We start from the raw sequence: 57671 nt of genomic DNA on the forward strand, positions 1-57671 counted from the left end.
GTTACATTACCGGTTATTTCAATCGGTACAGGCCTCACCAGTTTAACAAGGGGTTATCGCCACAAAAGGCTGAAGCAGAATACTTCAAAACTTATAACGAGGTGGCCAGTTTTAGTTGACCACTACAGAGTGCAATTCGATTAATTATAGGATTGGTACAAAACAAGGACATTATTCCTTTGATTCGGAGTCGTCGACTGCACTGAAATTGAAGGAATTTATTCAAAAAATAATGGGGACGCCCAGTGGGCCGAGCTAAGTCGGTAGAAGATTGGAGGTAGCAGTATCGAGATAACCATCAAAATTTGAGGCTTGTCATATCTTGTTCCGCGGTTAACTGATCCCTGCCGCTACTTCTGAACAGGCCTGCTTATTTTGAAGCAAAAGCGTATTTGACGACTCGCCAAACACGCTTGTAAAGAGGCAAACTGGATTGTGTTGCCTAGATAGTAGGCACTTGAGAAAAATGCTTTATCGCAAACTCAACTCGCTGCTCTGGCGTCATTTTCTTATCACCTAGGCTTTCGACTAACTGCAAGCGTGGCAGTAAACCTGCGCCATTGGCGACTTGGATTGCTAAACCGGGGCGGGCATTGAGCTCTAGCAACATCGGCCCTTTATCACGATCTAACACCATGTCGGTGCCAAGATAACCCAATCCCGACATTTCATAACAACTGGCCGCCAAACGGATCAAGGTATCCCATTGCGGTACCTCTAACTCATTAAGGGCGCGATTAGTATCGGGGTGATGGGTAACGGGTAAACCAAATTGCACCGCATGCAGCGCTTTGCCACTGCCTATGTCAATACCCACACCTACTGCACCTTGGTGCAAGTTAGCTTTGCCATCTGAGTCGGTGGTTGATAGACGCATCATCGCCATTACCGGGAAGCCTTTGAAAACAATTACCCGTACATCGGGCACGCCTTCGTAACTAAAGCCGTCAAAGGCAGTATCAAACTCGATTAACGCTTCGATTACTGCCACGTCTTGCGCGCCGCCTAAACTGAATAGACCGGCCAAAATGTTAGACACATGACGCTCAAAATCGTCATGGGTCTCTTCTGCGCCATTGGGCTTGTAGTAGCGATCGTGTTCAACCTTAGTGATCACTAATATACCTTTACCACCGCTGCCTTTGGCTGGCTTGATGACAAAGCCGCTACGGCCTTTAATCAGCTCTGCTACTTTGCCTACTTCGGCTTGTGAGCTGATCACGCCAATTAACGCAGGCACGGTTACTTGCGCATCTTCGGCGATGATTTTGGTTTTTAATTTATTATCCACCAAGGGGTATAAAGAGCGTTTGTTATAGCGGCCAATATAATGACCGTTACGTTTATTCATTCCCATGATGCCTTTCGCTTTAAGCTTGAAAGGGTTCGCTAATAGGCCAAACATGATTATTTTCCTACCATGGATTTAAAGCGGTGTAATTCGAGTAAGCGGTAACCTGTGTAGCTACCCAATAATAAAACCAGTGACATGATAATTAGTTGCACGCCTAAGAAATTGAAGGTGATATGGCGAACGTAGTCATTATTCATGGCTAAATAAGCGAGCACTGCAACAAACAGGCTGCCGCCGCCTTGGCGAATGACTTCTTTGGCACCTTCTTCTTCCCATAACACCGACATCCGCTCGATAGTCCATGACAAAATAATCATCGGGAAGAAGGTGATTTTAAGGCCTTCACTTAAGCCGACTTTGTAAGAAACCACCGAGAACAGGCCGATCATTAAAATAACCATGATGATCACCGCGGATATTCGCGAGACCAAGAGGAGGTTTAACCGAGACAGGTAGGAGCGAATAATAAGGCCAGTGCCCACCACAATAATAAAGCCGACTAAACCGGTGATTAAGCTGGTTTGGATAAAGGCCATGGCGATTAATACTGGCATAAAAGTGCCTGAGGTTTTTAGGCCGACTAACACCCGCACTAACACCACTACTAATACACCAAAGGGAATTAATAAAATGCCTTTAAACAGAGCTTGCTCTTCAATTGGCAAGCTTTGAATTGAAAAGTTAAGTAGGTCTTGGCTATTTAGTTTTTCTTTTACCGCCATTAATGCCGGTTGATCTTGTTTGATCATTGAGAAGGTGACCAGTGAATCAGAGCCGCCGACCAAATCGAGTAAAGAAGAATCAGACTGCTCCCATAGTAACAGGTTTTCACGGTTAGCTTCTTTACCGCTTTTTACATCAAACAGTAACCATTTATCGCCCTCATACACTTGTACAAATGCATTTAACGGCTGACGTCGACGGCCATCTTCAAGGCGTAGGCCACCAACAACACGGGCAGCAATATCTGCTGAGTTAAGCAGTTTAACCATTAACTGCGAGGGATCTGATTCACTGTTAATCAGCAGCTCAGCATTTTGGCTTAACTGTTTTTTATTGAACTCTTTTAGTAGCTCTCTAGTATAGCTAAAGGCATCAGCACTGCGTTTCGTGACATCAATGGTTAGCTGCTGGGCTGCAGTGCCATAAGGCTCAACCCATTCCGGCATTTCAATTTTAGGTATGCTCGCTAAGCCTGATAAGTCAGCATTGTCATCTTCGAGTAGCTGCACTTTATAAAATAATTCTTGATTACCACTGGCTTCACGAATTGACCATTCGGCGCGCGGCGTATTGTTGTGCTGAATAAAATTCAAACCATAGCCAGGAGAAGCGGCATTTTGGTGCAACACGGTAAAACCCGGCTGACTCATTGGCGTGGCAAGGGAGGCTTTCACTTTATCGCCATTGGCAAAAAATTCTACCTTAGCATCAACTGACCACACGGTGCGTTTAACACCTGGGGTCAGTGGAACCTCGTGAGAGATGTGACGTTGGATAGTAAGGGCTAGGCCGGTAATAAACAATAAACTGACCAGTATGTAAAAAGGCGCTCTGGAGGTCATGGGATTAAATGATCCTACTGCTAATAAAGGTTAAAATTAAGGCGAGCATTACAATGCTCGCCTATCAATTATTTTGGCTTAAATTCTGGATGAATCTGCTGTTTACCGGGGTCGACTAAGGTAATGTCTTTGAGAAATTCCCGTCCCAGTAATACCGGATAGTTCATCTGGCCGCGATCGGCTAACGTGAACTCCGCTGAATCTTTAATGGTACCTAAACGGATATTAAGTTTAACCACTGGACGCTTCACCGTTTCGTCACTGGTTGACTGGCGAATGTTGGAATAACGTTCCACTTTTCGCTCTACCGTCATATCGGGCTGGCCTGGCTCATGGGCGATATCAAACTTGACCCATTTTTCGCCATCACGTTCAAATTCAACCACATTGGTAGCATGAATAGAAGAAACGGTGGCACCAGTATCAACACGGGCTAACAAGTTGGCCTTCGGTGGCGATATATGTACCCACTCTTCTTCACCAACAATGATTTTGCCTGCTTTAGTGCCATCCACCACTGCCGTTTTAGAAGGGATGATCACTTCTTGGCATTTAGGCTCTGGCATCGGGGCTGGCGCAACAACGATGGTTTTTTCTTTACTGGTGGTTATAAAGGTTTGCTTAAGATCTTGTAATTGAATTTCTTGCTGTTCACGTAAGAGGGCAAGCTCAGCAGTGAGAGAGCTGTTTATTTGTGTACATTGCGCAACCATAATTTGCTGTGTTTTAGCCAGCTCGCTGGATAATAAATCGGGAGAAACAGTAGGCGCTGGTTTTTCATTGGAAGCACATGCGGATAGCAGCAAAACAGAAGCGGCTAACACGGTTTTTTGAAACATATATTTTTATCCTAGCTATGACACAAATTGTTGAGTACGCAATAACAATGGCAAACTAAGTGATTTATTAACAGACTACAAGAGGCTGCAAAAGATTTAGTTTTAGCTTAATCGTTTTTCCGGATTTCGCGCGATAATTACGGCTCTTTTTGGCGCTGGATATCCCTCAATGGTTAAGCTGGGATCCTTGGGATCTAAAAAGTCGGTTAACGAGTCATTTTTCATCCACTGCGTGCTGCGCTGCTCGGCCACCGTGGTTTCGCTGATGTCGACAATGCGTACATCTTCAAAGTCACATTTCTCAACCCATACCTTTAACGCGGCTGCGCTCGGGATGAACCAAATATTGCGCATTTGTGCATAACGATCACGTGGCACCAATACATCATTTTCACCGCCATCAATCACTATGGTTTCAAGCACTAATTCACCGCCCGGCACTAATTGCGATTTTAACTGCATAATATGGTCGATGGGGGATTTTCGATGATAAAGCACGCCCATGGAAAACACCGTATCAAAGGCTTTTAACTCGGGCAGTTCTTGAATGCCCAGCGGCAGTAAATGCACGTTTTGATTGTTATTGGCAAAATGGCGGATGGTTTCAAATTGGCATAAAAATAGCTGCGATGGGTCAACGCCCACTACAAACTCAGCCCCTTCACCCAGCATGCGCCACATGTGATAGCCATTGCCACAGCCAACATCTAACACATAACGGTATTTTAACGGGCTAATGTGCGGCAATAAGCGATCCCATTTAAAGTCAGAGCGCCATTCGGTATCAATGTGAATGCCGTGCACTTTGTAAGGGCCTTTACGCCAAGGGTGAAATTTCTCTAACAGGTTGCCAAGCTTAGCTTGCTCGCCTTTGGGCAGTTCACCTTCTTGTCCCACCGATACTTGGCTTTCAATATCTATATGTTCAGTTTCAATCTCAGGGAATTTTTTCAGTACTTTTTGCCAGCTCGGAAACTCACCGCGCAAATTGTCTTGTTGCCACAGGGCTAATTGCGCCGGTAAGGTGGTTAGCCAATGACTAAGGCGGTTTTTCGCAATTTGCTGATAAAAGTTATTAAAATCGATGATCACTTAGAAGTACCTTGGTAATGAATTCTGTTTGCTTTATTTAATGGCAACCATGGAGCCAAAATTGAAACACTGAAACCACATATCAATATTGGTAAAGCCCGCTTGGTATAAGCGCTGCTTATTTTGCTCGATGGTGTCTGGCACCATCACATCTTCCAGTGCATTGCGTTTTTGGCTTATTTCTAATTCGCTATAGCCGTTGGCGCGTTTAAAGTCGTGATGCAGCTCGAACAAAAAATCGTGGGTGGTGTCATTGTCAAAGTGGAATTTTTCCGACAGCACTAAAACGCCGCCCGGCACCAGACCTTGATAGATTTTTTCGATTAGGGCATGCCGTTTATCTTTGTCAATAAACTGCAAGGTGAAGTTCAGTACCACGATGCTGGCATTACTTATCTCAATATCGCAAATATCTTGGCAGTGAATGGTCACGGGGACGTCACCACGAAAGGCATCCACATGTAATTGGCAACGCTCTACCATCGCAGGCGAGTTATCCACCCCAATAATGGCGCAGTCGCTGTGTTTTAAATTGCGGCGCATTTCTAGGGTGGCCGCGCCAAGTGAACAGCCTAAATCATAAAGCTGGGTATTGGGCTGGGCAAAGCGTGCGGTGATCATGCCTATGGCCGAAATAATATTGGAATAGCCCGGCACTGAGCGCTTGATCATGTCAGGAAAAACTTCGGCCACTTTTTCATCAAAAGTGAAGTTGCCCATTTGTTCGACAGGGGCTGCAAAAATGGTATCTTTGTGTTTCATTGGGCTCTTCCTTTTGATAGGAGGCGTATTTTAATCAAACACTGCACTATTGTGAAATATCTTCAGCATTTATTTCAGTTGTGAAGCAATGACTGGCTTTTTGTTGATAAATTCGCCATATTTTTAGCGTTTTATACCAATTGGCTAAAATCAGTGTTCAATCTTTTATATGGGGAGCCGCAGGCAAAAAGAACGGGTTATTCCCTTTGAGCCCTATGGATGGGTATATCATCGCTAAGGGCTCATCTCATAAACTGGATTGGTACTATTTGCCATAGCAATTTAAATTAAGGATGACACATGAAATTGGAATCACTGGCTTTGCATCACGGCTACACCTCAGAAGCGACCACAAAAGCGGCGGCGGTGCCGATTTATCAAACCACTTCTTATACCTTTGATGACACCCAACACGGCGCAGATTTATTTGACCTTAAAGTGCCGGGCAATATTTATACCCGCATCATGAACCCCACCACAGACGTGTTAGAGCAGCGCATTGCGGCAATGGAGGGCGGTATTGCTGCATTAGCAGTGGCGTCCGGCATGTCGGCTATCACTTATGCTATTCAATGTATTTGTGAAGTGGGCACCAATATAGTGAGTACTAGTCAGCTTTATGGTGGCACTTATAATTTATTTGCTCATTCATTGCCAAAACAAGGCATTGAAACGCGAATGGTCAACTTCAATGATTATGAAGGTTTTGAAAACGCCATTGATGAAAACACCCGTGCGGTTTTTTGTGAGTCGATAGGCAACCCCGCCGGTAACGTGGTTGATTTAGCTAAGTTGGCCGAAATAGCCCATCGCCATGGCGTGCCTTTAATTGTGGATAATACCGTAGCGACACCTTTTTTATGTCGCCCATTTGAACATGGCGCTGACATTGTGGTGCATTCATTAACCAAATACATTGGCGGTCACGGCACTTCAATTGGCGGTGCGATTGTTGATTCGGGTAAATTTGATTGGGTGGCCAACAAAGAGCGCTTTGCCATTTTAAATGAGCCCGATCCTTCTTACCATGGCGTGGTTTATACCGAAGCCTTAGGCGCAGCCGCTTACATTGGTCGTTGTCGCGTGGTGCCACTGCGTAACACCGGTGCGGCGATTTCTCCAATGAACTCATTCCAAATTCTACAAGGTTTAGAAACCTTAGGTTTACGCATGGAGCGCCATTGTGAAAATGCGGAAAAATTAGCGGCTTATTTATCGGCGCACGACAAGGTTGAGTGGGTGAATTACGCCGCGCTGCCCGACAGTCAATACCGTGAGGTGTGTGAAAAAATCTGTGGTGGTAAAGCTTCAGGAATTTTAAGTTTTGGCATTAAAGGCGGCGCTGCGGCGGGCGGCAAGTTTATTGACGCGCTGCAAATGATTTTGCGCCTAGTGAACATTGGCGATGCAAAATCGTTAGCCTGCCATCCAGCCTCTACTACCCATCGACAGCTTAACCCAGAAGAATTAGCCAAAGCGGGCGTGAGTGAAGATTTGGTAAGGATCTCAGTTGGTATTGAAAACATCGACGACATTATTGCTGATGTAGAACAAGCCTTAGCGAAGGCTTAAATGTATACCCAATCAATCCGGAACGTTAAATCTCATCAAGCGTTTACACGTGTTTAGGTTAGGCCTTGATTGGGTATACTTTAACCATTTAGTAAGCAAGTAACTAGGGCGGCGCTTGCCGCTTTAGTTATGCCTTAGCACCGCAACGGCTTGGTTTTTATTCGAGCCTTGAAATAATGACCATTCGTTACAAGTAGTTACTCTACCCAAAAATGCAATACATGTTTACTGTTAACCAGATCGTGCTAGTTTGAGCTTGGCTTTTGGACATGTAAGTAAAGCTTAAGGAAATTCATGGCATTTGATATTGTCGGCAGTGATATTTACCTGCCAGAAACTAAGTGGTCAGATAAGGATTTTGACCTGTATTTAGGATTAAAAAAAGGCACCAGTAAACGCCAATTCGGTGTCGAAACACGCCACGTGGCCGCCAATCATGAAACGGCTATTTACATGGCCGCAAAAGCGGCGTTAGGTGCACTAAAAAATGCTTCATTAACCATTAATGACATAGATTTACTCGTTTATGCTAGCGCTTCTCATCACCAAGCATTGCCCTATGATGCCGCGGCTGTATTGGCCCGCTTAAATGCACCCGTTAACCTTGCTAGTTTAGACATAAATAGCTCGTGCTTATCATTTTTAACGGCTTTAGATTACGCCCAATGTATTTTTCTGGCTAAACGACACCAGCGTATTTTAATCGTGAGTAGTGAGCTTGTCACTGGGATAACGTTGAATAAAACCACGCCCGCGAAAACTGAGGTGGCAACCTTGTTTTCCGATGGCGCTGCAGCTTATGTGTTACAAGCCGCGTCAAATGCCTCAGGATTTACCGGTGCTCTGTTTGAAACTCATCACCAAGGCTACGATTTTTGCCAAGTTAAAGCTGGTGGTAGTCATGTTAACCCTCATCACACGGCGCCAGAGCAACTATTGGCCGCCAGTCAATTTGAAATGGATGGCAAAGCCTTGTTTCGTCACATGACAACAACGTTGCCGGCTTTTTTAGTGCGAGGTTTACAGCAAAGCAATATTCAACGCGACCAAATTGACTATTTACTGCCGCATCAAGCGAGCCACCTTGCATTGAAAAGATTGCCTAAAATGAGCGGGTTTTGTTCACAAAAAATAGTTAATAATGTGGCACAGTGTGGCAATCAAATCGCGGCATCACTACCCATTAACCTGCACCTACTCAGGCAACAACAAGCCAATAGCGGCAAAAAAGTATTACTGATTGGCTCGGCAGCGGGGTTATCACTGGGAATGGGATTTCTGACACTATGAAGATATTGGTTACCGGTGGTACTGGTATGCTCGGCAGTGCCATTATTCGCTTATATCATCAAGAACATGAACTGCATTTTATTGGCCGTAATGCCGCCATTGTGCAGCAGTTAAGTGCTAAATATCCAGTGACGGGCCATGTGGCGGATTTGTGCGATCTGGATGCCATTAGTAAAATTTTTGCAGACATTGAACAGGATAAAAGTAACGATGAACAAATCGATGCAATTATTCATTGTGCTGCGCTTTCTAGTCCTTGGGGAGCCTACCAAGCATTCGAGCAAGGGAATGTGCAAGCTACTCGTAATTTATTAGCCGTTGCTGAACAGTATAATATCCAGACGTTTGTGCATATATCCACTACCAGCGTTTATTTTGACTTTACTGACCGTTGGAACATAACCGAGCAAGACCCCGTAGCCAGTCCGTTTTGTAATGATTATGCTGAAACGAAATACCTAGCAGAACAGGCTGTGCTCGCCAGTTCAATCCATAGTGTTATTTTGCGTCCTCGCGGCATATTTGGGCCTAATGACCAAGCCATCGTACCGCGCTTGTTAGCTGCAATTAAAGGGCGTTATCTACTGCTCCCTTCGGCTAAAAACCCAGTGCTGGATTTGACCTATGTAGACAATGTGGCAACAGCGGCATTGCTTGCTTGCGCCAAAGGCCCCAGTTTACCAAAGGGCGAAATATTTAATATCACCAATGGTGAACCCATGCCTATTAACAGTGTGTTAGCCGCCTTGCTGACCGCTTTAGGTTATAAAGCGCGTTTAGTGACATTACCCTATGCCTTAATTGCCCCTATCATTGCCCTTAACGAATACATTCGACGTCGCTTAGCTCATTGTCCTGAGCCAAAAATAACGGTTTATGGCGCGGGTTTATTGCATTTTCATCAAACATTAAATATTGAAAAAGCCAATCAATTACTGGGTTATCAAGCAAGTGTTAGCATCACAGAAGGGATCAGGCGTTATGTCGACTGGACTAAAAATAAAACTGTTTGAAGGAGGGCACTGTGTGCATCCTGGGTTTGTTGTTAAACCGGGCAGTGGGCTAAAGCCGCGCGCGTTTCCTGCCGCCGTGGCTTTGATTGAGCATCCATCACAAGGTTATTTATTATTTGATACGGGTTATCACGAGAATTTTTTCACTGTTACTCGCACGTTTCCTGAGCGTTTCTATGCATGGACTACACCTTGTAAGTTAAAGCATGGTGATGGAATCATTGAGCAACTACAGCTTGCTGGAATAGCGCCATTGCAAATAAACCATTTAGTGCTGTCCCATTTTCATGCTGATCATATTGCCGCGGTGAGCGAGTTTAATAGCGCGCAAATTCACTGTACGCAGCAGGGGCTTAACTCAATACAGCAGTCAGGGCGAATTAATGGGGTGCGTAAAGGGTACCTAAAAAAATTATTGCCCGCTGAGATAACCAAGCAACTGTGTATTCACACGCAATTTCCTTTGGCCTTTGATCAGGTTATAAACGGGAGAGGTGCCTCTGAAGGCCCTGCTATTGAGTTAGCATGCGCCGATTTGTTTAATGACCAAAGCTTGTACTTGGTCGCACTGCCTGGACATGCGGCAGGTCAAATTGGCCTGTTATGTCAATTAACCAATCGATGGGTCTTTTTATTGGCTGACGCCTGTTGGCTGATTGATAGCTTGGCAGATGAGGTTGATCAACATTGGTTAGCTAACTTTTTATGTGACGATGTAGCGCAATATCGGGCTACCTTGGCGCAGTTAAGGCATTGCTATCGGCGGTATCAGCATCTAATAGATTTTGTGCCATCCCACTGTTCAGCAACTATTAATGCGCTAAAAGCCAAAGGCTGGATGCAGTGATTTTGTTATTAAATACTTTTATTAAAGCTCGCTATAAAAGGTTTCATCAGCGCCAACAACTGCAAGATTGGCAAGTGCAACAAGTAGACAAGCACCTTGCTTGGGTTTGCCGACACTCGCCTTATTATCGCGCGTTACAAGGGGCTAAGCTGGATCAATTCCCAATCATGAATAAACAGCAAATGATGGCAAATTTTGACCAGTTGAACACCTGTGGATTAGAGCAAGCACAATTGTTTGAATGCGCGATTAATGCGGAGAAAAAGCGCCATTTTAGTGACTCTACAATTGGTGACATTACTGTGGGGTTATCATCAGGCACATCTGGCCAGCGCGGTTTGTTTTTGGCCAGCCCACAAGAGCGACAGATTTGGGCCGGCAATATTCTCGGTAAATTATTACCCAGCCTGATAACTAAGCACCGTATTGCCTTAGTGTTAAGAGCAAATAGCCCACTTTATGGCACCGTTAACAAAGGGCCGATTCAGTTTTGCTATATAGATATCACGCTGCCGATTGAAGTGTGGATGAAGCAGTTAGATGCGTTTCAACCCAGCTTGTTGATTGGCAGTGCCCAAGCATTACAATTGTGCGCCTTGTATACGGGGAAATACAGCCAGAAAGCCATTCAACCTCAGCGCATCATTTCTGGGGCTGAAGTGCTAACACCAGCAGATAAACACTGGCTACAGCAAAAATTTAACTGCCCGATTCATGAAATTTATCAATGCACAGAAGGCTTTTTAGGATGCACGGATCAGCAAGGGCAAATGCGTTGGAACGAAGATATAGTGCTAATTGAAAAGCATTGGCTAAATGCAGAAAAAACTCATTATAGCCCAATAATTACCGACTTCCGCCGCCGTACACAACCAGTGATCCGTTATCAACTGGACGATATTATTGTGGCGAAACAAGACTCGGGTATATTCGAAGCGATTGGGGCGATAGCCGGTCGTTGTGGCGACTGTTTAAGTTTGCTTGGACAGGGACGACAAAAAGGCTGCAAAGTGCCTGTATTACCAGATCTTATCTATCGGGCCATCACTCTAAAAATTGATGAGCATTGTGATTATAAAATTTCACAGCTAGCGGATGATTGCATTGAAATAGCTGCAGAGCCAACCTATCACCAGAGAATACAACAAGCGTTAAGTGAGCTTTTTGCGCAGCAAAATGTACTACCTGTGACATTTATGTTTGCGCCTAAACCAGTATGGCAGGCCGCAAACAAGCAGCGTAGAGTGATCAACTTATGCGGATCTTAATTACAGGAGCCAGAGCGCCTGTTGCCCTTGAATGGGCGCGAATTTTATTGGCGCAAGGGCATCAGGTATTTCTAAGTGATTGCTGTCGTTTTCCTGTTGGCAAATTTGTGCCTGGGATCAGCGGTTACATACAAACGAGTTCGCCGCGATCAGAGCCTAAGCAATACCAGTGCCAAATAACCGCATTGGTTAAACAACATCAAATTACATTACTTATTCCCACCTGTGAGGAAGTTTTTTACTTAGCCCAGTTTAGCCACCGTCTAAACGGGGTTAATACTTTAATTTGTGATGCTCCGTTACTATTTGGCTTACATGATAAATTTCAATTGTTTACCTTGTTAGCAGGGCTGCCGGGAGTGCGCCTACCCAGGACTAAAAAAATCACCCGCGTACAGCAAATTGATCTTAAATGGGACAGCATATTAAAGCCCACTTTTTGCCGGTTTGGCGAGCAAGTGATCCGTAATATTAATCAGGCCAGCCTGCAAGAAATAACAGTAAGTCCGCAACAGTCTTGGGTGCAGCAACAGAAACTTACTGGACAAGCATTTTGTAATTACGCCTTATGTGATCGTGGCGTTATCATCGCTCACCAAGTTTATCTTCCTGAATATCGTGTTAATCAGTCTGCGGCGACCTATTTTAGGCCAACAGTTAATCGGGCTATCAATGAATTCATGTCTGCTTTTGTCAGTACTTATCACTTTCATGGACAAGTATCCTTTGATTTTATCGAGCACCTAGGCAGCATATACGTTATAGAGTGTAACCCAAGGACAACCAGTGGCTTGCACCTAATTGCGGATAACTTACATTGGCCCAGTATGAACACGCCAATGGAGAACTCACAGAATAAAGCCAAGTATGTTGGCCTTGCCATGTTGTTAGCTGGTGGGGGTAAGGCATTATTGAACGCTAAGATATGGCGTGATTTTCATCAAGGTGACAACGTTTTGGCTAGTAAACGCTACCCGCTGCGGCCGTGGGTACTGCTATTAAGCACGGGAGAATTATTATTGAAATCATTACGACAGCGAAAAAGCGTAACGGCAGCCAGCACTGACGACATTGAATGGAATGGGGAGTGAGCATGTTAAACGCGCAGCAGTGGCATCAAGGTTATTTCGAAATGATGTTAGAGGGCAGTAAAATTGCGCAACTGGATGCTGATTTTGTGTATTATCAGCAGCAAGGGTTAACAATTCCCGCTACGATCAGCCACACCAAGGTGAACAACAGTTATGTGGTTTCGCCGTTAACGCTAATCACCGGTTATGCACAAGATGAAATCCCCAAAGTACGTTTTGCTGCCTTACGTTGGTTTAGTTATCAGCTAGTTAAGATCGTTGAGAAGCCCTTGCAGTTAGCGGGGGTGGGCACTGTGCAAACCTTAAACAATCAATGTTTATCTACTAATATGTATTGCCAAGGGTGGCAGACCATTAATTTATCGAAACTGCGCACGCAAGCATTGCAAACCCGCAGTGGGCACGCTCTGTTGCTGCGCTCTTTAAATGCAGCCCAACATTCCCCTATTATTGAGCGTTGTGAGCAAGACGGTTGGTTAGCCATTGTTACTCGTCAAGTTTACCTGCATACAGACTGGTCGGCAGTGGTTGCAGGCAAAGATTTAAAAACAGATTTACGACTACTAAAACAACCACAATGGACTTTTAAAAAGTTAGTTACTGAGCAAGAAATAGAGCGGGCTAAAGTGCTTTATGACGCACTATATTTAGGTAAATACAGTGAGCATAACATTCAATTTACGTTGTCTTTCTTTAACCATGGGGTGCAATCGGGGCTGTTGTCGCTATATGGTTTGTTTTATCAAGAAGAGATGCTCGCCTGTGTTGGCATGGTGATTATTGACGGCGACATGACATGCCCAATACTGGGTTATGATCTTCAGCAACCGCAAAAACTAGGGCTTTATCGGCGCGCTTCTGCCTTTACTATCAATTATGCCCAGCAGCATAATTTACGATTTAACATGAGTTCAGGTGCGCCTTGGTTTAAACGCAATCGTAAAGCCAAAGCAGAAATTGAATATAGCTATGTTTACTGCCAGCATTTAAGCAAACCAAAGCAATGGGTATGGAAAACCTTTGCTTGGTTAACCAAACATTTTTATCGCCCAATTTTAGAAAAACAAGGCTTATAAAATAGAGTGGTTATCTCGTAAACCTCACTGAAGACACGTGGATAATTCTATCGGCATTGAAAATATCGACGAGATGATTGCTGGTATAAAACAGACGCTGCCTAAAGTTTAACATTGTAAGTTTCTCTGATTAGATAAGGTGGTATATGCCGCCTTTATTCAGCGGTTATATTTTCAAGTAATTGTTTTGCCGTTTCTTTGGCTGCTAAAACTGCTTCAGCTGGGTTATTGTGGTTTGCTATCCATAGTGCCAAATTTGTCAGTCCGCCATTTATAAAATGCGCCATGGCTTGATGTTTTACTGATGATTTTGTTGGGTGAATTTTAGCCAGTAATTCAGTAACCGATTTAATGCATTGAGCCGCTGCTAGGGTAAGCTGTTCCGGCTCAAGTATAGAGTATGCATCGCGTAACATAATGCGTTGGACTTCTTGCTCTGAAGCCATTTCTAAGTAGGTTTCGACACGCCTTATTAATGCTTCTTTTGGAGAATTGGCACGACTTTCAACAGCAATTAACTTCGCATCCATTTCATTATCAATCAATTGTACAACAGCATAGAAAAGCCCTTTCTTATTGCCAAAATGATGATATAAGGCGCCACGAGTGAGGCCTACGGCTGCTGTAAGTTCCTCTAAGGGGGTGCCTGAAAACCCTTTACTCGCAAATAGAGCCCGCGCTTGCATAATGAGCTCTGTGCGTGTTTTCTCTGTCATGTTTTTTCTTGATACAGCCATAAGAATATTTTTTTTGCGAACGGATAGGTTTTTATAATTGACATACATAGTGTATGTCAATTATTTTAACATACACAGTGTATGTTAATGGTGTTCCCAAGGAGAGCAAATGCATAACCCTTACTCGATGATTTTTAAAATGAAAGGCACAAAGGCTTTTAGTAGTGCGGGTTTTATTGCTCGCATGCCCTTGTCTATGATGGCGATAGGGTTGATTACAATGATGTCACAACTTTATGATTCTTATTGGGTTGCTGGCTCTATAGCGGCTGTTTTTACTTTTACAATGGCATTTTCGGCGCCTCAATTATCAAGGCTGATTGATAAATATGGACAAAGAGCGGTGGTGTTGCCTGCGACAATGCTAAGTGTCGTGGCAACCTTGATTTTACTGTGGTTAAGTTATGTTCAAGCACCGATTTGGAGTTTATATATAGCAGCCATTATTGCGGGAATAATGCCAAGCATTCCCGCCTTAGTGAGAGCGAGGTGGAGTTATGTGCAACAAGATCCCGATCTACTCAATAGCGCATATTCCTTCGAATCTGTATTGGATGAAATCGCCTTTGTTGTCGGCCCACCACTTTCTATCGCATTAAGTACTCTGGTTTTCCCTCAAGCGGGGCCACTATTGGCGATTGTTTTATTTTTGTTAGGCAGTCTTTGGCTGGTTTCACAATCGGCTACTGAGCCTAAAGTTGTTCCCAGTGAGAATACAGTAATGAGTTCTGCGTTAAGAAATCCGCTCGTACAACTATTAACAATATGCTTGCTCGCTTTGGGGGTCATTGTGGGAGCGGTTGATGTGCTAAGTGTTGCTTTTGCAAATCAGCACGGCTCACCTTTAGCGGCCAGTATTGTGCTATCAATGTATGCACTAGGCTCGTGTATTTCAGGGTTTGGTTTTGGTGCATTGAAATGGAAAGTGCCGATGGTTGACCTGTTGGTTCGTTTTGCATTTTTCACATTACTTACTAGTTTTGCGTTATTAGGTGCTAGCCAAGTATTTGGCTTAGCTTTGGTTATGTTTGTTGCTGGGCTTGCCTTTGCACCAACAATGATTATTGCAATGGGATTAGTGGAAAAAAATGTTGTTAAGCAGCAATTAACTGAAGGGTTGACTTGGCTGATCACAGGCTTAGGCATGGGAATTGCTATCGGCGCGGCCGTGACTGGTTGGGTGGTTGATAATTTCACTGTAAGTCATGGTTTTTGGATTGCAATCGCAGCGGCCGGATGTGTTGTTCTTATTTCAGTGGTTTTATACAAGCGATTTAAGAAAAATATAAAAAGTGAACGAACCTCTTTCGTCATGTAAACGATTATTTTGGCACGCTTGAGGAAGTGTGACGAGGCCCGTTTATTTAGGTCTATTCAAATAGAGATCAAGTATCTTAGAGTTTTTAAATTGTTGAAGGAATAAGCGAGCATAGCTCATAGATGGTCTCACTTTTGCCTAAGCTAGCTGAGGCTAGGCGGTAATCAGGCATTTTTTAAAATCAATAAAAAATCAAAAAAAAGACAGTTAGATGTTCATTTTTAGTCTGCTTGCTTTTATAATGGCGCTTTTAATCTTTTCCAATTATTAAGGTTCATTATAATGAAGTGTAAATTGTTAAAATTTGCTCCTGTGTTAGCCCTATCAACCATTCTTTTAGGATGTTCTGCAGCACAAACTGCGATGAAAAAAAGCGAGCTATCTATTGATTCTCAGACTTCCTTTTCAGTGGTTTTGGAGCCTGTTGCGCCTTCTAAGCGTATAGTTTACGCAAAAGTACGCGATTTAAGTGGGAATTCTATGCGTAAAGATATGCAGCGCCAATTAGAAAGCTTATTTATAAATGAAGGTTTTGTTGTTACGAACGATCCTGACAAAGCAAATATGATGATTACCGCTTCGATTATCGCGGCTGAAAAAGCGACAGCAGCTGACGCTAATCGTTATTTGCATTCAGGTTATAAGGGCGGAGCAGAAGGAGCTCTTGCTGCTGGTAGTGTATCAGCTATCGCTGGTGGTAGTGGTTCTGGCGTTGCAACTGCTGCAGTGGCTGGTGCTGCCATTGGGTTTCTTGCTGATACTTTAGTTGAAGATGTATATTATACTTTTGTTATGGATGTTCAGCTTCGCGAGCGGCCATTAGACGGAGACGTTATTTCAAATGCAACTAAAAACAATAGCTCAAAGCGAGTAACAAGTAAAAATACTTCTACGTCTTCTAATAGCAACAGTTCTGTGACTAGAGGTGACAATTTCAAGTGGATTGTATACGAAACTAGAATTGTAACCACAGCAAACAAGATGAACTTGGAAATAACAGAAGCTATACCTGCCGTACAAAGTCGTACAGCTGAAACGCTTACAGAAATGATGTTGTAATTATTGAGAAAGCAGAGGGGGGCGTCCCCTCTGGTTCCAACAAATAGCTCCTTAGCGCATGATAAGTTTCACTAAATTTAGCTAAATCTGATTTGTCGTTAAATCAATTCACCGATGAACTCTTTCCAAATTCTATAAGGCTTAGACACCTTAGGTTTATGTATGGAACGTCATTATGATAATACGGAAAAATTAGCAGCCTATTTATCGATTCACGATAAAGTAGAGTGGGTTAATAACGCCGCGATACCAGACAGTTAATATCGCGCGGTGGGCGAAAGAATCTGCTACGTCAAAGCCTCAGGGATTTTAAGTTTTGGTATTAAAGGCGGCGCAGCCACGGGTGGTAAGTTTATTGACGTTTTGCAGATGATTTTACGCCTAGTGAACATTAGCGATGCAAAATCGTTAGCGTGCCATCCTGCTTCAACTACCCATCGCCAGAATAGATAGAAATGTTAAGATATTCTCACTTAGTGCGAACCATCATTAGAGAATTTAGTTCGGCTATTTATGGTTAACTCAATGGGCCTCAACCGTTAGAGGGACTTAAGCCCATCAAGTTATGCCGTTTCGAAGTTTTAAATGACTTTTTTCTGCGGTTGCTCACTGTGCGTGTTTTGTTGAGTAATCAAGTCGGTTTCTTTGGGTTGCTCTTCAGCCATTGCCTGCTTAAAGCCTTTAATGGTTGCACCAAGATCGCCGCCAATACCGCGAAGGCGCTTGGTGCCAAACAGCAACACAACAATAGCGGCAATAATAACAAGCTGCCAGATACTAATTCCTGCCATGATGTTCCTTAAATATTTTAGTTGTTTAATGCTAGAAAAGCAGGCCGTCAGGCCTGCTGTTAGCCAAGGTTAATGAAGCTTAAACGCCAAGTGCTCCGCCATCCGCTTTACGGATCGCAACCAGTGATGCACGTGGACGCAAAGTCATACCATTTGGCGTTTCTTGTGCGGCATTGTCGCTATATGGCCAATTGCCTGGATGCTGAATAGATACGAACATGGTGGTGTAATCAGGTGTGATAGTAAAACCTGTTACTTCACAACCATTAGGTCCAACAAAGAAACGACGCAGCTCTCCTTGGTTTGCGTCATCGATGGTTTGTTGTTTACCATCAGTGTCGGTCAGCATGGAAGGTACTACGGCTAACATCTGGTCGTTAGTATAATTTTGTACTTCGTCGGCGCCGTTATCTGTTTGGATCCACATAATGCCGCGTTTATCAAAAGCGAGGCCATCTGGGCTGGCAAATTGGTTAAATTCATTTAAACCAGATAGGTTGGTGGCAGCATCACCGGCTGCATCTGAGCCAAACACGAAGATATCCCAGCTAAATGTGGTATGAGTTTCGCCTTCATCCCAGCGGATAATATGACCGAATTTGTTATTTAGTCGTGGATTAGCTGGGTTAGTGCCAGTTGCAGCATTACGTCGAGTATTGTTGGTCAATGTCAGGTAAACAGAGCCCGTGAATGGGTCAACAGCACACCATTCAGGACGATCCATTGGCGTTGCACCCACTAGGTCGGCGGCACCCGCTGTATTGAGTATGATCTCTGCTAGGCTGGTGAAATGATCGGCTAGTGTGCCACCATTTTTGGTTGAGCCTGTCATGGTGAGTGGTAGCCAAGTACCAACACCATCGGCATCGAATTTAGCCACATACAAGGTGCCCGCATCCATATATTTGTCACCCATCGCCATACGGTTTTTGGCGTCGGCATCCGCTGGATCCCAGAGTGCGTCAGAGACAAACTTGTACATGTACTCAAAGCGTGAATCGTGACCCGAATAGAATGTGATAGGTTTTCCTTCAGTCAACTTACCAAAAGTACAGCCCTCATGACGGAAGCGGCCAAGGGCTGTGCGCTTAACCGCGCGAGAGTTTGCTGTGTATGGGTCTACTTCAACAATATAACCATGACCATTAGCTTCGTTGCGGTAATCGTCCATGGCGCTGTTACCAGTTGGTGTTACGTCAAAACGCGCAAATTCGTCAACTCGTTCTTCTGGACTACCGGCAACGGTTTCCCAACCGTAACGTGTGGTGCTAGATGTTTCGATCCCAATGCGATCTTGCTCTGCGGTGGTCGTGCCTTTATTGATGAAATACCCCGGCCAGTTTTCTTCACAGGTAAGGTAAGTGCCCCATGGCGTATAGCCGTTACCACAGTTATTAAGAGTGCCGCGCGCTTGACTGCCGTCTGGTGAGAAAGGCGTTTTCAGCTTGTCTGAATTGGCGAGTGGGCCAGAAATATTCATTGTGGTTGCGCCAGTGTAGCGACGGTTTAATGGATCATTGTCCACTACCTTCCACTCGTTGGCGATCAGCTGAATGCGTACTACGGCAACGCCGTGAGCATTAATCTCTTTACGAACTTGATCGACACTGCTACGGATACCGTCAGCGTCTTTATCACTGCCGTTAGGGTGCAATGCATTTTGGTCGATATATTCATGGTTTACGCACAAAAGGCCGTCGCTGCCATCATCATTGAGCGGGAAAAAGTGCAAGCCATCGTGGTGCATGCCCATGGCATTCGCTTGATCTGTTGCATTGTTAGAGCCATCACGCTTCCATTCTGAGCCGCCTGACATGATTGGCTGTCCCCAAGGCGCGAGAACCTGTGCAGTGTAGCCTTCAGGCACACTTACTGCGTCAATTTTAGAACCTGGGATCGAGTTGAAACCCAATCTAGCGCTTGATGCAGTGGGAACGCTCGGCGTGGTTGGTGTGGGGGTTGGTGTACCAGAATCTACTATTGGTGTTGAGCTATTACTAGAATTACATCCAGCCAAGCCAAATGCGCCAAACATGGTCATAGCACCTAGGCCAAGGCCGCCTTTGATCATTTTTCGGCGTGATAGATGTGCTTCCAATACCTGATCAAAATCTGGGTTGTCGCTTTTGTTAAATCGCTTCGGGTTAAAAATTTCCTTGCTCATCATGTTCTCCAACTGCTTTGGTTACGCTGGTTAAAACCAGACTAGTGGCGAACAAACTAAATGGGTAAAGTGACAGATACGTTACAGAAATGTAACATTAAGGTTGCTCTGTGCGTTAGCCCTTCGTTAAGGGGAGGTTTCTATCCCGTATCCACTAACTTCTTAATATTGTGAAACATATAGGTTAAATAATATCCAATCTGAGTTACGCATGGGGATATTACTGGGTTATAAATCGGCGAAATCCCCCCAGCTTGCAGCCATCAAATAAACGCGAACGAGCTAATTCGATATTTCAAAAAATAAAATGATTAATAAGTAGCAGGTATTTTACATTTACTTGATATATGGTGTGTTCTTTTGTTGCGGAAAGGCATCGATGCGTCACTATCTCTTATTCTTGTGTTTTTTAACTTCACCAGCTTGGTCTGTTGATTCGATTTCCTTGCTCGATACTAAACAATATCAATCTCTTAACCGTTATCTTGAAGGTGTGTTTTTACAACATACAAATGGCGCGTTATCAGAACAAAAATTGGGGCAAGCGTTAGACCCATTTGCCACTAGCGCTCTTGAGCAGAATGCTATGTTGGAAGGTTGGCTGGCAGCAATGCCAAACACCTGGCAACCGCACCTCGCTGCGGGTATCTATTATCAGCATTTAGCATGGCTTAGTAGAGGTGCTAAATACGCTAGCAATACCAGCAAGCAACAAATGAAAGCAATGAAGTCATACCGCGCAAAAGCGATAGCCCACCTCACTCGCGTCACGGTGATTGAACCCAAGCTTGCGCACGCATGGGCTTACTTGATCAATTTAACTAAGTTAGTGAGAGGCGCTGAAGATATCGAACGTCTTTATCAACAAGCTAACTTGTATGTTCCCAGTTCATTCATATTACATTGGAATTATGCTAACGCCAGAACGCCAAAATGGGGCGGTAAGATGCAGGAAGTATTGCTATTTTCTCAACAAATGGAGCAGGCAAGTAAGCAATGGCCTCATTTGCGTGTGTTCACCGGTTATCCCGATTATGTATTGGCAGACATTGCTAGGCGTAAAAACAACGATGAAAAAAGAGCTCTTGACCATATAGAAAAGGCGCTTAGCTATGGAGAGACCATGGGCTATCTGAATTTAAAAGGGCGTATTTTAACGAGGTTAGAAGCTTATTCAGAAGCAGAAGTTGCATATCAACGCACCCTACAGCTAGATCCTCACTACTCGCCTGCTCTGGTCGGGTTGGCTTGGATGTATTTCAATACTGATCAATATGAACGAGGGCTAGAATACGCCAATCAAGCGCTAGCATTAGAGCCCTTATCACCTGATGCGTTAGAGATACGAGCACGAATTTTTTCTCGAATGAAAATGCCGGATAGGGCATTGGCCGATTTAACGCTTTTTACGCAATACGGCGTGATGTCGCACTCGTTATATTGCTTGCAAGGTTATCTGCTTTTTTATAACAAGAAAGACTACCAGAGTGCTGCAGTGGTGTATGACTATGCAGCTCAGTTAAAGCCCAAGGATGATCGTGCTTGGTATTACCTAATGGCATCGCGTTATATGCTAAAAGATTGCCGTTATGTGGATGCCGCAAAGCGGTTTCTAGCTTTGTGCCAGAAGGGCGCAGAGTGTAAGCCGCGTGACTTAAGTTGGAGCAAACAAAATCTAACATGTGCGTTTTAGGTTTGGGCTGAAAATAGCCTTGCTGAAATAGGGATTAACCAAATGCGCTTTCATCTTAATAATTGCTTGGTAATCATAGCTGGCACCTGTGCCATTTGATTTTATTATCGTTAATTAACACCACTGTTATGTTGTTAAGCTGTTGATCACAATATTTAAAATTGTTATTAACATATTTCTCGTTTAACCATTTAGTGTAGTGGCCATTACCCTAAATAGTGTTGGTTAACCCCAATGAAAACGGAGAAATAACATGTGCACGCGCATTTTAAATAACATTAACAAGAATCACGTGACGGTCGGTCGCAATATGGACTGGGAGTTTCCCCTACAAGCGACCCTATTTATGCATCCGGCCCACGGAAAGCGTGTCGGAATGAGTGCCGCAGAAGCAGAAAAAGAGGGGCTCGATTCCTCCCAAGTGCGTCGTTGGAAGGTCAAGCATGCGACGATTGCTACTATGGTCGGCGATGACATTAATGGCTATGGTTTTTGCGATGGTATGAACGATCAGGGGTTAGTGGCGAATGCACTTTACGATACTACCTGTACTTTCGGTGACGGTGCGTTGGCTGAAAACCAAAAAGGGCTAAGCGTTTTACGCTGGGGGCAATTTATTCTTGATCGCTTTGCCAGTGTTTCTGAAGCGGTGAATTTTTTGCAAAAGATAAAATACTATTATTCGGTGGCAAAGTGCCGGGTGACGACAATTCTGCTGCTGTTCTGCATATTTCGATTTCAGATAAAACGGGTAATTCTGCCATTTTAGAAATTGATCAGGGGTTGGTAAAAAGCTATCAGAGTGAAAATTATACTGTGATGACCAATCAGCCTGATTACGCGACTCAGCTTAAATTAATGGATTATTGGATGTACCAGTGGAATAAAACCGAGGTGCGTAACCTACATCCTGTTTTTACTGTTCCTGGCGGTTACACCCCTGTGCAACGATTTGAGCGTGGCTGTTTTTATCGCTACTTGTCTAATGAAAAGGCAAAAGGCACTAACCCTGTGGCTCAAGTACGCTCGATGGTGGCAACCTGTAATGTTCCCACCGCTTTTGAAGAGCTGCACCCGTTAAGTGTGTTTGAAAAAGTAGAAAAAGGGTTGGGTTATTCCGTGAACTCACAAACCCTATGGACCAATGTGAGTGATAGCAGAGATAGACGCTATTACTATATTAGTAATGGAAATATGCAAATGATTTGGCTGAATATGGAAAATGATCAGCAGCAAAGTAAAAAGCTGGTAATTAGTGATAGCTTTGTAAAAACAGAATTTATGGGGCAAGCGAACCACTTAATGGAACAGTGTGACTCTGCACCTTTTAGTTATTCCAGTTAACGGTGAGTTCGGTTTAACTAGTCATTCATTTTAAGTCGATAATAGCTGAGTCCGCCATGTTAGCGTGGTTAACTCAGCTTATTGTAAGGCTTCCATTCCTATTGCAGTCATATCAAGCTTATAGCAGTTTTTACCGGATGCTTTGGCGCGATAGAGCGCTTCATCTGCTCGACGGAAAGCGGTTCGATGCATATGGCTTTGATGAGGCGTTGCCCCGCAGCTGACAGTGACATTGCGTTCAAGGCCAAAATTTTTCGCTGCTATTTTAGCTTGTAATTCAATTAGCTTTTTTTCGATGGCATCGACATCAGAGATATAAAAGGCAATCAAAAATTCTTCACCGCCCCAACGACCAGCAACCCCATCATCGCCAATTGTGTTGGCTAATTGCTTGGCAATAACTTTGAGTACACGATCGCCAATGTCGTGGCCATAATTATCATTAACGCTTTTGAAGTCATCAACATCCAACATCGCAATCCATTTCACTTCATCAAAGTTAAGCAGTAATTCTTCCATTTTTAGGCGGTTAGGCAAGCCGGTTAACACGTCGGTGGTAGACAGTGCTTTTAACTGTAGATTCGATTCTTTCAGTAAGCGCATAGTGTGCCTACGCCCAGAATCGTAGAAATATGAAATAGAGAAAAGGAAAAAATAAATAATAGTCAAATGGATGAAACTAATGGTATCAAAGGGAACGGGATGCCAATTTTGCATTTCCGTAAGGCAAAAATAGGCGACCACGGCGAAATTGATCAGGCTAAAAAAAGAACCAAGCTTATAACCAAGTATAAATACCGCGATAACAGGGGTTAAAAAGCAAAAGGCGAGGGCAAATTCACGGTTTTGCGTGCCGATAATAAACAGCAGGCTGATTGTCGTCATGATGGTTACGGTAATAATGCCGGCTGTTCGTGTGCTTCTGCGATTTTTTAGGAAATAGTAACCGGCAAGGCCTGAAACAACTCCCATACCATGAATCAAGGCAAGAATGGGGATAAATATAATAAATACGTTGTAGTAAAGTAAGAAAGACAATATCGCTATCAAGATGGTAAGCGATACGAATACGAATGAATTCTCTCTGAATTCTTCATCTGAGCGACTCTGGTTAAGCCATGCCTCAATTCGACTATAGAATAATTTATTTATCATATTTAGTTGTTGTGCTAATCATATATGGCCTACTAACCATATAGTAACTGATAACCGAGCAAAAACTTAACCGACAGTTCACTTATCAATGGGGTCATATGAGCTTTTTGCTCAAAGTGTGGCAGGGAAACGATTTTTGCTGATTAGGGCTTGCAGGCCTTGCGTTATTTAAAGCTCTGCATCATCGATATTGATGATGGCAGCTTTGCTCCTATATAAAGCGAAAGTTTATGCCTCAAAACATCGCCAGCTGATCAAATTCAGGCTCAGGCAGGTTAAACCAAGCGGCGGGTTCACCCAGCATCTCGGCAAACATCGCAGCTAGCTCGGGCGCTTGTAAATTATCGGCTGTGTGCACGTATAAGTAGGGCGATTTGCCTTGTTTTAGCCATTGCTGAATTTTACTGACCCAAGGTAAAAACAAAGCGCGATTGTTTTCTAGCGCTATATCACCAATAAAGCGCACCACGGGTTGATTGCTGGTGGCAATGGCATGCACTGGCACTTTTGGCTTTTGCGTTTGGCCATGCTGAATAACGGGGTTACTGGCATCGGCTAAAAACACCGGCCGCGAGTCCATAATGATGCGATTCATTTGTTGCTCGATTAAAAAGCCATTGAAACGCTTTTCAATATCGCCTTTGGCAAAATACGCTAAATGGCGCACTTCCACGCCATATTGCCAGTCACGGGGTAATTGCTTGAGAAAGGTCATTAGCAGCGGCAGATCATCGGGACCGAAGCTGGCCGGTAGTTGCAATTTAACCAGACCGATTTTGTGTTGTAGCGGTGCAAATAAGTTAAAAAATTCACTTAACTCATGGCTAACGGCGCATAAGCGCTTTTGATGAGAGATGGTTTGCGGCAGCTTTAAGCTAAACTTGAAATCTTCGGGCGTGTCTTGGCGCCATTTTGCCACTGCAGCAGGAGTGGGCAGGGCATAAAAAGTGGTATTTCCTTCTACCGAGTTAAATACACGACTGTAATGATAAAGCGCACTACAAGGCGTCTCGGTTTGACGGGTTAAACGTGGTTGCCACGCCTTTTCTGACCACATCGCCATGCCAATGCGTAATTTTGTCTCTGCTGATGTGTTTTGCACGATTTACCCTTGCCTAGCTTTTCCTCTATAATAGCGCGTTTGCACTTGATGGAATCAAGTGTGTTAAAGATAAAATAGTAACTAGCAGAGATAGACAATGCCGATTTATGAATATCGCTGTCAGGCCTGTGGCCATGAATTAGAGAAAATGCAACGCATGAGTGATGATCCGCTAAAGGATTGTCCCCAATGCGCCGAGCCAAAACTAACTAAGCTTATTTCTGCGCCGGGTTTTCGTCTCGGCGGCAGTGGTTGGTATGAAACCGACTTTAAAACCGGCTCGAAAAAGAATTTAGCAGCGAAAGAATCTTAAATTTACCCTGTGTGATGGTACAGTTAGCCATCTTCAGTATCGAATAGTAAAACCAGAACAGGAACGAACCAGCATGCGCACCTTATATTGCGGCGAAGTAAACGAACAACACATTGACCAACAAGTAGAATTAGTCGGTTGGGTAAATAAACGTCGCGATTTGGGCGGCGTGATTTTCCTTGATTTACGTGACCGTGAAGGCCTAGTGCAAGTGGTTTACGATCCAGACTTAGCTGATGTGTTTGAGCTTGCTAGCAGCTTGCGCAATGAGTTTTGTGTAAAAGTTACCGGTAAAGTGCGTGCACGCCCTGAAAGCCAAGTGAATAAAGATATGCGCACGGGCGGCATTGAAATTCTAGGTCAAAACTTAGAGATTTTAAGCAAATCAGCGCCGCTGCCATTAACGCTGGACGATCATCAAAAAAACAGCGAAGAGCAACGTCTTAAGTACCGTTACTTAGATTTACGTCGCCCTGATATGGCGGAAAAAATTAAATTCCGTGCGCGAGTAACCAGCTCAGTGCGCCGCTTTCTTGATGACAATGGCTTTTTAGATATTGAAACGCCAATGTTAACTAAAGCGACGCCAGAAGGTGCACGTGATTATTTAGTGCCAAGCCGTACCCACCATGGTCGTTTCTTTGCATTGCCACAATCGCCACAGTTATTTAAGCAGTTGCTGATGATGGCGGGCATGGATCGTTACTACCAAATCGTTAAGTGCTTCCGTGATGAAGACTTACGTGCGGATCGCCAGCCTGAATTTACCCAAATCGATATTGAAACCTCGTTTATGAGCGCTGACCAAGTGATGTCGGTAACGGAATCAATGATCCGTCAGTTGTTCCAAGACTTACTAAACGTTGATTTAGGCGAGTTCCCGCGCATGACTTACGCTGAAGCGATGCGTCGTTTTGGCTCTGATAAGCCAGATTTACGTAACCCAATGGAGCTGGTGGACGTTGCTGATTTATTAAAAGAGGTTGAGTTCCAAGTATTCTCTGGCCCAGCCAATGATGAAAAAGGCCGCGTGGCAGTATTATGTGTACCGGGCGGCGCGTCATTGTCGCGTAAGAACATTGATGATTACGGCAAGTACGTAAACATTTACGGCGCCAAAGGGCTAGCATGGTTGAAAGTGAATGAAGTGGCGAAAGGTGTGGATGGTATTCAATCGCCAATCGCGAAGTTCCTTACGCCTGAAATTATTGCCGCTTTACTTGAACGTACCGGCGCGAAAGATGGCGACATCATTTTATTTGGTGCCGATAAAGCTAACGTGGTGGCTGAAGCCATGGGCGCACTGCGCTTGAAAGTGGGTGAAGATTTAGGCTTAACGTCTGACGAGTGGAAGCCGCTATGGGTGGTTGACTTCCCAATGTTTGAAGAGCTACCAAATGGTGGTTTAACACCGCTGCATCACCCGTTCACGGCGCCAACAGGTTTAACGCCAGTACAGTTAGAGCAAGATCCTGCTAACGCATTATCTGATGCTTACGACATGGTATTAAACGGCTGTGAGTTAGGCGGTGGTTCGGTACGTATCTATGACCAAGAAATGCAAGCAACTATTTTCCGTATTCTTGGTATTACCGATGAAGAAGCAGAAGAGAAATTTGGCTTCTTACTGGAAGCGCTTAAATTTGGTGCGCCGCCGCATGCAGGCTTAGCGTTTGGTTTAGACCGCTTAGTGATGCTAATGACAGGTGCGAGCTCGATTCGTGACGTAATGGCATTCCCGAAAACGTTAACGGCAGCGTGTCCGTTAACTAACGCGCCGGGTCAAGCTAACCCTGTGGCACTGGCTGATTTGAACATTGAAGTCATAAAAGCACCTGAAAAGGCAAACGAGGAACAAGCTTAATGACTAAGCGCCCTGAATCTGTGCTGGTGGTGATTTACACCGCGCAGGGCAGGGCGCTGATGTTGCGTCGTTTAGATGATGCTAATTTCTGGCAATCGGTAACCGGCAGTTTGGAAACGGGTGAAACGCCCTATCAAACAGCGGTTCGCGAAGTAATGGAAGAAACAGGCATTGATATCGACGGACAAGGTTTAACTCTGAATGATTTAAATCAACAAGTAAGCTACGAAATTCGACCCTTATGGCGTAAACGTTATGCCGAAGGGGTTACTATGAACATCGAACATCAATTTACTTTAGCGCTTCCCGCTCAATGTGAGATTTCTCTTACTGAGCACAGTGAGTTTTGTTGGTTGCCCCTCAAAGAGGCGGCCGAGCTAGCAAGCTCAGCATCTAATCGCCAGGTTATTTTAGCGTTAACAAAATAAATCCGGAGGCTATCATGGCAGGTCACAGTAAATGGGCCAACATCAAACATCGCAAAGCGGCGCAAGACGCGAAACGCGGTAAAATTTTCACCAAACTGATTCGCGAACTAACGGTTGCCTCACGCGAAGGCGGCTCGGATGCTGACTCAAACCCACGACTGCGCGCAGCGATTGATAAAGCATTATCTAATAACATGACGCGTGACACGGTTGAGCGCGCGGTAAAGCGTGGTGCTGGTGAGCTAGATGGACAAGAGTTAGAAACCATTATCTATGAAGGTTATGGCCCAAGTGGTACGGCAGTCATGGTGGAAACCATGACCGATAACCGTAACCGTACCGTTGCCAGTGTGCGCCATGCTTTTAGCAAAGCGGGCGGTAATTTAGGCACAGATGGTTCGGTGGCGTACTTGTTTGAGAAAAAAGGCGTGATTGCCTATGACGCAGAAGTAGATGAAGACACCTTGATGGAAGCGGCCCTTGAAGGCGGCGCCGACGATGTGCTTGCCCATGATGATGGCAGCTTAGAGGTGTTTACTACGCCGGAAGAATTCGGGGTTGTAAAGGACGCTCTTGATCAAGCGGGTTTTACCGCTGAAAATGCTGAAGTGACCATGGTGCCTTCGACTAAAGCGGAGTTGGACGCCGATACGGCCGCTAAGTTTTTGCGCTTGATTGATATCTTAGAAGACGATGATGATGTACAAGAGGTATATCACAACGGCGACATTTCTGATGAAGTGGCGGCGACACTGGAATAATATGGAAATATATGAAGCTATCTCAATTACAAGCGCATATTAAAGCGTTTGATCATGCACCAGAGCAATCAGAGCACTACTTTTTGAAATTGATAGAAGAAGTGGGTGAGTTGTCGGAATCTATTCGCAATGGGAAAGTCGGCCAACCTGATCTTGATAACCTTAAAGGGTCGGTTGCGGAGGAGCTTTATGATGTGTTGTATTATGTTTGCGCGCTGGCCAATATACACGGCGTGGATTTAGAAAAAACCCATGACATTAAAGAGATATTGAATAAGGCTAAATACCAGCGTTAAGTGGTCAATACTCAGCGCTGATAACGATTTGCTAGGGCATATTTAGAGGAGCTAAGGCTCCTTTTTTGTTGGTGTAGAACAACATGATACAGGCACATAAATGGCAATAATTCTGGGCATCGATCCCGGCTCGCGTACCACAGGTTTTGGTTTGGTCAAGTTTATTCGTGGCAAGTTTGAATACGTTGCCAGTGGCTGTATTCGCACCCAAGGCGATGAGTTAGCACCGCGTTTACACACGATTTACAACGGTATTAGTGAAATAATCTTGCAATATCAACCCGATGAGTTTGCCATTGAGCAAGTGTTTATGGCGAAAAATGCTGACTCGGCGTTAAAGCTCGGCCAAGCGCGAGGCGTTGCTATCGTGGCGGCAACCAATCAACAGCTAACGGTGGCAGAATATTCGGCGCGGCAAATTAAGCAAGCTGTGGTGGGCACGGGCGGCGCGAAAAAAGAGCAAGTGCAGCATATGGTCCAACACATATTAAAATTAGACGGTGTACCACAAGCGGATGCGGCCGATGCGCTGGCTGTGGCTATGTGCCATGGGGCGACGCAATCTAGCCTTATTGCAATGGCGGGGCAAGTGCGAAAAACCGTACGTGGGCGGATGCGTTAAAACAAACTTTACATGATGGCGATAGGTTTAAATCAAACTGAGAATAAATATAACTGGATATTCATCCAGTTGTTTTCTATCCTAGCTTATTTTACTCAACCCAACAGGACTGAGCGCAGTGATCGGAAGACTTAGAGGCATTTTACTTGAGAAACAAGCCCCAGAAATTTTAATTGAGGTGTCAGGTGTCGGTTATGAAGTACAGCTGCCGATGAGTTCGTTTTATCATTTACCTGAGCCGGGCCATGAAGCGGTGGTTTATACCCACTTTGTGGTGCGTGAAGATGCACAGTTACTGTACGGTTTTACTGATAAACTTGAGCGCGCCATGTTTCGTGAATTAATTAAAGTTAATGGTGTCGGGCCAAAATTGGCACTGGCGATTTTATCAGGGATGACGGCGAATCAGTTTGTGCAGTGCATTGAAGATAATAATGTCACCGGACTCGTTAAGCTACCGGGTGTAGGTAAGAAAACCGCCGAACGTTTATTAGTTGAAATGAAAGACAGGCTTAAAGGGTGGGTTGGTGCGGATCTGTTTAACCCTGCGCTGCCAAGAGATGAAGAAAGCGTTGCCGTGACCGCGGCCACTGATGAAAAAGGTGAAGCCATCGGCGCATTAATCTCACTCGGTTATAAACCTGCCGTGGCAGAAAAAATGGTTAAGCAAGTTTATCGCGAAGGGGCGAGCTGTGAGAGCTTGATCCGCGACGCTCTGCGGACAATGGCGTAACATAACAAGCGTCCAGTTTGTTAACTCAAGTCGTCATGACAAAAGGTAATGGCAAAATAAATGATAGAAGCGGATAGACTGATCAGCAGTAGTGCTAGCTTACAAGAAGAGGTGGTTGACCGTGCCATCCGACCTAAGTTACTGCAAGATTATACCGGTCAAGAGCAAGTTAAAAGCCAAATGGAAATCTTCATTGAGGCGGCGCGTCGTCGTAGTGAAGCCCTTGATCACCTTCTGATTTTTGGTCCGCCGGGGTTAGGTAAAACCACCTTAGCGAATATTGTTGCCAATGAGCTTGAGGTAAACATTAAAACCACCTCAGGCCCGGTGCTGGAAAAAGCGGGGGATTTAGCGGCACTGCTAACTAACCTTGAACCCAATGATGTGCTGTTTATTGATGAAATCCACCGTTTGAGTCCTGTGGTGGAAGAGATCCTCTATCCCGCGATGGAGGATTATCAGCTTGATATTATGATAGGTGAGGGCCCTGCTGCGCGCTCTATTAAACTAGACTTACCCCCCTTTACGTTAATTGGTGCCACCACACGAGCGGGCTCGTTAACCTCTCCTTTACGCGATCGTTTTGGCATAGTGCAGCGCCTAGAATTTTATGATGTGCCATCCTTAACGCAGATTGTTAAACGCAGCGCCCACTATTTAGCGTTGGATATGGATGGTGATGCCTGTATTGAAGTGGCAAGGCGTTCACGTGGTACGCCACGTATTGCAAACCGCTTGCTGCGTCGCGTCCGTGACTACGCGGAAGTAAAACACGAAGGCAAAGTAGACCAGTTCTCAGCGAAAGCAGCGTTGGATATGCTAGAAGTAGACAATCAAGGTTTTGATTTAATGGACCGTAAATTATTGGATGCCATTATCGATAAATTTATGGGCGGGCCTGTTGGTTTAGACAACCTTGCAGCTGCCATTGGTGAAGAGCGTGAGACCATTGAAGATGTGCTGGAGCCTTATTTGATTCAGCAAGGTTTTTTACAACGCACTCCGCGTGGACGAATTGCCACTGACCGCGCCTATTTGCATTTAGGTTACCAGAAAGATTAAACTTTTTAGCCTAGTTGTAATCGAAAGGGGGTAACCTTGCTGTTTATTGATTGCAATAAAGGTGAATACTTTATGTTTTACCATTATAACGCTGCCATCTTCCTTAAGGTGCTGATTATAGTTAGAAGATGAATCTTTTTTTATTTGCGGTCAGGTGAAATTAATTTTAGGCTGTAGCACGTATCCTAGTGAGAAAAGCTCAGCTATAGTAGCGCCGAATTTAGCCGGGTCAACGAGTGGCTTGGCAACATATAACAAATCTTAAATTGAATTAATTTGAATTTAATCGCTGGTTGATGGCGATTTTTCAGCTCAGGAGTAATAGTCAGTGCACGCAGATATGTCGTTTATCGGGTTGATTTCTCAAGCTAGCTTTTTAGTTAAAGCGGTCATGCTTATTTTACTTGGTATGTCACTGGCGTCTTGGACGATCATTTTTCAGCGTAATAAAGCACTTAAGCTAGCGAATAAAAGTGTTGACCGGTTTGAAGACCGATTTTGGTCAGGTATTGATCTCTCTAAACTTTATCAAGAAAGCTCAGCGCGACGCGAGAGCTTGCGAGGCAGTGAAAAATTGTTTTATGCTGGCTTTAAAGAATATATTCGCTTGCACAAATCGGTTGGCCGCACCCCTGAAACGTTAATGGAAGGCACCTATCGCACCATGCGCGTGACCCTGTCGCGTGAAATTGATGATTTAGAGTCTTCATTACCTACACTAGCAACCATAGGTTCAATCAGCCCTTATATCGGTTTATTCGGTACGGTTTGGGGGATTATGACCGCCTTCATTGCGCTAGGCGAAGTACAACAAGCCACGTTAAGTATGGTTGCTCCCGGTATTGCTGAAGCTCTGATTGCAACCGCAATGGGGTTGTTTGCTGCTATTCCTGCTGTTATTGCTTACAACCGCTTTTCTCATCAAGTAGGTCGTCTTGAAAACAGCTATGCTAACTTTATGGAAGAGTTTACGTCGATTTTGCAACGTCAATCTATGAGTGAACAAGGAAGCCAAGCATGATGCACGGGGGGTATCAACGCAAACGCCGTAGACCGGTTGCTGAGATCAACGTGGTGCCTTACATCGACGTTATGTTAGTGCTGTTGATTATTTTTATGGCGACGGTGCCGATCATTACTCAAGGGGTAAAAGTTGACCTGCCGCAAACAGCTGAAGCTGAATCAATGTCGCAAGATGCTAAGCCGCCGTTAGTCGCGTCGGTTGATATTGATGGTAATTATTTCCTGGACGTCGGCGATAGTAGCGAAGAGCCATTGGCGGACAATGAGCTTATTTCTTTAGTACAAGCGCACATGCAGCTTGATCCAACCGTACCCGTTGTGGTGAAAGGTGATGGTGCTGTGGCGTATGAACAAGTTGTTCGATTAATGGTGTTATTACAACAAGCTGGGGTGCCATCGGTTGGCTTAATGACTCAGCCACAAGAACAATAGCAGGGAATGCCGTGAAGTCTCGATTTGGTTTACCTTTTATCATTGCTTGTGTGTTGCATGTGGTATTGGCCATTGTATTTATTGTAGGGATCGATTTTAAAAAGGAGCCGACACCGCCTCCTTCGGGGTCAGCTATCAATGCCGTGGTGATTGATCAAGCAACGGTCGATGCACAAGTTAGCAAAATTAAGCAAAAAGAAGCACAAAAACGACGCGAAGAGGCTGAGCGTATTGCTGAAGCTAATGAAGAATTAGAACGAGTAAAGGAATTAGCAAAACAAGAGCGAGAAAGACAACTTGCTGAACAAAAGAAAGTAGAGCAATTAGAAGTTGAGCGTAAGAATAAAGAAGCAGAGCGCACCGCTGCAGAAGAAGCAGCCAAAGTAGCGGCGGCGGCTCTAGCAGCGAAAGAAGCCGAACGCAAACTGGCCGAAGAAGCGGCGCAACAGGCCGATAGAGTGAGGCAGCAAAAAGAAGCTGAACGTAAAGAAGCAGAGCAAAAAGCACTGCAAGCAGAGCAAGCTCGTAAAGAGAAAGAAGCGCAGCGCTTGGCTGCTGAGCAAGCAGCTGCAAAAGCCGCGGCAGAGCAAAAAGCAGCAGAAGAAGCGGCGAAAAAGGCTGAAGCTGAGAAACAAAAGAAATTAGAAGAAGCTAAGAAGGCGGAAGCAGAAAAGAAAGCGGCAGAAGAAGCGGCAAAGAAAGCAGAAGCTGAGAAAAAACGTCAACAAGAAGAAGCGAAAAAAGCCAAAGATCAAGCTGAGCGAGAAGCGGCAGAGCGTAAGCGCAAAGCGGCCGAAGCGAAGCGGCAAAGTGAATTAGAAGCCTTAATGGCGGCCGAGTTTGCGGCTGAGCAAAGCAATGCTTTAACTTCACGTCAGATCTCTGAGAAAGGTAAATATATGGCCTTGATCAAAGATAAGGTTGAGCGCAATTGGCGCGTTGAGTCGGGTTGGAGTGGTAAACATTGCTTGCTTAACATTCGTCTAGCGAATAACGGTTTGGTGCTTGAAACAAAACGGGTAGAAGGTGATGGTCAGGTTTGTCGCTCTGCTATTGCCGCTGTGCGCCAGGCGAATAGTTTGCCTGTACCTAAAGATCCGGCTGTGTTAGCTGAATTTAAAGATTTTAATTTACGTTTAGAGCCATAAACTTAGGGTCATAAAAGGAACGTTTCGAATTATGAAAAATAAATTACTGATGTTAATTGGCTTGTGGTTCGCGGTGGTTGTGAGCGCTCAAGCAAAACTAGAAATAGTGGTCACAGAAGGTGTCGACACCGCTCGAGTAGTTGCAGTGCTGCCTTTTAAATTTGAAGGTGAGGGCGTTGCACCACAAGATTTAGCTGAAATAGTCAGTACCGACTTAATGCGCAGTGGTAAATTTAATCCATTGGCTCGTTCTAAAATGCCACAAACGCCATCATTGAGTTCAGACATCGATTTTAATGCTTGGGCCAGTTTAGGCGCGGAAGCCTTGGTGACTGGCGTGGTGACAATGCCTGAGCCCGGCAAGTATCAAGTGACCTTTGAATTAGTGGACGTGATTAGTGGCCAGCAAGGTAATAGCGCCACTTATGTATTAGATAAACGCCGTAGTGTTGTGAAAGAGAGCCAAATGCGCCAATACGCGCATCGTATTAGTGACATCGTGTATGAAAAGCTCACGGGTGAGAAAGGCGCATTTTTAACGCGTATTGCTTATATTGCTGTTGATCAAACTGACAAGTACCCTTACCAGCTACGTATTTCCGACTACGATGGCTTTGGCGAAAAGTTAGTGGTTCGCTCACAAGAGCCACTGATGTCTCCGTCTTGGTCACCTGACGGTCGTAAATTGGCTTATGTAAGCTTTGAAAACAATCGTTCGCAGATTTATATTCAGGATATTTATAGCCAAGAACGCACTCAGTTAACCTCGTTCCCATCAATTAATGGTGCCCCTAAATGGTCACCTGATGGCCAACAAATGGCGATGGTGCTTTCAAAGGATGGCCAGCCGGACATTTATGTTATGAATATTCGTACTCGTGACCTTAGACGAGTGACTTCGCACCGCTCAATAGACACCGAACCAAGCTGGGACCCGAGTGGTAAATCGCTGATATTCTCGTCTGAGCGCGGTGGTAAACCACAAATATACAGAGTAGATTTAGCCACCAATGAGACCAAGCGTTTGACTTGGGAAGGTGAGATGAACCTAGGTGGTTCATTGACTTTTGACGGTAAAAATTTAGTGATGGTAAGCCGTAATAAAGGGCAGTACCAAATAGCTCGCCAAGACTTAGAAACTGGCGATATGTTTGTACTCACTACATCTAGCCTTGACGAATCACCCAGTGTTGCCCCCAATGGCAGTATGATTATTTACAGCACAATTTATGGCGGTAAAAAGAATTTAGCCTTGGTCTCAATGGATGGTCGTTTCAAAGCGAAACTGCCTGCTCGTAGCGGTGAAGTAAGGGCGCCAGCTTGGTCGCCTTATTTAAATTAATCTAGCAATTAACAGTAACAGGAATAATTTATGCAATTGAACAAAGTATTAAAGGGCTTAGCAATCACTCTTCCTTTAATGACGCTAGCGGCATGTAGCTCGAATGATAAAAAATTTGAAGACCAAAGTTCAGAAATGAGCAATGGTGCAGAAGTATCAGATGGCAGCAATAGTGGTGTTGATACAGATGCTATTTCACCAATGGATATGTCGTTTGAAGAAAAGCTGGCTGCGAAATACGGTCAAGCAATTTTAGAAAACACCATTTCTTTTGCTTATGACCAATCTGAGATTGCGCCTGAATACCGTGTTGTATTAAATGCCCATGCTCAGTATTTAGTTGAGTCACAAAAATCAGTAACGATTGAAGGGCACACCGATGAGCGTGGTACGCCAGAGTATAACATTGCACTGGGCGAACGCCGTGCATTGTCGGTTGTGCGTTACTTGCAAAGCATGGGCGTTCCTGCCACTCAGCTGAGCACAGTGAGCTACGGTGAAGAGAAACCTGCTAATTTTTCACATTCTGACGCGGCATATGCAGAAAACCGTCGCGCCGTACTAATTTACTAAGGATAAGCATCAGCTTATGCAAATTATAATGAAAACGGCCATCTCAGTGGCCGTTCTTTTTACAGCTGTGAGCACTTATGCCGCCGCACCGGTGACTGATGCTCGTAACAGTGGCAATAAGGGTGATCTTGAGACTCGTTTGAGTACCCTTGAGCGAATGATCGATGCGCGTAATCAAATGCAGTTTGATATCCAGCAACAGCTGAATCAGTTGCAAAGAGAAATGAACACTCTAACGGGATCAATGGAGCGCCAGAATCATAAAATTGAACAGATCCAAACGCGCCAACGCGAACTGTATCAGGAAATTGATAACAAGCTATCTCAACCCGCGGTGGTGGAGCCAGTTGCTGCCGCAACAGAGAGTACAGCACCTGTTAATGAAAAGTCAGCCTATGAAGATGCTGTGAAACTGGTGCTGCAAGATAAGCAATATGATCAAGCGATAGTGGCCTTCCAAGGTTTTATCTCAACTTACCCCGATTCAAGTTATGGCGCTAATGCGCATTATTGGCTTGGACAGCTATTATTTAATGCCGAGCAGCGTGAAGCTGCGAAAAAAGAATTTGATATTGTGGCGAGAAAATATCCAGATTCAAACAAGCGTGGCGAGGCGTTGTTAAAAAGTGGCATTATTGCTGAGTATTTAGGTAATAAAGCAGAGGCGATTAGTTTATATGATCAAGTCCTTTCTGATTATCCTGGATCATCTTCTGCAAAGTTAGCAGAACCACGAGTTTCAGCCTTAAAGTAAAAAAAATGTATCGCAATTGCTACTAATTTAGCTTGTTTGCCTGATAAGTAAGCAGTCGGGAAAAAAAATACATTTTTAAGTTGCACTGGATTTAGAAATCCGTAATATTAGCCGCCGTTGCCTAGGCGGCTTTGCTTAGCGGATTTAGGTGACAGTTTAAAGAATCTAAATCAGATTAGGTCGTTATAAGTAACTAACGTTCCATCTCTTAAGAGAAAAAGAAAATTTGGTTGTTAGTGTTGCAGTTGAAAGCGTAGAGCAGAACTGCGAAATTCAGCACTAGCATTCCAGCGAAAGAAAATTTTAAACAAAAATTCGGGTTGTTAGTGTTGCAGTTGAAAGCGTAGAGCAGAACTGCGAAATTCAGCACTAGCATTCCAGCGAAAGAAAATTTAAACAAAAATTCGGGTTGTTAGCTCAGTTGGTAGAGCAGTTGACTTTTAATCAATTGGTCGAAGGTTCAAATCCTTCACAACCCACCATATTTAAAACATCGGTTTGATGTTGAAGTAAGTAAGACAAAATTTAGAACAAATTCGGGTTGTTAGCTCAGTTGGTAGAGCAGTTGACTTTTAATCAATTGGTCGAAGGTTCAAATCCTTCACAACCCACCATATTTAAAACATCGGTTTGATGTTGAAGTAAGTAAGACAAAATTTAAAACGAACACGGGTTGTTAGCTCAGTTGGTAGAGCAGTTGACTTTTAATCAATTGGTCGAAGGTTCAAATCCTTCACAACCCACCATATTTAAAACATCGGTTTGATGTTGAAGCAAGATATAAAATTCGGGTTGTTAGTGTTGCAGTTGAAAGCGTAGAGCAGAACTGCGAGAGTCAGCGCTAGCATTCCAGCGAAAGAATAATTTAAACACAAATTCGGGTTGTTAGCTCAGTTGGTAGAGCAGTTGACTTTTAATCAATTGGTCGAAGGTTCAAATCCTTCACAACCCACCATATTTAAAACATCGGTTTGATGCTGAAATAAGTAAGACAAAATTTAGAACGAATACGGGTTGTTAGTGTTGCAGTTGAAAGCGTAGAGCAGAACTGCGAAAGTCAGCACTAGCATTCCAGCGAAAGAAAAATTTAGAACGAATACGGGTTGTTAGTGTTGCAGTTGAAAGCGTAGAGCAGAACTGCGAAAGTCAGCACTAGCATTCCAGCGAAAGAAAAATTTAGAACGAATACGGGTTGTTAGCTCAGTTGGTAGAGCAGTTGACTTTTAATCAATTGGTCGAAGGTTCAAATCCTTCACAACCCACCAAATCAAAAACCTCGCTATGGCGAGGTTTTTTCGTTTCTGCCTTCGTGGTTTTTCCTTTTGCTGCGTGTATAATGCTGCTCACTAGATCTCGTTAAAACGTGGACAGCAAATGAGCCAAATCGAACAAGCCATTATTGAATCAGATTATCCTTTTCCGCCTAAGCCGGCTGAATTATCAGAAGCAGAGCGCCAGGCTTACAAAGCGCGCATTAAGGCATTACTCATTGAAAAAAATGCAGTGCTGATTGCTCACTATTATACCGATCCTGAAATTCAAGCTTTAGCCGAAGAAACGGGTGGCTATGTTGCAGATTCATTAGAAATGGCACGCTTTGGCCGAGATCATAAAGCCGATACCTTGATTATTGCAGGTGTTAAATTTATGGGTGAGACGGCTAAAATTTTAACCCCCAATAAAAAAGTGCTGATGCCGACGCTTGAAGCAACGTGTTCACTGGATTTAGGTTGTCCGGTAGATAAGTTCTCTGAGTTTTGCGATCAACACCCTGATCATACCGTCGTTGTTTACGCCAATACATCTGCAGCGGTTAAAGCGCGTGCTGACTGGGTGGTCACTTCTGCCATTGCACTTGATATAGTTGAGCACTTAGACAGTGAAGGTAAGAAAATTATCTGGGGGCCAGATCGTCACCTAGGGGCTTACATCGAAAAGCAAACTGGCGCTGAAATGTTAATGTGGCAAGGTGCGTGTATTGTTCACGATGAATTTAAAGCGAAAGCCCTAAAAGACATGAAAGCGGTATACCCAGATGCTGCTGTGTTGGTTCACCCTGAATCACCGGCCAATATTGTTGAATTAGCCGATGCTGTCGGCTCAACGAGTCAGTTGATCAAAGCGGCTCACTCGCTGCCCAACAAAAAACTAATAGTGGCAACAGACCGAGGCATTTTTTATAAAATGCAGCAAGCTTGCCCAGATAAAGAATTAATAGAAGCACCTACTGCAGGCAGCGGCGCAACTTGTCGCACTTGTGCTCATTGTCCTTGGATGGCGATGAACGGCTTGCAAGCCATTGAGAAGTCATTAATTGATGCTACTGGGCATGAAGTATTTGTTGACCCAGAGCTTGCTAAGCAAGCGATGATCCCGCTGGATCGGATGTTGTCATTTGCTGCGAGTAATAAGTAGCAATGATTTAAAGAAAAAGGGGCCAAATTAGATTTGGCCCCTTTTTCTTTGTGCTTTACTTCATCTATGCTGTTGTAGTCAAATACGTTTTTTACGCTCTTTGGTTAGCATTATTAAGCGATGAGTTTAAGTAATAGATGTGCTCAGTATATGGGTTTGGCCGGGAGCAACTTCCACGGCTGTTCCTGTGATCGCTGCTTCCAAGCAAAGCATTGTTTGGTAGCCATCATCAGGCATATCGGCCATACCTCTTGCGCCCTCAACCCAAGGTGTCCAAGTAACGATGGTATCGTGTCCACTGCTTTGTATTGCAAGCTCGCGATCATAACCGCTATCCATTAATGTCACTTTATCTGTTGGCTCAATATAAAGAGAGTCAATCGGCCCCGCGATGGATAATTTTTCTGCGCCATTTTTCATACATTTATTGTCCAAGCTATCGACATAGGTAGGACCTAAACCTGCCACACTGGTTTTTTCAGGCGCAGATATATTCAGGTAGGTGTGAAGGGCGGCAAGGTAGGTTAATGATTCGTTACCGGTATTTTTCGTGGTGAGACTAAGTTGTACAGAGTCTCCGATAGTGGCCGTTAAAGTTAATTCAAACGAGTGAGGCCAAAGAGCTTGCGTGGCAGGCGTGTCGACCAGTTTAAAACTAATCGTAACAGCAGATTCGTCTTCCGATATATCCCCTAGTTGCCATTGAGTATTACGCGCAAAGCCATGAGACGGTAGGCCATTGCCTAATTCAGCTGCAGGCGCGCCAAACCAAGGCCAACAAATGGGCACGCCGCCGCGAATGGCTTTGTTATTATCAAAAACGGCCGTTTTACTTAGCCAAATAATAGGCGCTTTACCGGTTGGCTGAAAATGGATCAGGTGAGCTCCGTGTAATGTAAAGCACGCTTGCGCATTAGGATGAGCGATGCTGATAAATTCAACTTGGTTGGCGTCTGTCATCAGCTGCACAGATGGTGATAAAGGTTGTTTTGTCGTTAATTTTAAGTGGTCTATCATAAAACCTCATATAGCATTGAAAATTATGCTTTAATTGTTAGTTGATAAAAATGACAATGATGGATTAAGCTAATTGTTGTCTATTCTACCAGCGAGAGTCGTTATGAACAGCAGCTGCGCAATGGCTTTGTTTGTTTTAAATCAAACTCTAACCCGGTTATGTGACAAGGATAGCGACGAGAAAAAAGATAATTTTGAAACTGCGCCTTAATACTCAATGTTTTTTCTTTAGGTGCGTAATATAAGCTCCATCTTTTAATTTTATTATGAATTTTATTAATGGCTCAGCGTCAAAATGGGAGTGGTATGTCTAAAAGTCTACTTGAAAATCTGGCCAGCATTAAAGGAATTGACCCTCATTACACGGACGCCTGGGGCCGTCAAACACAAGCTAGTCCAGAAGTAGTTACTCGTATTTTATCGGCGATGGGCTGTGACGTAGCGCCAGAACGATTAGAGGCTGAGATTGGTGAGGCGATAAAAGATCATTGGTTATCTAGCCTTGACCCGGTGATATTGGCTTATGTTGACGAATCTTTGCAGTTTGAGCTCAAACTGCCGATGGAGTTTGTCGCTGAAACCCTTAGTTATGAAATTGAAACGGAATCTGGAGCAACGTTAAAGGGCGAATTTAGTCCTGTTGATGGACAGTTGTTAGCCATTGAACATTTTGATGACGTTGAATTTCAAGCCTACTCTATTGCGTTACCTGTGCAACTGGAAATGGGATATCACGATTTACGTATTTTTGATCCTCAAGTAGAAGATGCCCTTGGCATTAGCCGACTAATTATAGCCCCTCGAGCTTGTTTTACGCCTGAGTCGATGGTATCGGGTAAGCGAATTTGGGGGGTGAGCGTTCAGCTATATGGGTTACGTAGTAAAGAAAACTGGGGGATTGGTGACTTTAGTGATTTAAAGCACCTGCTAAAACAAATTAAACAACAAGGTGGTGACTTTGTTGGGTTAAACCCTATTCATGCTCTCTACCCGATGATGCCTAATAATGCCAGTCCTTATAGTCCTTCTTCACGGCAATGGCTAAATATTATTTATATTGATGTGGCAGTGGTTCCTGAATTTGTCGCCAGTGAAGCGGCACAAAGCCTATTTAACAGTGGCTTGTTTCAAGACAAGCTAGCCTATGCTCGATGCGTTGATGATGTCGATTATGCCTTGGTACATGAGCTAAAACTGGGCGCACTTAAGTTAGCCTACGAGACCTTTAAGCAAGACATTGCAAATAAAACTCAGCGCGCTAAAACGTTTCAGCAGTTTGTTGCTGATAAAGGGGACGCTTTGATGCAGCAAGCGGTATTTGACGCGCTGCATGAATCGCTATTAAAAAAAGATGCTAATGCTTGGGGCTGGCCTGCCTGGCCTGAGGCGTTACAGGATTACCATAGTAGCGAAGTGAGCGAGTGGCGTGAGCAGCATCAAGATGAGGTTCAATTTTGGGCTTATTTACAGTGGCTAGCCGATGAGCAATTAACTCAAGCCGATGCGGTTGCGCAATCTCTAGGAATGGAAATTGGCATATACCGTGATTTAGCAGTAGGTGTTGCGTCGGGTGGCAGCGAAATATGGGCGAATAAGCAAGATTATTGCACTCAGGCTACCGTGGGTGCGCCGCCTGATGTGCTGGGGCCTCGGGGGCAAAACTGGGGATTGCCGCCACTTGACCCGACACGATTAGTTGAGGATGGCTTTCATGCCTTTATCAAGCTATTACAATCCAATATGAAAGCTTGCGGTGCTTTGCGTATTGATCACGTTATGGCTTTATTACGGCTTTGGTGGGTGCCAGCAGGCGACAGCGCCGCTAATGGGGTATATGTTTATTATCCTGTTGAGTTAATGCTGGCTATCTTAGCCCTTGAAAGTCAACGCAATCAATGCCTTGTTATAGGTGAAGACTTAGGTACCGTACCTGATGGAATGGATGAACTGTTAAAAAATGCAGGCGTTTATTCATACCGTGTATTTTGCTTTGAAACCGCTGCAGACGGCGGTTATATCTCGCCTTCTCATTATCCCGAGCAGGCGATGGCCACGGTTGTTACACATGATATGCCAACCCTAAAAGGATATTGGCACTGTGATGACCTTACCTTAGGTAAAACCTTAGGTTTATATCCCTCTCAGGACTTAGTTGATCAGCTCATATCTGATCGCCATCAGTCTAAGCAAATGATGTTAAATAGCTTGTTTGGTCATCAAGCGTTACCTTCGCATATTCCGGAATGTGTTGATTTTGTTGGCATGGATCGCGATTTAAGCTTTGGCATCCAACAACATTTGGCGCACGCTAAATCGTTATTGCTTAGCTTACAGTTAGAAGACTTTTTGGAAATGGATAAACCAGTCAATGTACCGGGAACCAGTGATGAGTACCCGAATTGGCGCCGCAAATTAAGTTGCGATCTGGATGATATTTTTAGTCAGCCTCAGATCCAACAACTCAGTAAAAATATCAGTGATGCACGCAGTAACGCAGCTGAATAACCTCTCGTGGTAATGCTAAAGGCATTACCAATTGATTTTTAACGATTAGAGTACGATATGACGACAACCTCGAGAACCGCTAAAAAAACAACGCGTGCAACCAGTAAAGCTAACCCCGCCGAAACTAAAACTGGCGCTAAAGCGAAGCAATCAGCCCAAGCTACTCGCCAAGTGAAGAAAAAAGAAAATGCCCATCCATTACTGACTACGCTAGAGAGCGCATGTTTAAGCCATCCTTTTGAGCATTTAGGTTTATTACCTCAGGAGCAGGGGTTTTTATTACGTGCTTGGTTACCTGATGCAACCTCAGTAGAAGTTTATGGCTTAGAAGATAATGAGAAGCCGATAGCAAGCTTAAACAAGATAGGTAGCGAGGGTATTTTTGAATATGCATTCCCTCAAGCAGATACCAGATTTAATTACCGCCTAGTGGCTAGCTATGCTAAAGGTGACTCACATAGCTTTATTGACCCGTACCAATTTCATGAACAAGCTTACGCCGGTCTTAGCACCATGACGCATCGACCACAAAACTTGTACCAAGTGCTCGGCGCACAAATCATGTCGTTAGACTTAAATGGTGAAGGGATTGTTGGAACACGTTTTGCTGTGTTTGCGCCAAGTGCCAGTAGCGTAAGCCTGATTGGTGATTTTAACCATTGGGATGGTCGCAAGCATCCGATGCAACGTAGCTTATGTGGTCACTGGGTGTTATTTGTGCCGGGCTTAGCTGCGGGCGAAAAATACAAATACGAATTGAAAGATCCGATGGGAAATCGCTTACCGCACAAAGCTGACCCTGTTGGTTTTTATGCTGATCAATATCCTTCACATGCCTCTGTTGTATATGACCACTCGCAATACCAATGGCAAGATCAGGCATGGATAGCGTCGCAAAAAAATGACAAACGCTACAGTGCGATGAATATTTATGAGGTGCACTTAGGGTCGTGGCGTCGCAAGCCTGACGACAAAAAAGGGACTCGCTTTTTAACCTACGATGAGCTTTCAGTTGAGTTAATTCAATATATAAAAGACATGGGCTATACCCATATTGAGGTGATGCCGGTTTCTGAATTTCCATTTGATGGCTCTTGGGGGTATCAGCCTGTTGGTATGTTTGCTCCTACTAGTCGCTTTGGTGATCCCGATGCATTTAAACGTTTTGTCGATTTATGTCACCAAAGCGATATTGGCGTGATCATTGATTGGGTGCCCGCACACTTTCCGTCAGATCCGCACGGCTTAGCGCGTTTTGATGGTACACCATTGTATGAGTATGAAGATCCTCGTCGTGGCTGGCATCCAGATTGGAACTCTTACATCTACGATTTTGGTAATGACAATGTGCGCCAATTTTTGGTTGCTAGTGCATTATTTTGGATCGATAAGTTTCATGTTGATGGCCTACGTGTTGATGCGGTTGCCTCAATGTTATATTGGGATTATTCACGTAATGAAGGTGAATGGGTGCCCAACGTTGATGGTGGTAATCATAATTACGAGGCAATCAGCTTGTTACGCTGGACTAATGAGGAAGTATATTCACAGTATCCTCATGCCATGACCATTGCTGAAGAGTCAACGGCTTTTGCTGGCGTATCTAAACCGACATTTGAAGGAGGCCTAGGCTTTGGCTTTAAATGGAATATGGGCTGGATGCATGACTCATTAGAGTACATGTCAACGGATCCTATGTATCGTAAATATCATCATAATGAAATGACCTTCTCGATGGTCTATCACTACAATGAGCATTTTATTTTGCCGTTGTCCCATGATGAAGTGGTTCATGGTAAACAGTCACTACTGGGCAAAATGCCGGGTGATGAATGGCAGGCTGCTGCTAACTTACGAGCTTATGTTGGTTTTATGTTTGCCCATCCGGGCAAAAAATTGAATTTTATGGGTAATGAGCTGGCACAATCGTTTGAGTGGAATCATAACGAGCAGATTGGCTGGTGGTTACTGGAGTTTGATAAGCACCAAGGTCATCAATTGCTTTGCAAAGATCTTAACCACTTTTATAAAAATGAAAGTGCGATGTATGAGGCTGATTACCAACCGCAAGGTTTTGTCTGGCTTGACCATCAAGATGGTGACCATTCAATGTACGCCTTTATACGCCAAAATTTAGATAAAACTCATCAAGTGATTGTTGTGTCTAACTTTACGCCTATGCCGCGTGAGCAATATCGAGTTGGCGTGCCCAGTGTTGGCGAATATGAGTTAGTGATTAATACCGACAGTGAGTATTACTGGGGCAGTAATTATGATGCAGGGATGATCTTTAATGCCAGTGATGTAGCTCATCAAGGGCAGCCTCACTCTTTGTTAATTGACGTGCCGCCATTGGCAACTATTTACTTGCGTAAAAAGGCATAATAATTATGAGTTTAGTATCAAGTCAGTACGCGCCTCAAGCATGTAAGCCTAGAGAGCACCATTTTCTGCAATCTGAGGGGCGGATCCTGCCTTTAGGGGCCGATCTGACTGATACGGGTTGTAATTTTTCTATCTACAGTAACAGCTGCCGGATCTGGTTGCTGTTATTTGATGATAACAATCAAGAGATTACACGCTTCAAATTAATAGAAAAGCGCGGTAAATTTTGGTCCACTTTTATTCAAGGGGTTAAAGCGGGGCAAAACTATGGTTATTTGGTTGAATCTGATAATCCAACTATCCATAACAAGCTATTGATTGACCCCTATGCCAAAGCCTTAAATCAAGCACTGGAGTGGCGTCCTGAGATTGAGCGGCCTAACAACCATTGTTGGGTGGCTAAGTCTGTGGTGGTAGACGACAGTTTTGATTGGCAAGGTGTGGAAAAACCAAAGCTTAAAGATAGTGATGTGATTCTTTATGAGTTACATGTTAAAGGGTTCACTTGGCTTAATCCTCAGGTACCTGTTGAGTTACGCGGGACTTACCTTGGGTTAAGTCACCCCAGTGTGATTGCGCACTTGACGTCATTAGGCGTAAAGTCGGTCCAGATCATGCCTGTGGCAAGTTTTATGGCTGAGCCGCGATTGATGGATTTAAACTTAACTAATTATTGGGGCTATAACCCGATTAATTTCTTTGCTCCGGACCCTCGTTACGCCATAAATGATGCCGTTGTTGAATTTAAAACCATGGTTCGTCAATTTCATGCTGCTGGTATTGAAGTGATCCTTGATGTGGTGTTTAACCATACGGCGGAGGGGGGCGATGGTGGCCCTGTTTTAAGTTACAAGGGGTTAGCTGAAAATAGCTATTACTATTTTGATAACATGGATAACGCCGACTTACCTAAGCGGCATGCTAATTTTACCGGTTGTGGCAACACTGTTAACCTTGATTTACCTTGGACATTAAAGTTGACGCTTGATGCTCTGCGTTACTGGAGCAGTGAGATGCAAGTCGACGGCTTTCGCTTTGATTTAGCCGTTACATTAGCGCGAGAAAGAGGCTGTTTTGAACCTTATAGCGCATTTTTTAAGGCCCTATTTCAAGACCCAACATTAAGTCAGGTTCGACTCATTGCTGAGCCTTGGGATATTGGCCCTGGCGGCTATCGGTTGGGACAATTCCCGAGCAATTGGTATGAGTGTAACGATCGTTACCGTGACAATATTCGAGCTTTTTGGCGCGGCGATTCAGGTCAAATAGCGGAATTTGCCACTCGGATCTTGGGCTCTCGTGATATCTTTCCAAAAAACAAACGCAGTATTCATAGCAGTATTAACTACTTATGTTATCACGACGGTTTTACACTTGAAGATTTAGTCAGCTATGAAAATCGTCACAATCAAGCGAACGGCGAAAACAGTCGTGATGGCCATGGTCATAATCTATCGAGTAATGGCGGGGTGGAAGGACCTAGTTTTGATTCGCGCGTTAAACAGTCCCGAGCGCAATTAAAGCGTAACTTAATTGCTACTTTGTTTTTGTCTCAAGGCACGCCACACTTTTTAGGTGGCGACGAAATAGGCCGTACTCAACAGGGCAATAATAATGCTTATTGCCAAGATAATGAGATAAGTTGGGTTGACTGGAACTTGGACAGTGTAAAGCAGGCAGAGCTTGCTTTTACCAAGCAAATGATTCAACTACGGTTACAATCGAGTGTATTTTCGCAACTTAGTTTAGTCGATGATGGCTTTCAGCTGCATACCGATGCAGTAGAAGCGCGTTGGTATCATCCAGATGGTCATTTTATGCAAAAAAGCCAATGGCACAGTGCCACTGCGCAAGTGTTACAGCTTGAGCTTGAGTCGTCTGAAGAGCACTGGTTATTAGTTTTTAACGCTTCTGAGTATGATGTATCCGTTGAGTTTCCAACCATTAAAGCAAACTTAGTTAATTGGCAATTGGTTATGGACACCTCTCTTAACGATGGCATGTTGATGCAATCTAACCAAGTCATGCCAAAGCTGGGCACGAGTTTCGCTCACTCGATTATGTTGTTAAGTGCTAAAGAGTTTATTCCGGATTAGTGCCAAGTGCAATTCCATCGAAAAAAAGCTCGCAATGTGCGGGCTTTAAGATGCTAGCTTATCGCTGCTAAGTATTAATTAACCTGAACTCGGGATAAAAAATAAGGGAACTAAAAGCTGGCTCTGGGATCAGATCTTTCAACCAAGAGATACTCACCGCGAAGTAACCAGCTATGTATAAAATAGTAGACTTATTTTGCCATGTCGATGACTTTTGTCAGGCTTTCTACCTCAGTGGCAAAAGCTTCAGCTTGAAAGTAGTGATCGCATAGGTTTTGATTCGAATCTAATCGCTTACGATATCCAGCCAGTCGCTGTTTCTTGGCAAAGCATTGGAGCAAGGCCAGCATAAGCAGGTACTTTCATTAAATCGGAGGAAAGGACGCTATGCTACTAACAGCAAATTAACTTATTGAAAAAATCTATTCAAAAAATAAAGCGAACACTGATACAGCACCAATAAATCCGTTTAACGTCATGACAAAGCTAAATACTAAAGGTGTTAATGCTGCTCTTTCAGAACCGAGCAGCTTTATTACCAGAGAAAACAAAAATAGAAACGGTCCCACTATCATTTGAATCAAAAAAATCAGAGAAATAGGCTCATACCATTTCATCTCAATGAAGTCCCCCTTTGTGAAAAAAGCTGTAGACGTTAGCATTTCCGGAATATTCAGCGCATCAATCAGTAAAACCCCACAAACCAGTATTGCAAAGCTAGATGCACGATGCTTATTGGCTAAAGGGGCTACATGCCATAACGTGAGGATAAGTATCATTATTGATAACAGTATCGCAGCTAAGTATGCAAAAACTGTTAACCCATTAAAGTTACTCAATGAAAGAATAAACCCAACATTAAGGAATGAGTGTATGCCTAAAATTAAACAAGCACCAACCCAGATGTATTTTATATAAGGTAAACGTTGGGCAAGGCCGCGTGTTTTAAAGTAGGTTAAATAACGAATGAGATTAATTGGTGTACCTAACCCAATCACCAATAGCAACAACTTGCTCGAAATCTCAGTTGGCGAGACCAACCAATATAGTGGGGATACCAACAATAGAGTAAGAAATACTAGCGTCCATCGACTTTTCATTCGCTCCACTAATGCTGATCCCCTTTTAGTCTAATTCTTTGAGTTAGAGCCGCGTAGTAACTGACATTACATCTAACTCAGTAATTGCTTCGTTAGCTTTTACTGTCATAGCTTCCATATCTTCTGCTGGAATATAGGAACCACTTAGATTTGTGATTCATTGATTAAATTCCTTCAAATAATTCTGGGCCGAGACAACGTCATTGTTTTTGATGGTTACATCTATTACATCTAGACGATAAAGCAAAATGCTTTTGATTAAATCAGATATATCGGCTTTATTTATGTTACAAGTTCACGCAATTCAGCCATAAGGTCATCGATGTCAATTGGGCTTGCTTCGACAGCCAGCGTACAGTTTGCTTGGACAGAGTAATCAGTACCTGTAACGTAGAGATTATAGCATTTCGCTTCTACTGAACGATCAATAGCAAAGCTGACGGAAGCCAACTGCCTCGTCGTAATCATTCAAACCAACGTATGGGTTATCAATCACTTCGATGACGTATTCTGTTGGTGTTGCAGTAACAGAGCTTGTTGCCACTTCTATGTAAAGGTTATCAGTATTTGGCTGTTCAAAGTCGCTAGGTTTGGATGTGGTGCCGATATAAGCGGGGCGTAAAAGCAAAGGAATGAAGAAAGCTTATTTCTGGCCCATTTATGGGGAGCAGGATGAAATCGCCATTACTTGGTCAACCGGTCGAGGAATGTTGTATGTTCAGCAACAACTGACCGACTTCACCGGTTCGTCAGGGCTTTAAGATGCTAGCTTATCGCTACTAAGTATTAATTACTTAGAGATCTGAGCGATTAGGCCTAGCACTTTGTTTGCTGTGTTACATGAGTCCGATTTCGTTAGTCTAAATTGAGGTACAAAAAAACCCGCACTTGGCGGGTTTTATCTATTCTTAAGAACTAATGCTTACTTAGAGATGTGAGCGATTAGGTCTAGAACTTTATTTGAGTAACCGATTTCGTTGTCGTACCAAGATACAACTTTAACGAATTTGTCAGTTAGAGCAACACCCGCTTTAGCATCGAATACTGAAGTTTGAGTTTCGCCAATGAAGTCTTGAGAAACTACTTGGTCTTCAGTGTAACCTAGAACGCCAGCCATTTCGCCTTCAGACGCAGCTTTCATTGCAGCACAAATTTCTTCGTAAGTTGCAGCGTTGTTTAGGTTAACTGTTAGGTCAACTACAGAAACGTTAGCAGTTGGTACGCGGAAAGCCATACCAGTTAGCTTGCCGTTTAGTTCTGGAAGAACTACGCCAACAGCTTTAGCAGCACCAGTTGAAGATGGGATGATGTTTTGAGAAGCACCACGACCACCGCGCCAGTCTTTAGCGGAAGGACCGTCTACAGTTTTTTGAGTAGCTGTCGTTGCGTGAACAGTAGTCATTAGACCTGACTCAATGCCCCACTTGTCGTTAAGTACTTTAGCGATAGGAGCAAGACAGTTAGTAGTACAAGAAGCGTTAGAAACGATGTCTTGACCAGCGTAAGAAGCTTGGTTAACGCCCATTACGAACATTGGAGTTGCGTCTTTAGAAGGACCAGTAAGAACAACTTTCTTAGCACCAGCAGTGATGTGCTTACGTGCAGTCTCGTCAGTTAGGAAAAGACCAGTTGCTTCAGCAACTACGTCAACGTTGATTGCATCCCATTTTAGGTCTTCTGGGTTACGCTCAGCTGTTACACGTACAGTTTTACCGTTAACGATTAGGTTACCGCCTTCAACTTCAACAGTACCGTTGAAACGGCCGTGAGTTGAGTCGTACTTAAGCATGTATGCCATGTAATCAACGTCGATTAGATCGTTAATACCTACAACTTCGATGTCGTTACGCTCTTGTGCAGCGCGGAATACAAAACGTCCGATACGACCGAAGCCGTTGATACCTACTTTAATAGTCATCTTTTAAGATCCTTACAGGTTTGTTTTAACTGGAAACTGTGGTGATACTACCTAAATCAAAGGCTGCTAAACTTGATTCGTATCAAACTTACGCCTTTGATGTTAAATCCTTTCATTTGCAATGCTTAAAATAGAAAAAAACCGTGTTTTTGTCGTTTTTACGCATTGCCTTTCGTTATTTTCCTACATTAATTCATATCAGAATGAACAACAAGTGTTAATTTTTGCACTTAGGCTACTTGTTGATTCATGACAAACAAGGTGACAATATGTGAAATGTAAGAAAATGAAAGTAACTAACAAATAGTTAGTAATGTTACAAAATTTAAGATGAAATTTAAGCCAATAAAGGTGATTTTGCAAGTTTTTTTACTACATAAATTAAGTTTGCAATGAAACCAAGCTGCCTGTCTACTACGTATTACTCTATGATAAATAATATGATTAGCATAAATTTTATGTTTTTTATTGCGGGTTTTTATAGTCGAATATACTTTCAATAATGAATAAATACCTACTTTACTTTTAATTTGAATAGCGAGGCGTTTTTTATGTCTAAATCTGCGGAGTTCTGGCGCGATAAACTCACACCTGAGCAGTATAAAATCTGTTTCGAAAAAGGTACCGAGGCCCCATTTAGCGGGCAGTTGTTACACAATAGAGACACAGGTTCTTACCACTGTGTATGCTGCGGACAAGCATTGTTTGCGTCGGAAAATAAGTTTGACTCTGGCTGTGGTTGGCCTTCTTTTGATTTGGCTTTAGCTGATGCAATACGTTATCTAGAAGATCAGAGTCACGGTATGACTCGTGTTGAAGTGCAATGCAGTAAATGCCATGCGCACTTAGGTCATGTATTTGATGATGGGCCGACGCTAACACACAAACGCTATTGTATTAATTCGGTCAGTATGAGCTTTAATGGTACAGCAAACAAAGATAAAGCCTGAATAGACAGGCTCCTTCCTCTTTGTGCGGATGCTAAAACTTGAACTTCGCATCCGCAGGTGTGAATTTCCCTTCGGCTATTTTTTCTGCCAACAGTTTTGCATGTTGGTCTAGCTTGGCTTTTTCTTCATCGTTAAAGGTGTGATAGCGCTCCAGGGTACGTAAATTAACGTCATTATTGCCGAGCTCTTTAGCTACGTGCATCCAAATATAGGTTTCTTGATAATGTTTCTCTTGCAGGTGCAATGTTGTTAATGAATTAAAAATACTACTTGGTGGCTGCTCATCCTTGTAATTGCTAATGGCGCGGTAAAGTAATTTAAAGGTTTTTTCTGGGTCGCGCTCAAAATAGTAACTGGCCATTGCTAACGCAATCTCAGGCTCATCTAAAGCAGGGGAGTCTTCAACGGCCATAAAGCGCGCTTTAGCTTGTTGGTCACCGCGAACACGCCAATGGTAGTAAGCAAGGTGTGGTTCACTTGAATTTGCCGTTGCTTGCTCAAGGCGCTCAATTTCTGTTTCAGCAGTGACTAAAGCATTTACCCTGCCCACTTTCTTTTCTTTGTAGACGATGGGTTCGACCAACGCCGCTTTTTCGATGCATTTTTTATAACTTTGAAAATCCCTTAGTAGATGGTACTGCGCTAAATCTGTTGCAATATTAGGGTCTTTGACTTCGTTACGACTGCGGATCACATCCGAGCGCTCATTGCGACACCAGCCGTCGTCAGTGTTTAAATCGTTACATAGCTCAGGCGTATCGCTACAAATGCTTTTTATACTTTGTTGCCTTTCACAACCGTTTAATAGCAGTAGGCTAGGTAATAAGAAAAATCCGATGTATTTGATCATGTATAGAGCCAATTCACTATTATCAATCGATATGGGATGAGTCTAGTTCAAGCAAATAGCCTAACTAAATCCATGGAACATATAAATCATAACTTATTATGAGTAAATATAGTTTGTTGCAATGAAAAACTGCTGAGCACTTAGCATAACTTAATACGTGGGTGACTGGCTGCCTTGTTTGGTGCATCATAGCGTGGTAATCGCAACAAAGTGGAAGCTAACTTATGTCATTTGACAACTTAATAAAGAATATGAGCCCTGAAGTATATGAGCGTCTTAAAGCCGCAGTGGAAACAGGTAAATGGTTTGATGGTAACCCATTGACTAAAGAGCAAAAAGAATATGCTCTGCAAGGCGTTTTTGCTTGGCAAGCGCAGTTCAATGAAACGCCAGAACACTTCACTGTTGCTAAAGGCGGAGAAATGCACATGAAGAGCAAGTCTGAACTAAAGCAACAGTACAAAGACAAAATCAGTATCAAACAGCAGGATTAACCTGCTGTTAACTCTCCCTTTAAGCTTAATTGCATTTGCTGGCGCACTTGCTCAAAGCTTAATTCTTGGCTTAATAGAGCGTGAAGCTTGGCGAGAGCAGCTTCTTTAGTCATGTCTGAGCCGCTGATCACGCCTGCTTGGGCTAAGGCATTCCCCGTTGCATACCCCCCCATATTCACTTTGCCCTTTAAACATTGGGTTAAGTTTATCACAATGATTTCTCGCGCTTGGGCTTGCTTAAGTTGATTTAGTAAGGCTTCATCTTGCGGTGCATTTCCAACGCCATAACTCAATAAAATCAATGCTTTTACAGGTTGTTGCAGCATGTTTCCAATCACCTCTGACGAGATCCCTGGGTATAAAGTAACGATCCCGATCGGTTGTGGTGTAATAGTGCGCACGGTTAATGGCGAATTTTGTGGCGGTAACAACGAGCCAGCGACCACACGAATATTGATACCGACATCAAGTAAAGGATCAAAGTTGGGCGAGCCAAAGGCTTCAAAGCCGTCTGCATGAACTTTGGTGGTGCGATTACCACGAAATAGCTTATTGTTGAAAAATAAACTCACCTCTGGGATAGGATAGTTCGCGGCGATATAAAGTGCGTTGAGTAAGTTACTTTGACCATCTGATCTTAGCTCAGTCAGCGGGATTTGTGATCCGGTGACAATCACTGGCTTGCTCAAATTTTCAAACATGAACGAAAGCGCTGAAGCAGTGAAGGCCATGGTATCTGTGCCATGTAAAATCACAAAGCCATCATATTTTTGATAGTTTGCTGCGATGTCATCAGCGATACGCTGCCAGTCTGCGGGGCACATGTTCGATGAATCAATCAGTGGACTGTATTCATGGATGGTAAAATCTGGCATTTCTGCGCGAAAAAACTCCGGCATGGCGGCAATATTTTGGGCCAGCGCACCCGCAATAGGAATGTAACCCTGGCTAGAGCGCTGCATGCCGATGGTTCCACCAGTGTATGCGATGTAAATAGATTTTTTATCCAAAAAATACCCCTTGAGTTAATTATTAAACTAATTAGGTTGAAGTATAGAGCTTGGTATAAAAACTAAAAAGCCCAGCAGGGCTGGGCTTTATAAAATAGATAAATTGTTGATTATTTCTCTGTTACAACTTGATTTGCTCACAAGCGGGGCACAAGGCATAAACTCCTTTCGGGTCATTAAAGCTCGCTAGTGGTGCGGCTTGCTCATCGACGGCCTTAAGAATTTGTCTTAATGTTGGCGAGCTGACTAAGCTTTGCTGGGCAAATTGCGCGCTTTTGGCCATTAAATCCGCCATGAACTGCTCCCTTACACTGAGCTCTGGGCGAATCACTTTTACCTCAAAAGCATCCAGCTCCGCTAAGTTTGCAGCGCGGCTCATCGCAACATCAAAGCCACCTAAGTGATCAACTAAGCCTTTCTCTAGTGCATCTTGTCCGGTCCAAACGCGGCCTTGGGCTAAGCTATCAACTTGTGCTGGTGTCATATTACGCCCTTGGGCCACTACATTGATAAACTGCTGGTAACCATTTTCAATGCTCAACTGAACAATTTGCTTCATGTATGATGGCAATGGCCGCGTGATATCAACGCTACTTAGCGCATTAGTGCCAACGCCATCATTGGTGATGCCCATTTTGGCGAGTGCATTCTCTACGGTGGCAAACATGCCAAAAATGCCGATAGAGCCAGTTAACGTAACGGGCGAAGCGACAATTTCATTGGCCGCAGACGCGATCCAATAGCCGCCTGAAGCACTGGTACTACTCATCGAAACCACCACGGGCTTATTGGCCGCTTTAAGTGCAAGAACTTGCTGTCTTACTTGCTCAGAAGCAAATGCGCTGCCGCCAGGTGAATCTAAACGCAGTACCACCGCTTTGACTTGTGAGTCCATCAGTGCTTCGTTGAGTAAATGGGATAAAGTATCGCCACCAATCACACCAACAGGTTGTTCACCATTCATAATCTGGCCGCTGGCAAATATCGCCGCAATTTTGTCTTGGCCTTGTTCTTGATAGTTAAACAAAGGCGGGATAGCGCCAAGGTAACTATCTAGGCTAATTTGTAAGTAATCACTTCCGTTACTATTTTCACCGACATTAGCTATTAAAAATTGACGAGCTTCTTGGCTGCTTTTTAGCTCATCCACTAAGCCTGATGCTTTAGCATAAGCCGCTTGATCGCCTTGCACCGCTTTTAAACGCTCTAAGTAGCTGTCTATATTGGGTGAAATGGCATCATGTGACACTTTTCTGCGCTCAGCAACTTGGCTGACATAGGCATCCCACAATTGGTTCAGCCAGTGTAAGTTAGCCTCTTTGCTTAGCGCCGACATGCTATCGCGCGTATAAGGTTCAACAAACGATTTGTAAGTGCCTACTTTGAATACATGAGGCGTAATATCAAGCTTCTCAATTGCTGATTTGAAGTACAGGCGATACACACCTAAGCCCTGCAGCGCAATCGCGCCTTGCGGGTTAAGCATTAAATTATCGGCATAGCTGGCTAAGTAATATTGGCTTTGGCTATAAAAATCACCGTAGGCATAGATTTTCTTACCACTGGTTTTAAACTTCTCGAGTGCGTCACCAATTTCAAACAACTTATTCATGCCGGTGCCTTGTAGGTTTTCAAGGCTAAGCACTAGTGCGGTAATGCGATTATCAGATTGTGCAAAGCGAATAGCGTGGATCACATCACTGAGTGCAATCTCACGAAACTCGTTGGGATCTTTGCCAAATACTTCATTAGATATCTCTTGAAAAGGATCAGCAGGGCGACGCTCTTCGACTATTTGGCCACTGAGATCTAAATTAAGCGCAGCACCTTGCGGCACATTAATCGTCTCCTCGCTGTTAAATGACAACACCACAACGGCGATAACTCCGAGGAAAATTAAATTTAATACCAATAATCGCGTAAAATTAATTGTTTTGGCAATTGCCCTAAATATCCATTTGATAACACGCACAATAAGTTTTCCATTAGTGGTTTGAAGGGGTCACTTTACTAAATAACGGGTTGAGAAAAAACTCTTTGTGGTAAAGGTTTCATCTTAACCTGCCAGCTATTATGATATTGATTCCTATTTAGTAAAGAAGAGCCGCAATTATGTTAGCCATGGATTTGTTACTAAAACGTCGTTCTTGTCCGCGTTTAGCCACCCCCGCACCCGATAGCTGTGAACTTGAAACCATTTTACAAGCGGGATTACGCGCCCCTGATCATGGCAGCTTGCAGCCGTGGCGTTTTATTGTGGCCCAAGGTGATGGCCTATTACGTTTAGGGGATATTTATTACCAAGCCATGCAAGAGCAAGGGGCCGATGAGGCGGCGCTGCAAAAAGCGCAAAACATGCCACAGCGGGCACCCGTGGTGATCTCTGTTATCGCTAGTGTGACCAAAGAGCATAAGGTGCCAGAGCTAGAGCAAGTTATTTCCGCGGGGTGTTGCGTACATGCCATGCAAATGGCGGCGCAAGCCATGGGCTATGGCGGCGTCTGGCGCACCGGTGATTTATGCTACAACGCAACGGTAGAGCAGGGCTTAGGCTTGGCCGAAAATGAAAGCTTAGTGGGCTTTTTATACATTGGCACACCAGTGACCGAGCCTTCAGCGCCGAAAACGCTACTTGTCGATGATTTTGTCTCTCACTTATAGAGGGGTGAATATAGTGACATACAAAAAAGCCGGCTAAGCCGGCTTTAGTCAGTTAAATAACTTGTTTAGTTTTAGAATTCCGCTGTTTTAGGATCTTTAGGTGCGCGCGGGAAGGGACACTTGGGTTTCAGATATCAAAAGGTTCAAAGGGTATTAAAATAAGGTTTTCATTATGATAAAAGATTTCACTTCCGAGCAAGCTAGGACGTTGGCCTCCCACATCACAACAAATGTTTTTAATGTAAATGAAAACCCAAGGCGCTGACGGATCCCCTCATAATTTAAGCATCGCAGTTTGATGGATCACACGTATGTATTCGCAGATTGCCCACTGTATATCTGCGCTACTTATTCGGTGGCCCCGCCGCCTTAGCACCTCTTTTGCGAGCCGTGTTATTGATAAAACATGGCGGGTTTTGATGGTGTTAGCTTGAAACTGATATTGCCAATTTTGCTGCCTAGCAATCAGTCCAATACACCAAAGCACAACCTCAGCCAACAGGCTGATGAGTAGCAAAATATCCAATCGTTTCGTGCTGCGACTCCGGCAATGGCGTAAGCCAAAGCCATAAGCAGGGCTTTTTAAGTCCCGAAATGATTCTTCGATTTGCATCCGTTTGGCGTAGGTAAATACAGGACAGGCACTTTTTATTACCAATAAATAGAGTGCCTTAGCACCAGCTTCCTGCACTAGATGGCGAAAGTATGTACTACGCCAGGCCACTTTAGCCTTTTGTTCAAGAAGGTGAAAGACAAGTAGGAGCAGCAGTCATGCTGTGATAACCCAGTTCCAGAGGTATGTATTTAGGAAAAAATAGGCAGGAAAGGCTCTTTTTATTGAAAGGACGGAAGGCGAAGCTAGGCAGCTCAAAGGGGAAGGTGCAGAGGATGCTTACAATGGCTTAGACGGGAAGCAGCTTTACGATAAGGGAGAAAGAAAAGCTAAACAATTGCCAGATGGTACTAAAGTTGAGCTTCATCCATCAGCAGGTGAAATAGGAAACTACCTGCCTGGCACGCCGAGATTGGGTTTTCAAAGACCAAAATTTTCAAAAGATATAAAAGTAAGGTTTCCATTATGATAAAAGAGTTAACTACGGAGAAAGCTAGTGCTTTGGCAGCTCACATAACAAAAAATATATTTAATGTAAATGGTAAGGTAAGAGGGGGATTGAAAGAAAACTGGATAGGCGGTGTTGCTAATTGCCATTTCAATGAGTACGACATTTTTTATTGGCTAAATGAAGCCGAGTTTTCTGCTGCTATATCACCGCTAGTAGAATTAGTTGGAGATGAAAAATTGATAATAGTGGAGGATTTTGAGCGTGGCTTAAATGGTAAATTTTGGAGGCTGGGATGTGAAATTGAAAATAGCTGGGAGGCTTTTAATTTCTTTACAGAAGAAACTGACATTATGTCCTTTTATATGATTGGAGAAAGCGAGCAGTGGTGTTTATGGGCGGATGATGACTCATGGATATTTTGTGCAGAGAAAGATCTATTTAAAACACTAAATATTAAAATGCTTACTTTAGAAAGTATGACGAAAAGGTACTCAAACAAGATTGAAAGTTTTTGGCACTTTTTTCATGATATTGCCACACTGCCTAGCCCAATAAAGTGATAAATTTAGAGAGGAATATAAGGGGGCTTTTTCCCTTAAAAAGATAAAAAGATAAAAAGATAAAAAGATAAAAAGATAAAAAGATGGTACTGGCTGTTTTTATTTCTAAACAGGAGAAGTTATGACTAGTATTCGCGACCTAAATGAACTTTTGATTGAACAC

At 43.8% G+C, this 57671-nt stretch carries 54 protein-coding genes, 5 tRNA genes and 1 pseudogene (1 of these 60 running past the window's edge); 42 read left to right on the plus strand and 18 right to left on the minus strand.

Translation table 11 applies throughout. The features are described from left to right. Positions 1-442: 442 nt before the first annotated feature. The 5 genes from K6Y31_RS17980 to cmoA all read right to left on the minus strand — a co-directional run bounded on the left by K6Y31_RS17980 (position 443) and on the right by cmoA (position 5612). Entirely contained in the window at positions 443-1405 is a 963-nt protein-coding gene (locus K6Y31_RS17980; RefSeq protein WP_233054303.1) for an alpha-L-glutamate ligase-like protein, read from the minus strand. Between the two features lie 2 nt (positions 1406-1407). Beyond that, positions 1408-2919: a UUP1 family membrane protein gene (locus K6Y31_RS17985; RefSeq protein WP_233054304.1), complete on the minus strand. Its 1512-nt coding sequence runs from the start codon at positions 2917-2919 to the stop codon at positions 1408-1410. A 68-nt stretch (positions 2920-2987) separates the two neighbouring features. After that, a complete protein-coding gene (locus tag K6Y31_RS17990; protein ID WP_233054305.1) occupies positions 2988-3758 on the minus strand; it encodes an ATP-dependent zinc protease family protein in 771 nt (256 codons plus the stop codon). A 102-nt stretch (positions 3759-3860) separates the two neighbouring features. Then, on the minus strand, positions 3861-4847 hold the full coding sequence (gene cmoB, locus K6Y31_RS17995) for a tRNA 5-methoxyuridine(34)/uridine 5-oxyacetic acid(34) synthase CmoB (RefSeq protein WP_427901916.1): 987 nt from the start codon (positions 4845-4847) through the stop codon (positions 3861-3863). 36 nt (positions 4848-4883) lie between these two features. Beyond that, positions 4884-5612, minus strand: coding sequence for a carboxy-S-adenosyl-L-methionine synthase CmoA (cmoA, locus tag K6Y31_RS18000; protein WP_233054307.1), 729 nt, complete (start codon positions 5610-5612; stop codon positions 4884-4886). A gap of 300 nt (positions 5613-5912) precedes the next feature. On the opposite strand from cmoA, the gene K6Y31_RS18005 reads away from it, so the two are divergent. The 7 genes from K6Y31_RS18005 to K6Y31_RS18035 all read left to right on the plus strand — a co-directional run bounded on the left by K6Y31_RS18005 (position 5913) and on the right by K6Y31_RS18035 (position 13769). After that, positions 5913-7184: an O-acetylhomoserine aminocarboxypropyltransferase/cysteine synthase family protein gene (locus tag K6Y31_RS18005; protein ID WP_233054308.1), complete on the plus strand. Its 1272-nt coding sequence runs from the start codon at positions 5913-5915 to the stop codon at positions 7182-7184. A gap of 294 nt (positions 7185-7478) precedes the next feature. Then, on the plus strand, positions 7479-8474 hold the full coding sequence (locus tag K6Y31_RS18010; RefSeq protein ID WP_233054309.1) for a ketoacyl-ACP synthase III: 996 nt from the start codon (positions 7479-7481) through the stop codon (positions 8472-8474). Beyond that, entirely contained in the window at positions 8471-9487 is a 1017-nt protein-coding gene (locus tag K6Y31_RS18015; protein WP_233054310.1) for an NAD-dependent epimerase/dehydratase family protein, read from the plus strand. The genes K6Y31_RS18010 and K6Y31_RS18015 overlap by 4 nt, the downstream gene beginning before the upstream one ends. Next, positions 9456-10334: an MBL fold metallo-hydrolase gene (locus K6Y31_RS18020; RefSeq protein WP_233054311.1), complete on the plus strand. Its 879-nt coding sequence runs from the start codon at positions 9456-9458 to the stop codon at positions 10332-10334. The genes K6Y31_RS18015 and K6Y31_RS18020 overlap by 32 nt, the downstream gene beginning before the upstream one ends. Continuing rightward, positions 10331-11602: a F390 synthetase-related protein gene (locus K6Y31_RS18025; protein WP_233054312.1), complete on the plus strand. Its 1272-nt coding sequence runs from the start codon at positions 10331-10333 to the stop codon at positions 11600-11602. The genes K6Y31_RS18020 and K6Y31_RS18025 overlap by 4 nt, the downstream gene beginning before the upstream one ends. After that, positions 11590-12693 carry an ATP-grasp domain-containing protein gene (locus K6Y31_RS18030; RefSeq protein WP_233054313.1) on the plus strand — a complete coding sequence of 368 codons (1104 nt, stop codon included), beginning with the start codon at positions 11590-11592 and terminating at the stop codon, positions 12691-12693. Before K6Y31_RS18025 ends, K6Y31_RS18030 begins: the two co-directional genes overlap by 13 nt. Beyond that, the gene (locus K6Y31_RS18035; RefSeq protein ID WP_233054314.1) at positions 12690-13769 is read left to right on the plus strand and encodes a hypothetical protein; all 1080 of its coding nucleotides are present in this window, start codon (positions 12690-12692) and stop codon (positions 13767-13769) included. Before K6Y31_RS18030 ends, K6Y31_RS18035 begins: the two co-directional genes overlap by 4 nt. A gap of 155 nt (positions 13770-13924) precedes the next feature. On the opposite strand, the gene K6Y31_RS18040 is transcribed toward K6Y31_RS18035, so the two are convergent. Beyond that, entirely contained in the window at positions 13925-14554 is a 630-nt protein-coding gene (locus tag K6Y31_RS18040) for a TetR/AcrR family transcriptional regulator (protein WP_233054315.1), read from the minus strand. A 61-nt stretch (positions 14555-14615) separates the two neighbouring features. Between K6Y31_RS18040 and K6Y31_RS18045 the strand changes: the two genes are divergently transcribed. The 3 genes and pseudogenes from K6Y31_RS18045 to K6Y31_RS18055 all read left to right on the plus strand — a co-directional run. Next, positions 14616-15824, plus strand: coding sequence for an MFS transporter (locus tag K6Y31_RS18045; RefSeq protein WP_233054316.1), 1209 nt, complete (start codon positions 14616-14618; stop codon positions 15822-15824). A 282-nt stretch (positions 15825-16106) separates the two neighbouring features. Next, positions 16107-16883 (plus strand): complement resistance protein TraT, encoded by a 777-nt coding sequence (gene traT, locus K6Y31_RS18050; RefSeq protein ID WP_233054317.1) that lies wholly within the window; start codon positions 16107-16109, stop codon positions 16881-16883. Between the two features lie 138 nt (positions 16884-17021). Then, positions 17022-17327, plus strand: a pseudogene (locus tag K6Y31_RS18055) (PLP-dependent transferase); the annotation flags it as partial. Positions 17328-17464: 137 nt separating this feature from the next. Here K6Y31_RS18055 and tatA read toward each other — a convergent pair. Both tatA and K6Y31_RS18065 read right to left on the minus strand, forming a co-directional pair. Then, positions 17465-17674, minus strand: coding sequence for a twin-arginine translocase TatA/TatE family subunit (tatA, locus tag K6Y31_RS18060; protein WP_233054319.1), 210 nt, complete (start codon positions 17672-17674; stop codon positions 17465-17467). 79 nt (positions 17675-17753) lie between these two features. Further along, complete coding sequence (locus K6Y31_RS18065; RefSeq protein ID WP_233054321.1) at positions 17754-19838, minus strand: PhoX family protein; 2085 nt, start codon at positions 19836-19838, stop codon at positions 17754-17756. A 379-nt stretch (positions 19839-20217) separates the two neighbouring features. On the opposite strand from K6Y31_RS18065, the gene K6Y31_RS18070 reads away from it, so the two are divergent. From K6Y31_RS18070 to K6Y31_RS22200, 3 genes are all read left to right on the plus strand, one after another. Beyond that, on the plus strand, positions 20218-21531 hold the full coding sequence (locus tag K6Y31_RS18070) for a DUF4034 domain-containing protein (RefSeq protein ID WP_233054323.1): 1314 nt from the start codon (positions 20218-20220) through the stop codon (positions 21529-21531). A gap of 253 nt (positions 21532-21784) precedes the next feature. Then, complete coding sequence (locus tag K6Y31_RS22195; RefSeq protein ID WP_251080902.1) at positions 21785-22300, plus strand: linear amide C-N hydrolase; 516 nt, start codon at positions 21785-21787, stop codon at positions 22298-22300. After that, positions 22225-22875: a linear amide C-N hydrolase gene (locus K6Y31_RS22200; protein WP_345790270.1), complete on the plus strand. Its 651-nt coding sequence runs from the start codon at positions 22225-22227 to the stop codon at positions 22873-22875. The genes K6Y31_RS22195 and K6Y31_RS22200 overlap by 76 nt, the downstream gene beginning before the upstream one ends. A gap of 78 nt (positions 22876-22953) precedes the next feature. Here K6Y31_RS22200 and K6Y31_RS18080 read toward each other — a convergent pair whose 3' ends face one another. Together K6Y31_RS18080 and K6Y31_RS18085 are read right to left on the minus strand one after the other, a co-directional pair. Next, positions 22954-24030, minus strand: a complete 1077-nt coding sequence (locus tag K6Y31_RS18080; RefSeq protein WP_233054325.1) for a GGDEF domain-containing protein — start codon at positions 24028-24030, stop codon at positions 22954-22956. A gap of 235 nt (positions 24031-24265) precedes the next feature. Beyond that, a complete protein-coding gene (locus tag K6Y31_RS18085; RefSeq protein WP_233054326.1) occupies positions 24266-25132 on the minus strand; it encodes a DUF72 domain-containing protein in 867 nt (288 codons plus the stop codon). Positions 25133-25229: 97 nt separating this feature from the next. On the opposite strand from K6Y31_RS18085, the gene K6Y31_RS18090 reads away from it, so the two are divergent. The 20 genes from K6Y31_RS18090 to nadA all read left to right on the plus strand — a co-directional run bounded on the left by K6Y31_RS18090 (position 25230) and on the right by nadA (position 38898). Beyond that, positions 25230-25445 (plus strand): FmdB family zinc ribbon protein, encoded by a 216-nt coding sequence (locus K6Y31_RS18090; protein WP_232800258.1) that lies wholly within the window; start codon positions 25230-25232, stop codon positions 25443-25445. A gap of 73 nt (positions 25446-25518) precedes the next feature. Next, positions 25519-27309: an aspartate--tRNA ligase gene (gene aspS / locus K6Y31_RS18095; protein WP_233054328.1), complete on the plus strand. Its 1791-nt coding sequence runs from the start codon at positions 25519-25521 to the stop codon at positions 27307-27309. Beyond that, positions 27309-27737 carry a dihydroneopterin triphosphate diphosphatase gene (gene nudB / locus K6Y31_RS18100; RefSeq protein ID WP_233054330.1) on the plus strand — a complete coding sequence of 143 codons (429 nt, stop codon included), beginning with the start codon at positions 27309-27311 and terminating at the stop codon, positions 27735-27737. The genes aspS and nudB overlap by 1 nt, the downstream gene beginning before the upstream one ends. A 14-nt stretch (positions 27738-27751) precedes the next feature. Beyond that, positions 27752-28498: a YebC/PmpR family DNA-binding transcriptional regulator gene (locus K6Y31_RS18105; protein ID WP_233054332.1), complete on the plus strand. Its 747-nt coding sequence runs from the start codon at positions 27752-27754 to the stop codon at positions 28496-28498. 11 nt (positions 28499-28509) lie between these two features. Further along, positions 28510-28794: a MazG nucleotide pyrophosphohydrolase domain-containing protein gene (locus K6Y31_RS18110; RefSeq protein ID WP_233054334.1), complete on the plus strand. Its 285-nt coding sequence runs from the start codon at positions 28510-28512 to the stop codon at positions 28792-28794. Between the two features lie 100 nt (positions 28795-28894). Then, positions 28895-29416 (plus strand): crossover junction endodeoxyribonuclease RuvC, encoded by a 522-nt coding sequence (gene ruvC, locus K6Y31_RS18115; protein WP_233054336.1) that lies wholly within the window; start codon positions 28895-28897, stop codon positions 29414-29416. A 118-nt stretch (positions 29417-29534) separates the two neighbouring features. Further along, positions 29535-30149, plus strand: a complete 615-nt coding sequence (gene ruvA / locus K6Y31_RS18120) for a Holliday junction branch migration protein RuvA (protein ID WP_233054338.1) — start codon at positions 29535-29537, stop codon at positions 30147-30149. A gap of 60 nt (positions 30150-30209) precedes the next feature. Further along, positions 30210-31211 (plus strand): Holliday junction branch migration DNA helicase RuvB, encoded by a 1002-nt coding sequence (ruvB, locus tag K6Y31_RS18125; protein ID WP_233054340.1) that lies wholly within the window; start codon positions 30210-30212, stop codon positions 31209-31211. Positions 31212-31539: 328 nt separating this feature from the next. After that, complete coding sequence (tolQ, locus tag K6Y31_RS18130) at positions 31540-32232, plus strand: protein TolQ (RefSeq protein ID WP_233054342.1); 693 nt, start codon at positions 31540-31542, stop codon at positions 32230-32232. After that, positions 32229-32666 carry a protein TolR gene (gene tolR, locus K6Y31_RS18135; RefSeq protein WP_233054344.1) on the plus strand — a complete coding sequence of 146 codons (438 nt, stop codon included), beginning with the start codon at positions 32229-32231 and terminating at the stop codon, positions 32664-32666. Before tolQ ends, tolR begins: the two co-directional genes overlap by 4 nt. Positions 32667-32677: 11 nt before the next feature. Continuing rightward, on the plus strand, positions 32678-33814 hold the full coding sequence (tolA, locus tag K6Y31_RS18140) for a cell envelope integrity protein TolA (protein ID WP_233054346.1): 1137 nt from the start codon (positions 32678-32680) through the stop codon (positions 33812-33814). A gap of 31 nt (positions 33815-33845) precedes the next feature. Beyond that, positions 33846-35156, plus strand: a complete 1311-nt coding sequence (gene tolB / locus K6Y31_RS18145) for a Tol-Pal system beta propeller repeat protein TolB (RefSeq protein WP_233054348.1) — start codon at positions 33846-33848, stop codon at positions 35154-35156. Between the two features lie 30 nt (positions 35157-35186). Next, positions 35187-35729, plus strand: coding sequence for a peptidoglycan-associated lipoprotein Pal (pal, locus tag K6Y31_RS18150; protein WP_233054349.1), 543 nt, complete (start codon positions 35187-35189; stop codon positions 35727-35729). 28 nt (positions 35730-35757) lie between these two features. Then, the gene (gene ybgF, locus K6Y31_RS18155) at positions 35758-36483 is read left to right on the plus strand and encodes a tol-pal system protein YbgF (RefSeq protein WP_233054351.1); all 726 of its coding nucleotides are present in this window, start codon (positions 35758-35760) and stop codon (positions 36481-36483) included. Positions 36484-36889: 406 nt separating this feature from the next. After that, positions 36890-36965 (plus strand) — tRNA-Lys (locus K6Y31_RS18160). A gap of 56 nt (positions 36966-37021) precedes the next feature. Beyond that, positions 37022-37097: transfer RNA gene (locus K6Y31_RS18165), tRNA-Lys, on the plus strand. Between the two features lie 56 nt (positions 37098-37153). Further along, positions 37154-37229: transfer RNA gene (locus K6Y31_RS18170), tRNA-Lys, on the plus strand. Between the two features lie 133 nt (positions 37230-37362). After that, positions 37363-37438: transfer RNA gene (locus K6Y31_RS18175), tRNA-Lys, on the plus strand. A gap of 234 nt (positions 37439-37672) precedes the next feature. Beyond that, positions 37673-37748: transfer RNA gene (locus K6Y31_RS18180), tRNA-Lys, on the plus strand. A gap of 109 nt (positions 37749-37857) precedes the next feature. Then, positions 37858-38898 carry a quinolinate synthase NadA gene (gene nadA / locus K6Y31_RS18185; RefSeq protein ID WP_233054353.1) on the plus strand — a complete coding sequence of 347 codons (1041 nt, stop codon included), beginning with the start codon at positions 37858-37860 and terminating at the stop codon, positions 38896-38898. A gap of 126 nt (positions 38899-39024) precedes the next feature. Here nadA and K6Y31_RS18190 read toward each other — a convergent pair whose 3' ends face one another. Continuing rightward, complete coding sequence (locus K6Y31_RS18190) at positions 39025-39915, minus strand: D-hexose-6-phosphate mutarotase (RefSeq protein ID WP_233054355.1); 891 nt, start codon at positions 39913-39915, stop codon at positions 39025-39027. A gap of 306 nt (positions 39916-40221) precedes the next feature. Here K6Y31_RS18190 and malQ point away from each other — a divergent pair, with 306 nt between their 5' ends. From malQ to glgX, 3 genes are read left to right on the plus strand one after another with little or no spacing between them, the layout of a single operon-like run. Continuing rightward, the gene (gene malQ, locus K6Y31_RS18195; RefSeq protein ID WP_233054357.1) at positions 40222-42420 is read left to right on the plus strand and encodes a 4-alpha-glucanotransferase; all 2199 of its coding nucleotides are present in this window, start codon (positions 40222-40224) and stop codon (positions 42418-42420) included. A 57-nt stretch (positions 42421-42477) separates the two neighbouring features. Further along, a complete protein-coding gene (glgB, locus tag K6Y31_RS18200; protein WP_233054359.1) occupies positions 42478-44805 on the plus strand; it encodes a 1,4-alpha-glucan branching protein GlgB in 2328 nt (775 codons plus the stop codon). 5 nt (positions 44806-44810) lie between these two features. Then, complete coding sequence (gene glgX, locus K6Y31_RS18205) at positions 44811-46901, plus strand: glycogen debranching protein GlgX (RefSeq protein ID WP_233054361.1); 2091 nt, start codon at positions 44811-44813, stop codon at positions 46899-46901. A gap of 422 nt (positions 46902-47323) precedes the next feature. On the opposite strand, the gene K6Y31_RS18210 is transcribed toward glgX, so the two are convergent. Then, positions 47324-47902, minus strand: a complete 579-nt coding sequence (locus K6Y31_RS18210; RefSeq protein WP_233054363.1) for a hypothetical protein — start codon at positions 47900-47902, stop codon at positions 47324-47326. A gap of 523 nt (positions 47903-48425) precedes the next feature. Next, the gene (locus K6Y31_RS18215) at positions 48426-48629 is read right to left on the minus strand and encodes a hypothetical protein (protein ID WP_233054365.1); all 204 of its coding nucleotides are present in this window, start codon (positions 48627-48629) and stop codon (positions 48426-48428) included. A gap of 4 nt (positions 48630-48633) precedes the next feature. Between K6Y31_RS18215 and K6Y31_RS18220 the strand changes: the two genes are divergently transcribed. Continuing rightward, complete coding sequence (locus K6Y31_RS18220) at positions 48634-48762, plus strand: IS66 family transposase (RefSeq protein WP_233054367.1); 129 nt, start codon at positions 48634-48636, stop codon at positions 48760-48762. 161 nt (positions 48763-48923) lie between these two features. Here K6Y31_RS18220 and gap read toward each other — a convergent pair whose 3' ends face one another. Beyond that, positions 48924-49919 (minus strand): type I glyceraldehyde-3-phosphate dehydrogenase, encoded by a 996-nt coding sequence (gene gap, locus K6Y31_RS18225; protein ID WP_233054369.1) that lies wholly within the window; start codon positions 49917-49919, stop codon positions 48924-48926. A 551-nt stretch (positions 49920-50470) separates the two neighbouring features. On the opposite strand from gap, the gene msrB reads away from it, so the two are divergent. Then, positions 50471-50869 (plus strand): peptide-methionine (R)-S-oxide reductase MsrB, encoded by a 399-nt coding sequence (msrB, locus tag K6Y31_RS18230; RefSeq protein WP_233054370.1) that lies wholly within the window; start codon positions 50471-50473, stop codon positions 50867-50869. Between the two features lie 31 nt (positions 50870-50900). Here msrB and K6Y31_RS18235 read toward each other — a convergent pair whose 3' ends face one another. After that, the gene (locus K6Y31_RS18235; RefSeq protein ID WP_233054371.1) at positions 50901-51719 is read right to left on the minus strand and encodes a DUF2989 domain-containing protein; all 819 of its coding nucleotides are present in this window, start codon (positions 51717-51719) and stop codon (positions 50901-50903) included. A 224-nt stretch (positions 51720-51943) separates the two neighbouring features. On the opposite strand from K6Y31_RS18235, the gene K6Y31_RS18240 reads away from it, so the two are divergent. Then, positions 51944-52213, plus strand: a complete 270-nt coding sequence (locus K6Y31_RS18240; RefSeq protein WP_233054372.1) for a YeaC family protein — start codon at positions 51944-51946, stop codon at positions 52211-52213. Here the strand turns inward: K6Y31_RS18240 and ansA are convergent. Both ansA and sppA read right to left on the minus strand, forming a co-directional pair. Further along, complete coding sequence (gene ansA, locus K6Y31_RS18245) at positions 52210-53223, minus strand: asparaginase (protein ID WP_233054374.1); 1014 nt, start codon at positions 53221-53223, stop codon at positions 52210-52212. The genes K6Y31_RS18240 and ansA overlap by 4 nt on opposite strands. 121 nt (positions 53224-53344) lie before the next feature. Beyond that, entirely contained in the window at positions 53345-55195 is a 1851-nt protein-coding gene (sppA, locus tag K6Y31_RS18250; RefSeq protein WP_233054375.1) for a signal peptide peptidase SppA, read from the minus strand. A 140-nt stretch (positions 55196-55335) separates the two neighbouring features. Between sppA and K6Y31_RS18255 the strand changes: the two genes are divergently transcribed. Then, positions 55336-55884 carry an NAD(P)H nitroreductase gene (locus tag K6Y31_RS18255; protein ID WP_233054377.1) on the plus strand — a complete coding sequence of 183 codons (549 nt, stop codon included), beginning with the start codon at positions 55336-55338 and terminating at the stop codon, positions 55882-55884. 274 nt (positions 55885-56158) lie between these two features. Here the strand turns inward: K6Y31_RS18255 and K6Y31_RS18260 are convergent, their stop codons facing one another. Next, positions 56159-56608, minus strand: coding sequence for a hypothetical protein (locus K6Y31_RS18260; protein ID WP_427901914.1), 450 nt, complete (start codon positions 56606-56608; stop codon positions 56159-56161). Positions 56609-56962: 354 nt separating this feature from the next. Between K6Y31_RS18260 and K6Y31_RS18265 the strand changes: the two genes are divergently transcribed. Continuing rightward, on the plus strand, positions 56963-57508 hold the full coding sequence (locus K6Y31_RS18265; protein WP_233054380.1) for a hypothetical protein: 546 nt from the start codon (positions 56963-56965) through the stop codon (positions 57506-57508). Positions 57509-57629: 121 nt separating this feature from the next. Then, positions 57630-57671, plus strand: the beginning of a protein-coding gene (locus K6Y31_RS18270; protein ID WP_233054382.1) for a hypothetical protein. The gene runs 288 nt beyond the window's last position; only the first 42 of its 330 coding nucleotides appear in the window; it begins with the start codon at positions 57630-57632; its stop codon lies off the right edge, out of view.

This window comes from Motilimonas cestriensis (assembly GCF_021295315.1).
Lineage (GTDB): Bacteria > Pseudomonadota > Gammaproteobacteria > Enterobacterales > CBDFNC01 > Motilimonas > Motilimonas cestriensis.

Coding starts and splice junctions, on each gene's coding strand:
- K6Y31_RS17980 (WP_233054303.1), bottom strand. CDS start 1,405: ATGTTTGGCCTATTAGCGAACCCTTTCAAGCTTAAAGCGAAAGGCATC.
- K6Y31_RS17985 (WP_233054304.1), bottom strand. CDS start 2,919: ATGACCTCCAGAGCGCCTTTTTACATACTGGTCAGTTTATTGTTTATT.
- K6Y31_RS17990 (WP_233054305.1), bottom strand. CDS start 3,758: ATGTTTCAAAAAACCGTGTTAGCCGCTTCTGTTTTGCTGCTATCCGCA.
- cmoA (WP_233054307.1), bottom strand. CDS start 5,612: ATGAAACACAAAGATACCATTTTTGCAGCCCCTGTCGAACAAATGGGC.
- K6Y31_RS18005 (WP_233054308.1), top strand. CDS start 5,913: ATGAAATTGGAATCACTGGCTTTGCATCACGGCTACACCTCAGAAGCG.
- K6Y31_RS18010 (WP_233054309.1), top strand. CDS start 7,479: ATGGCATTTGATATTGTCGGCAGTGATATTTACCTGCCAGAAACTAAG.
- K6Y31_RS18015 (WP_233054310.1), top strand. CDS start 8,471: ATGAAGATATTGGTTACCGGTGGTACTGGTATGCTCGGCAGTGCCATT.
- K6Y31_RS18020 (WP_233054311.1), top strand. CDS start 9,456: ATGTCGACTGGACTAAAAATAAAACTGTTTGAAGGAGGGCACTGTGTG.
- K6Y31_RS18030 (WP_233054313.1), top strand. CDS start 11,590: ATGCGGATCTTAATTACAGGAGCCAGAGCGCCTGTTGCCCTTGAATGG.
- K6Y31_RS18040 (WP_233054315.1), bottom strand. CDS start 14,554: ATGTATGTCAATTATAAAAACCTATCCGTTCGCAAAAAAAATATTCTT.
- K6Y31_RS18045 (WP_233054316.1), top strand. CDS start 14,616: ATGCATAACCCTTACTCGATGATTTTTAAAATGAAAGGCACAAAGGCT.
- traT (WP_233054317.1), top strand. CDS start 16,107: ATGAAGTGTAAATTGTTAAAATTTGCTCCTGTGTTAGCCCTATCAACC.
- tatA (WP_233054319.1), bottom strand. CDS start 17,674: ATGGCAGGAATTAGTATCTGGCAGCTTGTTATTATTGCCGCTATTGTT.
- K6Y31_RS18065 (WP_233054321.1), bottom strand. CDS start 19,838: ATGAGCAAGGAAATTTTTAACCCGAAGCGATTTAACAAAAGCGACAAC.
- K6Y31_RS18070 (WP_233054323.1), top strand. CDS start 20,218: ATGCGTCACTATCTCTTATTCTTGTGTTTTTTAACTTCACCAGCTTGG.
- K6Y31_RS22195 (WP_251080902.1), top strand. CDS start 21,785: ATGTGCACGCGCATTTTAAATAACATTAACAAGAATCACGTGACGGTC.
- K6Y31_RS18080 (WP_233054325.1), bottom strand. CDS start 24,030: ATGATAAATAAATTATTCTATAGTCGAATTGAGGCATGGCTTAACCAG.
- K6Y31_RS18090 (WP_232800258.1), top strand. CDS start 25,230: ATGCCGATTTATGAATATCGCTGTCAGGCCTGTGGCCATGAATTAGAG.
- aspS (WP_233054328.1), top strand. CDS start 25,519: ATGCGCACCTTATATTGCGGCGAAGTAAACGAACAACACATTGACCAA.
- nudB (WP_233054330.1), top strand. CDS start 27,309: ATGACTAAGCGCCCTGAATCTGTGCTGGTGGTGATTTACACCGCGCAG.
- K6Y31_RS18105 (WP_233054332.1), top strand. CDS start 27,752: ATGGCAGGTCACAGTAAATGGGCCAACATCAAACATCGCAAAGCGGCG.
- K6Y31_RS18110 (WP_233054334.1), top strand. CDS start 28,510: ATGAAGCTATCTCAATTACAAGCGCATATTAAAGCGTTTGATCATGCA.
- ruvC (WP_233054336.1), top strand. CDS start 28,895: ATGGCAATAATTCTGGGCATCGATCCCGGCTCGCGTACCACAGGTTTT.
- ruvB (WP_233054340.1), top strand. CDS start 30,210: ATGATAGAAGCGGATAGACTGATCAGCAGTAGTGCTAGCTTACAAGAA.
- tolR (WP_233054344.1), top strand. CDS start 32,229: ATGATGCACGGGGGGTATCAACGCAAACGCCGTAGACCGGTTGCTGAG.
- tolB (WP_233054348.1), top strand. CDS start 33,846: ATGAAAAATAAATTACTGATGTTAATTGGCTTGTGGTTCGCGGTGGTT.
- pal (WP_233054349.1), top strand. CDS start 35,187: ATGCAATTGAACAAAGTATTAAAGGGCTTAGCAATCACTCTTCCTTTA.
- ybgF (WP_233054351.1), top strand. CDS start 35,758: ATGAAAACGGCCATCTCAGTGGCCGTTCTTTTTACAGCTGTGAGCACT.
- nadA (WP_233054353.1), top strand. CDS start 37,858: ATGAGCCAAATCGAACAAGCCATTATTGAATCAGATTATCCTTTTCCG.
- K6Y31_RS18190 (WP_233054355.1), bottom strand. CDS start 39,915: ATGATAGACCACTTAAAATTAACGACAAAACAACCTTTATCACCATCT.
- malQ (WP_233054357.1), top strand. CDS start 40,222: ATGTCTAAAAGTCTACTTGAAAATCTGGCCAGCATTAAAGGAATTGAC.
- glgB (WP_233054359.1), top strand. CDS start 42,478: ATGACGACAACCTCGAGAACCGCTAAAAAAACAACGCGTGCAACCAGT.
- glgX (WP_233054361.1), top strand. CDS start 44,811: ATGAGTTTAGTATCAAGTCAGTACGCGCCTCAAGCATGTAAGCCTAGA.
- K6Y31_RS18220 (WP_233054367.1), top strand. CDS start 48,634: ATGAAGAAAGCTTATTTCTGGCCCATTTATGGGGAGCAGGATGAAATC.
- gap (WP_233054369.1), bottom strand. CDS start 49,919: ATGACTATTAAAGTAGGTATCAACGGCTTCGGTCGTATCGGACGTTTT.
- msrB (WP_233054370.1), top strand. CDS start 50,471: ATGTCTAAATCTGCGGAGTTCTGGCGCGATAAACTCACACCTGAGCAG.
- K6Y31_RS18235 (WP_233054371.1), bottom strand. CDS start 51,719: ATGATCAAATACATCGGATTTTTCTTATTACCTAGCCTACTGCTATTA.
- K6Y31_RS18240 (WP_233054372.1), top strand. CDS start 51,944: ATGTCATTTGACAACTTAATAAAGAATATGAGCCCTGAAGTATATGAG.
- K6Y31_RS18255 (WP_233054377.1), top strand. CDS start 55,336: ATGTTAGCCATGGATTTGTTACTAAAACGTCGTTCTTGTCCGCGTTTA.
- K6Y31_RS18265 (WP_233054380.1), top strand. CDS start 56,963: ATGATAAAAGAGTTAACTACGGAGAAAGCTAGTGCTTTGGCAGCTCAC.